Here is a 57,671-nt window from a genome sequence, read left to right on the forward strand (position 1 = left end):
TAATCCGATGTGATATCCAATGCTTCTTCCTTTGGTTTAAACAACATCATAACGGATGATGCAAGCATTGCTAATAAATATGCATATACGAATCTTGCAGATATATTTTCATCTGCTACCTCATGCACCACAGCATAGAGCTGATATAAGAATTTGGCTACCCAATATCCTACAATATTCATCAATATCGTCATCTTCCAGCCTACTAAGTAGGCCATGATAAATATATTGGTCGCAAATACTGCAAATGATATCAAGCTATGNTTNGTTATCATTACAAAAAATGTGTTGAANACTCCTAACATTAAGAATATCGAGACATACCANAGGACCAATGTTATCTTGCTATCTAAAAAGTCATCTCTGTAGGGCAGCATNGTNGAAAGTAGTGACGCTACTGATATTGCTATCATCNTTATATATATTGATATCTGCAGGGATGAGTTGAAGTTAATATGGTGACCATANATTATAGCTAATGTCGACAATATTGAGAAAAATCCNAATACAGTGAATCTTATCTCGTATCTCTCCAGATTTGCCTGAAAATATTCACCAGANATAACATCAAATAAAAAACTCCTCAACTCTTTGAAGTTATTNTTTCTTTCCTTTCTTAAAAATACTAAATATGAATCTGCTTTTGCTCTGANTATGAAGCCCCCTTCTTTACATATCAGATAGTGAAATCCTAAAATTAACGATGTGGTAATTATAGCTACTATAACTGATGGTTCAGTTTTAGGTAAATATACTCTAAACAATATTATAAAAGCAAATCCTGCCCCCATCGATGTTAATATAACTGACTTATCTGTCCTGAATCCGAATATTGTTAGTAATAATACTGGNATTACCATAGCTNTATANAANCCTNNANNTNNTANAATAATTTTCTAATAAATTACTCTCNNNNAAAGCAATCNTANTCCTAATAAACCTANAAAAAATGAAAAAGATTTAGCTGCATATAACTGATGCACAGGATTTTTACTAGGCCATAAATCATTAGCAAAAGTTACTGNTGCAGTATTTATATGAGAATCAGCTGTAGACATTGACATTGCNAATACCCCTATTATTAATATNCCTGCTATTCCNGAAAAAATTGANTATTTATTTACTATTTCAGGTATTAGTTCTTTANNATTTAATTCAGGATTAATAATAAACAANGANGTNGGTATAATAGCTATTAGACACAAACCAATAANCAANNNAATAGCTGAAATCAAAANNGCACTGCGTATTTTAATTAAGTTGCTTGCCATTAAAATTCTNTGAGCNATAGTNGGNGATAANANANCCCTTATGAAAAAAAATAACATCANATTTATCATATTCCAAAATGAGGTATTNTCAATAGTAAATATTTCACTTAAATTAAATTTTGGATATTGTAGCAATTTTGAAAAATAATTTGTACTACCTCCAGCNAANTGAAACATAATTAATCCAATAATNATNATAGATATTGANAANGTAAGAAATTGTATNATATCNGTATATACCACTGATTTTATTCCTCCTACAGCAGAATATAATGTTACTAATGAAGCNGCAAATANNAAAGAAAATNNTGGNTTNTTACCTGTNAAATATTCAAATATTTTACCAAAAACTTTAAATTGTACNGCAATNACNCCNACAGANCNTATGATNCTTGNAATAGATATAANATATCTTNTTGTTTGTCCATAAATNTTACNAANAGNTTCAGCTATTGATATATTGCCTAAAAAATCCTGCATCCTTGGNACTATGAAAAATGCNAATATGATTAGAGNGNNATAAGNGNNNNAAACNGTNATNAANATNATNNNNGNNATNCTTTATANANATNNCTGANATTCNAATGAAAACCCACTCCCACTCATNTATGTAGCNACAATAGTTGCNACTAGCGCTCCTGTAGAAAAATTTCTATTNCCAAGAGCGAAGAATTTAAATGTCTTAACTGTGAAGATATTCTTNAGNCCTGTCCAGCAGATTATACCAATAAATACTATTATTATTGATTTATCTGCAAACTCTAATGGGATTTTAACTGATTCTACNATATTATTTCNNCTTTTATTAGTAANCTTAANNNGTAGANTTATCTATTATTTTAATATCCACTACAATAGGATTTTAACGGTATTTAAATAATATATTAATAAATGTGGCTTTGTAACAATATATTTAGCAATTTATTTTTTACTACAGCATATTTGTATTATTGGTTTAATTAATATTATAATACTCTACATCTGCATTAAAAAATAATACTGTATAGTATCTTAATATTCTCGATTAGTAACTCTATTAACTTCATTGAAATCATTTGATTTAGTTGCAGATATTTCTACTATAAAATCCTTAATTACTTAATGAGCGAAGATACATAAAATTTTTGGTAGTGCAATTATAAAATTTAGTGTTTATTGATTGTAGTTAATAGCAATATCTTAAGGTTAAAGTTCATATTAGTGTTATAAATACAACTTATAATAAAAAGATCTCTTCACTCAAGGATAATTTCTATAATATTGAATCAACTTAAAATAGAATGCTGGGCATATATTAGTTACATCCTATAGTTTAATTAATATATGTTATTTCTTTTAATTAAAAAAAATAGTGAGGTGAATATGGGACCATTATTAGCAATTCCTGTAGTTGCAGCAATGGGTGGAGCTGCAGCTGGTGGAGCTACTGCTGCTGTGGTTGCCGGTACGGTAGCAGCTAGTACAATTGCAGTAGTAGATGCAGAAAAGCGTTCTAGTATGAGAGAAAGAGAAGCTGCAAGGGAGAGAGAAGAAGAAATCAGGCGTGATAACAGCTATAGAGCTAGGATGGAAAGAGAGAATGCAGAAAGAATAAGAGAGATGGAAAGGCAAGCAAAAGAGGTTGAGGCTGCCCATGCTAGAGAAGAAGCAGCAAAGAAAGCAAAAGAAGCGGAAGCAGCCCGCGCGAGAAAAGAAGCAGAAAATAAAAGACAGGAAGAAGAAGCCAAGGCAAAAGAGAAAGAAGATGCGGAAAAGATGGGGGAATTTTTGAGGAAACAGGCAGAAGATTTTGAAGAATCTCGACTTGATCATAAAAGCAAATTAAAGCATGCAGCATATGAAGAGTCAGATCCTGGGGATATGACGATAATAGATAATGCAACAATACTGGGTGATATAGGAGGAGATAGCACTAGCTCTGATATTATTGATGATTAGTTTGTGATGTAGGATAACTCTGTAATATGCAAGATACTGAAAAGAATTTACAGAAGAGATTATCTAATTTGAAGATAATCTATGAGAAGATACAATCAGAGATTAGTATGATTGCTAAGGATAATAGCATATCAGAATCGAAACTTGAGTGTTTTAGTCAAGAGTTGGGTGAAGTTCATTATCGTGGTAGCAGGAGTTTTATTATTTTTGGCTCGAAGAAAAAATGCGTATTAAGATATAATAAATTTCATTTAAAGAAGGATCTGGAAGCTGAGATTGATGCTGCGGTTAATAAATATAATGAAGCTGTGGATGCTGCGAAGGATGAGATAGATAAGTTAAAGTCTGAGAATCAAAAATTAGATCGAGATATAAATAAAATCAACTCTGAGATTAGTGAGATTGAATCTAGAGTATCTGATATGAATGAGCAGTTGGATATATTAATATCAGATATAAATGAGACTCAGATGAGTTTGGAATTAATGAAGGAAGAGAGTAAAAATGAGATAAAAGAATTTATAGATAATTGTAGCTTAAATGAGAGGGCTAAAATATTTTATTTTTATAAAAAGAATGAAGATAGCTATAAAGATGATACGTCTGAATATATTAGATCGTATATTCATGAAGTTGGTTTTAGTAAAAATGGATTTTTATATAAAGCTATACAAAAGAATGATGAAGTTCTATTTGATTTAGCGATATCAGATTACGGTGTAGAGCCGAGTTATTGTAAGCTACAAAATAAATATTTAAGAGGAAAGATTGAAACTTTGGTTGAATATTTGAGTGTTCACAGTGGTGGTAATTATCGAGAAAAATTTTTGGATAAAATAATAACATCTGATAGATGTGATATGAATTATATTATAAATAGTATAAAGAAGAATGATAATCAAGTTGCAGTAGATATGCTAAGGTTGCATGGAGAACGTGTAGGCAAGCAAGAAATAATAGAGTTTTTGAATGAATATGAAACTAATCAATCATGTATTTCAGGTGATTTTCAAACTACAGTAGGTAGCGATATTAGTTGTATTAGCTAATAAAAAAATAAGAGGTAAAATATAATGCCTATAACTGAGGTATCGAGTGCTACTAGCGAGGTTAGTAAAAAGAGTTACAATAAAGAAAAAAACTCCTTTAGTCATATAGAAAAAAATCAGGATTTCATAAGAAATGAGAATAGCAAATACCAAAATAACAGTGATTTGCGATCTAACAATAGTGTTAATAACGGGGAGTATGTAGTAATTAGTGACGATTTAAGTGAATCTAGTTATATCAATGTTAGCAGCGACAGGAGTGATAGCAAGGTTACTGATAAAGCTAATATCAGAAATAATAATCCCCCTATTTTTAGAGAGGAATTTATTAGCTCTAAACAAGAGCAAGTATTAGTATCAGATTATGATGACTCAGATATTTCTGAAAAAAAAATTGGAGTCAGGTTAGATCGTGATCTATCCAGTGCATCTAATGTAGAATTTATAAGTCAAAATAATAATTTTGCACCTAATAAATTTACCAATGGTTCTAGTACTAGTAGTAGAAAAGATCAGGTTTACTCATTTAGAACAACAAAATTCATACAAAGAAGTCAAAATTCTGCATCTAATGAGTCATCAAATTGTAGAACAGACTTTGCTACAAAAGAAAAGGAGAAAATAGAGATACAGATTGATCCTTTGAGTGATACTAAAATATCTGAGGATCAGATATTAAAAAATATCGATTATCAAAGATTGAAATATTTGAATCAGTATAAAGATGAACTAAAAAAGCGTTATTATAGCGATCATTTTATGGAATCTGTGCTTGATGGCAAGATGGAAGATAAAAGTTATAAATATTTTTCTAATTTAAGTTCTCAATCCAGTTTTCTTGAGGTTGAAATCAGATCTGTAATATCAGAATCAAAGATTATAATAACCCCTGTAGAAAATAAAGATAAAGTGAGAGCCAGCCTTATCATAAAGAAATTGTCAAATACTACAGCGATAGCGATATATAATAACCCTCTAGGGATAGAAATAAGTAAAGAGTTACAACAATATATGTTAGTTGTAATGAATAAGAAGTTATCTAGAGATAAAGAAAATAAAATTAATTTAGAGTTGTTAGATCTGCATTATAAACAAACAGATATTAATGAGGATAGCAAAATTTATGTAATAGAGACCTTAAAAATTTTATCTGATTTAGCTATAGAGGAACTGAATAGGGAAACAATTATAAAAAAGCTAGAAGCGTTACAATCTCAAGATATAGAAACATTAAGAAGCAATCAGCTATTAATTTATAAAATATATGAAAAAGCGGGAGAAGAAAAATATCTAAACGAGTTACAGGATAAAAAAGCCAGCTATAGCAGTATAGATATTTTATTATCAAAGATAGGTAGCTTTGGTGAATCTAAGATACTGAATCACCTGAGCATGGCTTTATTAGAGGATTCCCTAATAGATAAAAAATATGAAGCGATATGGGATGATATCATAGATTTCATGTCTAATAATGAAGTAATAATTAAAAAATCGAAAATCACAATTTTAGTATTCGAGAATTTATTATCGAGATTAGAAAATTATCATTTAAATGAAGAATCTAATGCGCTGCTGCAGGATGACATACTTAATGTAATTACTAAATATCTGAAATTAAATCTAAGCAGGGAATTATCTATTGATCATATTGAATGTTTAATAGTCAATATAGCAAAAACTTGTGTTGATTCAGAAGCTAATTCTTACCTAATAGATGGAATATTATCAACGATATTAAGTATTGTTAGTAATATTTCTATTTTACAAGACAAGGTATCATTTAAGGGTTTTGAAAAAGAATTTCTATCTATAGTTTTAGATGAATCTGTATATGAGGAATCAAGAGTTTTGATATTAGAAATCGTAAATAAGTTATCATTTGATAGCAGTGCAGGATTTTCAAAATTGCTTGATAGATTATACAATATTCTAAATAAGATTGATAAATCTGCTATATCTAATTCAGAGTTATTACCTAAGGAATTATCTCTAATTTTAGATCTAGTAGAAAAAACGCTATTAGAAACTAAAGAAGGAATTGCTAAAGATAATATTGAATCATTATACGAAATCATGATTCGATTGGTAGGTGAAGATAATTTTAATAATGCTGTGGTATGGAATATTATAAATTATTGTTTTAGCTTAGGTGTAGGTTTAGATTCTGAAAGGATCATAACAGTCTTTAATCAATTATCAAAAACTAAATTGTTAGAGAATCATAATATTTTAAAGGCATTGAATGCATGTATAACAAACACTAATAAGGTACATTTATTTTCTGAAGGTATAATCAAAAAATTATGTAGTATAGGTACATATAATAAATCAATAAACATTAGAGAATATGCATTATTAGTAATAAAAAATTTTTTGTCTAATGCCTTTGCTGACAAAGAAATAAGTTCGACTATTAGTAATGAAATATATTACATGATATGCAGTAGATCATCAGGAAATATAATATATCATGAAAATGATTTAAAATTGCTAGGCATAAATACTGAAATAGTTAATATTCTAATTTCAAACATATCTCCAGATTTTGATGAAGATTTGTTAAATTCACTACTGAAATTAAATTATCACTCAGAGGAGTGCTTTAATTTATTAAATAATATTATTAGCAGTTTTAGTTTATCAGAGATTGCTATAAAAAGGGTTATAGAATATACATCTGCTAGTAAAAATTTCTACCATGTAATATCGCATCTTAGTAATAATTGTGGATCATTAAGTAATGAATCCCAAAACAGTATAAAGAAACTACTGTTTATAGAAGAAGTTATTATATTAAATAAAGAAAAAGACAAAAAAGATGTAATACGAGATATTAAAGATGCACTAATAAAAGATAGTGAATTAGTTATATCTTCAAATCTGCTTAAATTTTTGAATGATATTCTTTCAGATGAGGGAGCTTTATTAAAGAAAGAAATATTAGAAATCATTAATATTGTTTTTAAAAGTAAAAGATATTTAGATTTTAGTATAGCAGAAAATATATCAAATTTAATTTTTAGTAAAAAATTAGATTTAGAGGAATATAAGCAAGCAATAATGCTACTGAATTCTTTAGTAGAATCAAATAATTATGGTTCTCAGCTAATAATGAATCTACTAAAAATGGAATCATCTGTTAATACACAAACAAGCTTGGCACTGTTATGTTGTAAAGGCTACGGTAAAGTAGCTATTAGTACCAAAGAGCAAGATTTAAAAAAAAATGTCCAAGATTTATTGACTAAGCTATTGCCTGTATTAAATAATTTAGAATTTCGTATCCATGAAGATATTGTAAAAGATCTAAAATATGAATGCGATATTCTATTAAAATGTAAAGATTGGGTTGTTGGACTATCTAATTTTTTAGCAAGAGAAAATAATAAGGTCCAAGATAGGTGGCATAGAATAGATTTAATAAGATTTACTGAATCTATAAGATTGATAAATCAATATGCCATAGAAGCATCTTTAAGTGAGGTGGATGGTGTGAATGTAGTTGATGTATTTAATAATTATGATTCTGAGATATGGCTAGATAAGATAAATCAAATTTTTAATAATAATAAATTACGTGGGTCCTCAAGTTTAGATATAGAAGCATTACTAAAGAATTTTAAAGAAATTAATATTAAAGATAATCCTAACATAGAATCATTGAGCAAAGAATACGAAGAGAAGCTGTTATTAATAGAAAAAAAATTCAATGGTTATTCATTTATATTATCTAATACTGATAAAAAAATATTAAATTGGTCTATATCTGAAATTCAGTCATGGTCTGTGATTGTCAAAAATAAGAGTGATTTAGTATATGATCACATGGATGAAGTATTATCAGTATTAAAAACTGCAAATATTTTAATAAACTCTCAAGAGATACGTACCACTCAATTATTGTCCATAATATCTGTAATATATGCAAAAGATTCTGGAAGATTACTTGAAATACATACAGGTGAAGGTAAATCATTAATTACTGCTATGTTAGCAATAATTATGGCATTGCAAGGTAAGAATGTAGATGTAGTTACAAGTTCTAGTGTTTTAGCAAAAAGGGATAGTGAATCTTCTAAAAAATTATTTGATTTATTCGATTTGAGATGTGTTTATAACGCAAATAATGTTGTCAGTGAAGAGGAGTATAAATTATGTTATCAAAACCAGATAATATATAGTGATGTATCATTATTTCAGTATGATATTTTAAGGGAGGAATATAAGGGTACAGTTACTAGAGATGGTAGAAAATTTGATGTAGTTTTAGTTGATGAAGTAGATAGTATGCTAATTGAAGAAGCAGGAAAGATAGCGAAATTATCGACACCTATCCCATCTACTGAATATCTGACCCCTCTTTTTGCAGCTATTTCATCTCACTACAAGTTATTGTTGTGCCAAATGGAAGAAAATAACTTAGTTTTTGATAAGGCAGTAGAAAGTGCAGTAAAGGATCACATGGTAAATTATATAAAGAGTTTACTATCGTATAAAGGTGAACAGGAAGCTCTAACGATAGTGATCCCTAGTCATCTTAGGATGTTTGTAGAGTCTCAGATAGAAGATTGGGTTTCTAGCTTATTTAAGGCATATTTTATGGATGAAGGTAGGGATTATTTAATCATAGAAGATCCGGTAACCAAAGCTAGGATGATAGTACCAGTAGATTATGAAAATACTGGAATAGTACAAAATAATATGCATTGGGAGAATGGTCTGCATCAATTTTTACAAGTGAAGCATAGAGTTTCTGTTACACCGATATCAATATCGACATCATTTATATCGAATGTAAGTTATTTTAAAAAATACGGTAAATCCATATATGGTATGACAGGAACTTTAGGTAGTGATAGTTCTAAAGAATTATTAAAGAAGACCTATAATATAGATACACTAAATATTCCAAGATTTAAAGAAAAGCAATTTATAGAACTACCTCCAGTACTAAGCCAAAATAGGAAGGAGTGGTTATTTAATATAGCAAGTGCTGCTATATTTGAATATAAGAAAGGAAGAGCGACATTAATAATATTGCAAACTATTAATGATACTAGCAATTTGCATAAACTACTTGAGGATACATATAAAGGTAAGATATCTTTATATGCCAGAAGTGATAATGAATATGAAGAAACCAGCCTTGAAGCAGATTCTGGTGATTTAGTTATAGCAACAAATCTAGCAGGTAGAGGAACAGATATAAAGATATCGAATAGAGTAGAATCTGCAGGTGGTTTGCATGTAATTATTGGATATTTACCTGTTAATTTACGAGTAGAACAGCAAGCTTTCGGTCGTACATCTAGACAAGGGCAGCCTGGGACTGGCCAGCTTATACTGAATCTGTTAAGAGAACGTAGCAATCTAGACCCATTGATAAAATGCGGGGAAATATCCAAAGATAGTGAATTATCAATAGACATCTTAAGATATAACAGGGATCAAAAAGAAGCTTCAAGATTAAGAGGAATCAAAAATAAAACTTTATTAGAAATAGAATTTAAGGATAAATTATTTAACAATTTTAATAATACAATATATAAGCAAGTAAAGAAACGCAGTGATAATTATTATATATTACAGCAAGTTGAAGAATCATGGGGTTTATGGTTAAAATCTAGTTTTGTAGATATTACTAATAGTTATGACAGCGAATTTGAAGTAGAAAATAGTCTAGAAGATTTAAGTGATATATCCGGGAGTGAAAAGGAGCAAGAGTTAGAAAGAGAAATCGTAATATATGACGAGAAAGATTACAGACCTTACAGAAAAAAATTTCAAACCGAGATAGGAATCGCAATAGAAAAATCTTTTGCAACATTCAAGTCGGAAATTTTAGTCAAAAATATAAATGATATATTAGTTAATCCTTCACTTTTAGTGGGAATAAGTTTTTCCCCTATTACTACTAAGAAAAATGAATTACTAGAAAAGGCAATAGATCTTGACAGTAACTTCAGCTTTGCTGCGCATTACAATTTAGCATATTTACAGTTAAATCAGAATGACACCAACAGAAAAAATGATAGTGAATTGGTTTCTGATGCTTTTATGAATTTAGTAGAATCGAAAAAACAGATAGAAGCTGTTGTAATACCTCAATTTGAATATACAAAAACTGTGTTGAGTGACACATCATTAGATAGAAATGATATATCCACTCAAATGGATAGCAAGATATTTATACTGCAAGAATATATTAAAAAGATTGATAATAATTTAGAAAAGATTCAAGAAATATCAAAAAAAGATGAAAAGCGAACTGCTAGTGCCAAATCTATTATTAATGTAGCAAGTGTTAGTAGGTTATCAGAAGTAGTAAATGATAATAATAAAACAAATGATAATAATAAAACAAATGATATAGAAGAATTAGAGAGATTTGGTGTTAGGAGAATATTTGAAGTAGGAAGCAGAAGGCCTAAAAGAAATTTTTGGAGTGCTATAGGCATGGCTATTCTCAGCATAGCACAAATTGCAATCGGAACATTGCTAGCACTGGGTACATGGGGGACTAGTACCTTAGCAGGGATAGCATTTATAACATCTGGATTGCAAGATGCATGGCAAGCGATCAGAGCTTTTGCAGGTAAGATAGATATTAAATGGGGGGGGTGGCTAATATCTAAGGGGATTACCTTGGCTATAAATGGCATATTAATGGGAGTGGATAAAATAAAAGAGTTTTTTGGAAATTTTAAAACTTGGTTATCAGAAGGTTGGGATAAAGCAAAAAACTTATTTGGTGGTATAAAGTCTGTAGCTGGGACATTAGCAAGTGAAGGAGTAAAAGCTGTAACAAGTGAAGGAGCAAAAGCCGCAGCAAGTGAAGGAATAAAGGTTTCACTGAGTGAAGGAGCAAAAGCGGTAGTAAATGAAGGGGTAAAAGCTGCAGCAGGTCAGTTAATAGAAAAAACGGCAGGCGAACTAGCAAAAGAGGCACTTAAAGGGGTAATAAAAACTGTAGTACAAGATCAGGTGGTGTCTTTTGTTCAAGGTAAGGTAAAGGATATTATTTCTCATGGTTTTGATGATGTAGTTGAGGATAAAGTAGAAGAAGCAATTCATAATGTAGAGTTGATACTTGATAAAGAGTCGGTCAATCAGAAATTAAAATTGATAATAGCAATAGATAATATCTATAGAAGTAATAATTTTGAAAAAGCTATCGGTAAATCATTACAAAGAAAGCTGAAAGATAATAGAATATTCAGTACATTAATGCAGCTAGGGCAGGCTGCAGCTTCTGCTGTGTCTAATAAATATTTAGGTTTAGAAGCAAAGAATCAAAATGTAAGAAACATAAATGATGGAATTAAACAATCTGAAAGTGCAATAGGAGGAACATATGAATCAATTGATAAAGCAAAAGGAATTAACAAAACACAAGTAAATGAATTATCAAGTGAAGCAAGTAACTTAGCAGAAAGTGCTGGTAAATTGAAAAATGCACAGTTAGATGCCCATAAGGCAACTATAAAGTCTATAGGTGCACAGGCTGCTATATCAGGAGGCTTTGCAGTAGTTTCAGGAGCTGTAAAATTGGGCAAAGCAAATAAATTAAGAACCCAACTAGCAAATTTGGTAGAGAGCACGATAGAAAATTTTAGGACACCGAGCATAACAGAAATATTATATGTAAGATATTTGCGCAACAGAGCGCTATCTAAAGAAGATTGTGAAGAAATAGTAATAATTTTGAAAACCCAAGGAGTGATTATAGAAGAATATAAAATATGTGGAGATAAATTAATATTAGATAATCATGTAACAAAAGCTATATCTGGTTATGAAGAATTATCTAGTAATGTAAATTCAGAAAAAAATAGCAAAAAGATTAACCCAAGCAGTGCGATATCAAGAATAGATTTTGGGAAATATAACAAGAAAAAAGCGCATATCATATCAGCGATAGAAGAGATACATCGTAATTTTTCTGATATCTCTATATCAGGGAAGCTATCATCGGTAAAGGCGAATATTATGAATATAATATCATCTGGGGTATACCAAGTAGCGCATTCTGCTGTGCATAGTTTTTGTGATGTTGGAGTTGGAACAGGTAAAGCTTTAATAGATTCTATAATAACAGACATTAAGCACAAGGAAGAAGAAAAAGCAACAGAACAAAGCGTAGAATACCTTAAAGCAAAAGCATCCAACGCCAAGAAAGTAGCAAATGAAGGCAAGGCTAAAATAGACGCGGTAGAAAAAGCCAAAGAAGAGCTAGAAAAACAAGCAAAAGCCAAGAAAGTAGCAAATGAAGGCAAAGCTAAAGCAGCCAACGCTAAAGAAGATAAAGCAAAACAGGAACAACTAGACAACACTATTAATAAATGGTTTAAAGGTGAAAAATTAAGTGAAGAAGAGATTAAATCACTGAAAGAATCTAAAGTAATATGTAGTAGTGATGCGAATAATGAGCAGGACAATACAACAGCAAATACAACTAATGATAACAATACAACATCTGCTCCAAAAGGACCTTCTGCTGATACAGATAATGCTATAGAAAAACCTGGAAATAATATAACAGAAGATACTTCAGAAAAAGAAAAGCTTCCAACGGCTGAAGAGAAAAAACAATTATGGATGATTACTTTAAAAAGGGCTGAAGGGTATCCACTTAATAATGAAGATCTTGCCTTATTAGCTAAATATCCTGTTACATGGGAAGGAATAAAACGTGATTTTCGTAATGCTGCAAATAATATTAAAGATGCGTCAAATGAGATATTGCAACTTGCTTGTGCGTATGTTAAGGGTGTTGGAGGTAGGTTAGAAACAGTTTTTGAAAGAATTGCAAGAAAACTGGAGCTAGATAAGGAAATAACACCAGAACAGCAAGAGAAAGATCATATAATTTTTAAATTATACGAAGACTATCCTCTAACTCCAGAAGAGCGAAAATTTTTAGATGACAATACTCCTGAATCTATTTTTAGTTTAAATAATCTCGGGAATTTTTTTAGTAATTTTTGGGAAGGACTTGAGCGGCAGCAAGAAAAACTCAATAAGAGTGCTGATGAAATGTTTAAGTCAGAAGCAGGTCTAGAATCTAGAATTGCAGGAGATATAGAGAGGGAAAAATATAGAGATCAAGCAATTGAAGACGGAAAAAAATTATGGAATGACCCTAGTAGAAGCACATTGAATCAAGTGATTGGTAGTGCTTCTATATTTGGTGGTACTACGGTGCATCTGGTAGGAAGCTTGTTAGGTGAAATTATATCAAGTATACCTGTAGTTAGAGAAGTTCTTGGAGGATTGATACTTGTATCTGACGGGATAGTAGAAATATTTTTACCGGATACCTTAAGAGAGTTCGGAGATGAGATAAGAAGTGAGTTTGCTAAAGATAGCATATTAGGTAAATATAATATCAATATGTATGATACTGCTACATCTTTATTATCTCAAGGGATAGCAAATAAATTGCTATTCAGCGGCATAAAAAAAATTATCAGTGATACTAGTAATCGTAGTTCTACAGGCGGTAATCCTAGCTCTACAAGGGGTAATCCTAGCTCTACACGAGACAATCCCAAAATAAATACGGATAATATAAAGAATACAAACAATACCAAGATAAATACGGATAATAGAACTAGTACAACTAATAAGAATCTTAATGATTCTAGAACCAACACAACTAGTACGACTAATAAGAATCCAAACAATACCAAGATAAATACGGATAATATAAAGAATACAAACAATACCAAGATAAATACGGATAATAGAACTAGTACAACTAATAAGAATAATAATACAGATGTTGACCTGAGTAATATCAAACAACATGAAATCAAGAAGAGTGATGTAGTTTATAAAGAAAATCAAAAGTTGGGTGGTGGTAGTGATAGCAATGTAAAAAATGCGGATATTAGATCAAATGAGAGAATAAATGCTAATAAAACTATAGATCCTGATAACGTTCTCTTAGATACAGCCACAAAAGAGAAATTAACTCCGCAAGAAATAGATTCACTCAAAAAAGCTATAAATGATACAAATACAGAGAAAATTGTTAAAAGACCTGAGGCAAAAACTGAATCAAATATAGATATTAACAAAAATTCAAAAATTACTGAGCAGAAGACTAATACTACCGAATCCAAACCAGAACCCAAGTCAGAGTCTGCTAACAAGACTAATAAAAATAGCAATGCTGAGAAATCCGCTGAGAAATCCGCTGAGAAATCCGCTGGGAAGACTGCTGAAAAGCCTACTAAAAAGACAAAGCCTGGTGAAACCGAGCTAAAGACTAACGAAAAGCCTCGTGCTAAAAAGGCCAGTGAAAAGGCCAAGGATCCTAACCCCAAGTCAGATGCTGTTGATGGGTCTAATACAAAGCCTAACGAAAAACCTAGTGCTGATAAGGGCAATGAAAAGCCTAAGACTGAGAAGGTCCGCACTGAGGAGTCTACTACAAATCCTAACGAAAAGCCTAGTGCTAAAAAGGCCAATGAAAAGCCTAAGACTGAGAAGGTCCACACTGAGGAGACTAATAAAAAGACCAGTGAAAAGGCCAAGGATCCTAACCCCAAGTCAGATACTAAACCCAAGTCAGAGTCTGCCAACAAGTCTACTAAAGAGACAAAGCCTGGTGAAACTGAGCTAAAGCCTAACGAAAAGCCCAATGCTAGTAATACCAATGCTAGTGGAAACAAAAAGTTAGATTCTAATAGGGTTCGTAGAACGCCATTTGAATATATCACAGAAGAAATAAGAATACTTGCAGAATCAGCTGACAAGGTGGCTTTTAGAAAGACATTCAAAAAGATAAGAAATAATAAAATCTTTAAAGATTTTGTGCCAAAATATCACAAGATACTAGATAACTTCCGTAACAATGTCATCTCATATATGCCAGAAACTTTTGGACCTTCTGAGAGTATGTTGATAAAAAAATTCTGTTCTAAACTTACTGAAGTTCTGGATCTTAGAGAGGAGTTGAGGCCATTGTCTAATGCCATTAATTTTGGTAATAGATTGAATAAAACGCAGTTAGAACATGCCGCATCTATAATCGAAAAAAAACTTACTGATTTAGGAAACAAAATAGGATCGAGCAGTGAATTTTCGAATTTAAATGAAGTGAGTATGAGTACCAATAGACCATTTGTGATAAAAAATAAAGAAATCATAAAACGTGAGCATGTAGATAGACATGTAAGGGGAACCGCGGCAGAAGCAGAAGAATTGGCAAGACATAGGGCTCTAACTGAAAATCTACAAGATGGAGATATAAGAACTGTTATAGTAGGAGAAGAAAATATGTATTCTCTGATAAGAAGGGCATCAGATTTAGGCTATGATAAATTGATAGACTTACATTCAATGAAGGAGGGTTTTGGTTTAAATATAAGAATTAGATTGTACGAAGCTGAACTAAATAGTATAGTTGCATTTAAAAAGGTAGGTGGAGAGTTGGTTAGAACAAGGCAATTTAATTGTTTTATGGTTAGATTTTGTAAATGTAGTGATACCAAAAGATTCATGGTAGAAACTGCTTATCCTGAATACAGAAATATATTTAATAAAATTAATGAGGTAATTCATTATGGCGATCAAAATGTCCGGTGATGAGATAGAAATTTGTGATGATAAATATAGTAAAATATCTGATTTGATAACCTATACATCTGATGGAAATACTGTAAAGTATGCATTAGATAGTGTCGTACTCAATGAATATTCTATAGGAGATAGAGATAAATTAGATGCTATTATTACTCAAGCGAGAGAAGTCAATCAATTACAACCATTTCCTGGTAGATGGATTTTAGATAATTTAGGCCACTATACAGAAGATACCCCAGCAGAGCAAGATGAAAATAGAGGATATAAAAGATTCAAAGAATTATATGATGAGCTTGAAAGGGTATATGCTGAGCATAACCTGCCTGAATCAGCAGGTATGGGTATAAAAGAATTGAAAGTAAAATATAAAAAATTAGGCGATTTTTTTGCTAGCCTTTATGTTCACTGGGATGGTGAAGCAGAGTCTACTATTAGTAAGCGCTATTGCTCTGATAGTTGCTTTATGTGGAAATTACGTAAAATCTTAGACCAAGCTAAGGAGGTGTTAAAGATGGAGCCATTCCCCTATTTATTTATATGTGAAAATGTAGATAGAGAGCATATATGGGGTGAAGAGGGCTATGTAAGTGGTAAGATGAAAGAAAAGTCATACGAATGGCTAGAAAGTATAATCCCCGTGATAGAAAAAGTGCTAGAAGAATCCCCTATCCAAGTCACTGGAGAAGAATGGGAGATATACGAAAGCACTGATATATACGGATAATACAACTAGTACAACTAATAAGAATCCAAACAATCCCAAAATAAATACGGATAATATAAAGAATACTAAGGTCCATGCAGATAATACAACTAGTACAACTAATAAGAATAATAATACAGATGTTGACCTGAGTAATATCAAACAACATGAAATCAAGAAGAGTGATGTAGTTTATAAAGAAAATCAAAAGTTGGGTGGTGGTAGTGATAGCAATGTAAAAAATGCGGATATTAGATCAAATGAGAGAATAAATGCTAATAAAACTATAGATCCTGATAACGTTCTCTTAGATACAGCCACAAAAGAGAAATTAACTCCGCAAGAAATAGATTCACTCAAAAAAGCTATAAATGATACAAATACAGAGAAAATTGTTAAAAGACCTGAGGCAAAAACTGAATCAAATATAGATATTAACAAAAATTCAAAAATTACTGAGCAGAAGACTAATACTACCGAATCCAAACCAGAACCCAAGTCAGAGTCTGCTAACAAGACTAATAAAAATAGCAATGCTGAGAAATCCGCTGAGAAATCCGCTGAGAAATCCGCTGGGAAGACTGCTGAAAAGCCTACTAAAAAGACAAAGCCTGGTGAAACCGAGCTAAAGACTAACGAAAAGCCTCGTGCTAAAAAGGCCAGTGAAAAGGCCAAGGATCCTAACCCCAAGTCAGATGCTGTTGATGGGTCTAATACAAAGCCTAACGAAAAACCTAGTGCTGATAAGGGCAATGAAAAGCCTAAGACTGAGAAGGTCCGCACTGAGGAGTCTACTACAAATCCTAACGAAAAGCCTAGTGCTAAAAAGGCCAATGAAAAGCCTAAGACTGAGAAGGTCCACACTGAGGAGACTAATAAAAAGACCAGTGAAAAGGCCAAGGATCCTAACCCCAAGTCAGATACTAAACCCAAGTCAGAGTCTGCCAACAAGTCTACTAAAGAGACAAAGCCTGGTGAAACTGAGCTAAAGCCTAACGAAAAGCCCAATGCTAGTAATACCAATGCTAGTGGAAACAAAAAGTTAGATTCTAATAGGGTTCGTAGAACGCCATTTGAATATATCACAGAAGAAATAAGAATACTTGCAGAATCAGCTGACAAGGGGGCTTTTAGAAAGACATTCAACAAGATAAGAAATAATAAATTTTTTAAAGATTTGGTGCCAAAATATCACAAGATACTAGATAACTTCCGTAACAATGTCGTATCATATATGCCAGAAACTTTTGGACCTTCTGAGAGTATGTTGATAAAAAAATTCTGTTCTAAACTTACTGAAGTCCTGGATCTTAGAAAGGAGTTGAGGCCACTTGTAAATAAACGTAAAAATCCAAGATATATAGAAAAATCATCAAATGAATTGCGTATATATGAAATTGATACAAAACTTACTGATTTAGGAAACAAAATAGAATCGAGCAGTGAATTTTCGAATTTAAATGAAGTGAGTATGAGTACCAATAGACCATTTGTGATAAAAAATAAAGAAATCATAAAACGTGAGCATGTAGATAGACATGTAAGTGGAACCGTGGCGGAGGCAGAAGAATTGGCAAGACATAGGGCTATAACCGAAAATATAAAGGAAGGTGCTATAAGAACGGTTATGGTAGGAGAAGAAAATATGTATTCTCTGATAAGAAGGGCATCAGATTTAGGCTATGATAAATTGATAGAGTTACATTCAATGAAAAATGGCTTTGGTTTAAATATAAGAATTAGATTGTACGAAGCTGAACTAGCTGATATAGTTGCCTTTCAAAAGATAGGTGGAGAGTTGGTTAGAACAAGGCAATTTAATTGTTTTATGGTTAGATTTTGTAAATGCAGTGATACCAAAAGATTCATGGTAGAAACTGCTTATCCTGATTTTAGAAAATCTTTTGTTAATGATGTTAGTATGGTAATTGAATATGAATAATGTAAATGCAAAAATGTCTGGTAGTGATATGGAATATTATTATAAAAAATATAATAAGATATCATATATTTTAAGTCTTACTGCTGATGGAGATAGCTTGGAATATGCATTTAGTCATGTAATACTTAATGAAAACTGCATGGGAGATAGAGATGAGCTGGATGCAATTATTACTCAAGCGAGAGAAGTCAATCAATTACAACCATTTCCTGGAGAATGGATTTTAGAAAGTAGCGGTTGTGTTACAGAATGTACTACTTCAGAATATGATGCAAAAGAAGGCTACGAAACATTCAAAGAATTATATGATGAGCTTGAAAGGGTATATGCTGAGCATAACCTGCCTGAATCAGCAGGTATGGGTATAAAAGAATTGAAAGTAAAATATAAAAAATTGTTTCAATTTTTTATGTTTTTTTGTGCTCATTGGAATGGTGAAACAGAATCTATTATTAAGGAAAGATATTATATTGATAGTCGTTTTTTATGGGAATTATATAAAATCTTAGACCAAGCTAAGGAAGTGTTAAAGATGGAGCCATTCCCATATTTATTTATATGTGAAAATGTAGATAGAGAGCATATATGGGGTGAAGAGGAATATGTAAGTGGTAAGATGAAAGAAAAGTCATACGAATGGCTAGAAAATATAATCCCCGTGATAGAAAAAGTACTAGAAGAATCCCCTATCCAAGTCAGCGGAGAAAAATGGGAATTCTACGAAAATAATGAAGTATATTAGCTACTCACCCCCTCAAAAGATCATCCAGTATTTAAACAATTTTTACCTAAATAATATATGTAGAAAATCATTCTATAAAAAAATTTATATTATAATTTTGATATTAGTATTATTATCAATTAGCTACATGACTGTAGAAAAGAGGTTAAATTAATAATTATAAATAAATCCTTATATAGAATATGAAATCTCGTATGAGAAGTATAACTTAGATTTAGGTGGCTACTACGGCGTTATTTGCTTGACAGTATTATAAATTAATGGTAGAAGTTTTACTTTGAATTTACGTATATATATAATGACATATTATTCACCACTGCCCAGATATAACTATCCCATAGGGGTAGTTATATGTGCAGTTCTATTATTAGGAAATTTGCTATATTCAATAGTATTCATAGCTAAATCTAGATCAGTTATAAAAATTTTTAACTTAGGTAAAACAGAATATAATAATAAAAATTATGATAAATCCATTAAATTGTTTCAATCAGTATTAGAGACAGCCCCAAATGCAGAGCAAGCTAAAATTGCAATGATAAAGTCATATTTTGCGATTGGTAAAAAGCATTCTTGTGAAATTGCTATAGAGTATTTAAAAAATATAGAGCTTCGAGAATATCAGTGGAATGAAATAAATGATATAGTTCCAGTGCAATGTAAAAAATATCTTGTTAACCTTGTCAATAAAGAGAAGAACAAATAATGTTTATAGTAATACCAGGAAGAGTAATATCTTTGTTCACATTCCCTGGAATAATAGTACACGAAATTGCACATAAATTTTTTTGTGATATACTAAATATACCTGTATATCAAGTGTGTTATTTCCAGAACTCTGATCCAGTTGGATACGTAATACATGAACAACCTAAAAATATCAGAGACGCTTTTTTAATAAGCTTTGCTCCGTTAATAGTTAATTCGATCCTTTGTGTTTTGACTACATTTCCTGTGGTATGTTTTTTATCTCTAAAGAGCCTTGGTTGGTTATACTATTCATATGACTTAATTCCTGCAATCCAGATTATAGCAGCATGGGTAGGAATATCCATAGGAATGCATTCATTGCCTAGTAAGCAAGATATAAAAATATTCTTAACTTTCATAAAACAATTGCCCAGAGCTACCTTTGCATCTGTATTTCTAAAATTATTTGCTATGTTATTTCAAGGAATCCAAATGTTAAGATTTTTTTGGATAGATTTATTTTATGCTATAATAATCAGTGTAATAGCGCCTGCTGTGTTTATGTGTTTTATTAGTAATGCATAGAAATAAATTCTATTAAGTAATCTTAAGTAATCTTTCACATTCTTTACTATATTCTACATGTAGTGCTGATGTACTACATATAGATTTATTAATATACTAATTGTAGATAAATATTTACAATAAGCAAGTGATAGAAATTTTAAGATATCTTTGTTTATAGCAGTTGGATGCTTTATAATATAGTTTTACATATAATGTAAAACTAGTAATATGATCAATAGTGATTAAGAAGTTATATTAACTACACTATATTATCAAGGAATGATATAGTGTATAACAATTCTATTAATAGTAAAGGTTTAATAGAAATAAAGGCAATCTGCTATTGAACTATTTTTTAGTAAGAACTAAGTTAACATATAACTGCTCACAATAGTATGTGTGATTAAATAACTAAGGTTTATGCCATATGGTATAATACAGACTTCTAGTCTGGGTCATCTAGTTCTATATTTTGGCTATTAATTATATTTATAACTTCCTCTGTAATATCCATTCTTTTATCAAAAAATAACACGTTACCGCTTGGTAATACAATATTGAATCTATGAGTATTAGATATTTCATAAATTACATCTAGTACAATTTTATATATTTTATTAAATGCTTTATTATAAAATTCATTTAAGGATAGTTTCCTGTCTTGAATTTTTTTTTGTTCAATATGATTTTTTTTGTTGAATTCTGATAATTTTTCATTAAATGCTGAAGCACTCAAAGTATCACGCTGTTTATAGAGTTTATCCTCAATTTGTAATATTCTAGCTTTAGATTGGTAAATATCATTTTGTATTATTTCATGCAATTTAGCAGTTTTTTTATGCAGCAATTTTATTATATTTGAATTTTCTATAATTGCTTCTATATCTACAACTGCAATGCTATGTACCTCAAACTTCGAAGCAACAGCACTAACTATTATACAACTTAATATTATATTTATAAAAAAATATAACCTAATTATTACCATATAGTTAATTAATAAAAGTCAATTTTATTCTCTAAAAATAATACTCATCTAATTAATAATTATTTATTTAAACGAATAAAATCTACTATATCCTCTTTGGTACTACCATAGTAAAAATACTTAATGTATTTTGCATTTTTATCTAATACGTAAACAAAAGAACTATGATCTACCATATAGTTTTTACTACTATTTGTACTATTTATATCCTGAACTTTAGCGTAATAGACTTTGAACATATTGGATACTTCTTTAATTTTATCTTCTGTACCAGTGAGCCCTATAAAATCTGTATTATAATGTCCTAAGTATTCTTTGAGGGCAGATGTAGTATCTCTTGCAGGGTCGACTGTAACAAATACAGTATTTATGTCTATATTATATTTTTTTAAAGTGTTAACTACGGATACTAATTTATTTAACGAAGTAGGACATATATCAGGACAATATGTGAAACCGAAATAAACCAAGCTTACTTTTCCTTTCAGATGATCTGTAGAAAACTGATTTCCATTAAAATCTGTTAATGTAAAAATTCCTCCTATTAATTCTTCATCTTCTTGTATAGAAGAACCTTCGCCTACCATAGGTTTTTTGGTAAGCTCTGTACACATCAATATAGTCAGTGCTATAACCGAGACTACTAGGCTGATTATTAGAATAGTTTTAGTAGCTTTACTCATAACTTTTTTAAAGAATCGTCAATTATAGACACTCACACTAACTAATATATTAAAATATCTTTAGTTATATCCCAGGGAAGTCTATATTAGTATAGTTATGCTGTCAAGTAGTTATTGAGCATGGATGTATGAGTTAATAATCAATGTATATAAAAAGCTACCATTGGTTAGTAAGTATATTTTGAATGTTAGATTCTTTATTTTTTAATTTTTTGAATGCTATTAAAATTTTATTTTGGTTATTTATTGAGGCAGTTACTAAAGGCAGTCTGACATCTATATTAGATAATTGGTATAAAGATGCAAGATATTTGATGCCTACAGGGTTAGGTTCAGTGAGTAGTGCATCATATAACTCCATTAAATTTTGTTGAATTTTAAGAGCAATATCATTAGATTGTGTTTTAATGCACTCATAAAGAGTTTTACATAATTTTGGTTTAACATTAGATAATACAGAAACACATCCAGATCCTCCATTAACAGTGTGAGCTAAAATTTGTACTTCATTAGCTGTTAACATGTAAAATTCTTTATTATGTTCTGATAATAGTTGCTTTATACGTAAGGGTCTAGTTGTATTATCACTAGCATCTTTAATTGCTAGTACCCGTTCTAACTTTGATAGCTGTACTATTGTAGCGTCATCTATATCAACACCAGTGCGTTGTGGATGATTATATATCATAATTGGCAAGTTAGTATTATCATGTATATTTTGAAAATGTTCTAAGATTCCTTTTGGAGAGGGTCTAGTGTAATATGGGACGGTGCACATTAGAGCATCTATAGGCAAGTCAGATAGTTTTTTAGTTATGATTACTGATTGATGTGTAGAAGCGGAGCTTACAGTAGGAATAATTCGTATTTTGTTTCTGCAGATATTAATTGTTTGATTTATTAATTCTAAATATTCATCAATATTTAAGCTGTTCCCTTCACCTGTAGAACCACCTACAACTATAGAAGTAATTTCAGCTTCTATTTGCAAATTGATTATTTTTTTTAAGGATGTGTAGTCTATAACTTCGCCAGCAAATGGTGTGATCAAAGCTGTAATTAAACCTTTAAACATTTAGTTTTAAGCAATCAAAATTATTATTAATATTATTTTTTATTAAAATTATATGTTATAGGACAATATTACGATATAACAACACACTTTATTAATTCAATAAATATAAATCATGATAAGTAGATTTAATATCTATGTATAACTCTACCCTTGCTAAGGTCATACAGAGTCATCTCTAGCTTTACTTTATCTCCTACAAGAATTCGTATACGATTTTTTCTAATTTTACCAGAAGTATGAGCAATGATTTGGTGATCATTTTCAAGTTTTACCTTAAACGTGGCATTAGGTAACAGTTCAAGTATTGTTCCATCACACTGTATTATATCTTCTTTTGTCATTAATTTTCTTTTAAAATAAACCTTTATTTAATAAAAATAGCAATAATATGCTGTAATTACAACATATGGATATCTAGAAATCAAAATCAAGTCATTTTTTATATTTTAATATTTTTAGGTTTAAAGATTTTTATATAGCTATCAATCAATAATTTATTTAGTATTAATGCAGTAAACATTGATGCTACTATCCCTATAGTTAATGTTACTGCAAATCCTTTGATAGGCCCTATACCGTAGATATATAAAAGAGATGTAGCGATCACTGTAGTTATATTTGAATCTAAAATAGTTGATACAGCAGATTCGAAACCTAATTTAATAGTATATGATACTGAATAATTATTTTTTAATTCTTCTTTAATCTTTTCATAAATTAATACATTTGCGTCTACTGCCATACCTATAGTAAGTATTATCCCTGCTATTCCTGGGAGAGTTAATGTAATATGTAATATTGATAATAAAGCAAATATATATAGTATTGTAAAACTCAATGAAATACTTGCTAATACTCCAAATATTCTGTATACCCAGCAGATAAAAATCACTACTAAAATAAATCCTATTATTGCTGCTTTCACTCCAGATTTTATAGAATCAGAACCAAGACTTGGGCCTATAATTTTTTCTTGTATTGTATCGAATGAAGCAGGTAACGCTCCAGCTCTAATTAATAATGCTAGTTCATTGGCTGTATCTATTGTAAAATTGCCAGTTATTATTCCGTTACCATCTAAAATAGGTTGTTTTATACTAGGTGCACTTAATAATTTATTATCTAATAATATTGCTAATCTTTCTCCTACATGATTTGAAGTAACATCAGCAAATTTTTTTGCTCCCTTGCTGTTAAATGAAAAGCTTACCACTGGTGTATTATATTGATCAAATGTTAGTTGTGCATTATTTAAATCTTTACCACTTACGATAATTTGTTTTTTGATTACTAGTTTTTCTGAATTATTTAAGCCAGTGACAATTTTTAAGTTATCTAGCAACAGTGAATTTTCAATTGATGTTATAGTAGTTTTTTCATCTACTATGTGAAAGGTTAATCTTGCTGTTTTTCCTAATAACTTTTTTAATTGTTCAGAATCATTTATACCTGGTACTTGAATTATAATATTATCGTTACCATGTTTTTGTATATTAGTTTCTTTTGTTCCTGCATAATCAATTCTCATCCTTATAATTTCAATCGATTGTTCTATTAATTGTTCCTTCAATACTTTAATATACCCAGTATTATAATATAATGTTATATCGTTACCATTTATATTAATTGAGATATGATTACTATGAGTATTTATAATGTTTTTTATTATTGAGTAATCTGAAATATTTTTTAACCTAAATGTAATGTTTGCGTCTGAACTTTTTAAATCTAAATACTTAATTTTATTTTTTCTAAGAGAGTATTTTATATCTTCCATCAAAGACTGATAAGACTCCTGTAAATAGCTATTAAAGTTAATTTTCAAAATTATTTCCATACCTCCACTTAAATCCAGCCCCAATACCATTTTATTCGAAGAAGGTAACCAGTTTGAGTTTTTACTACTTAGAAAATTTGGTAAAACGCATATAATTGATAAGATACTTAATAACAGGCTAGATGCTAATTGTATTTTAGATATTTTATACATTTAATTTATTTCAGTTAAATTCTTAGCACCATGAAGTCTATTGCTATCGCTATCTCTCAATAAAATCACGAACACCGGCATGCTCATTACTTTGCTATATCAGATATCATATACTAATTTATATATATTTATATGCATGTAATTAATTTTTTTTATTTTTTTTTTCTGTTACAGGAGTTGAGGAATTATTTTTATTTACTACTGATAATATATTAGATTTTAAGATCTTAATTTCTACATCCTTGGATATTTCTATAAATACAAAGTCGTCTATATCATTAATTTTGCTAATAGAACCAAATAAACCTGAACTTGTCAACACTTCTTCACCTTTTTTGAGATTTTTAATCATTGCTTCCTGTTGTTTTTTTCTTTTATTTTGTGGAACAATCAGGAAAAAATAAAATACTAACACTATAAGTATCATAGGTACAAATTGTCCTATATTACTTAATATCCCCCCTGTGGTTGTTGAACTTCCTACTGAAGAAGCCGTTTCTGTAATAGCAGCAGTAGTTTCATTGACTGTTTCTAGAGGTATTGTATCTTCAGCGTATATTGTGTTAATTATTTTATCCATATTCTTTGACTATTAATTTAATATTTATTTAATTTTTAATTGTGATAAAAATCATATGTTTACCACTCTGGTTTATTTTAGTTGTTTAGTAATATTTGTTAATAATATTTATAAATCAAGAAGCAAAATTCTAAACATTTTATAATGAAAAGTCAATAATAACAATATCAATATCTGATTACTGACCTATTTTATTCAGTTACTTTGACTTTAATGATTTATCGAATAATCTTTTATATTCTAGATTATTTACTATTAATTCTTCATGGGAACCTTGAGCAACTAATCTTCCTGACTTTATAAGCATTATTTGATCTACTATATGTATTATACTTAATAATCTATGATTAATTATTATAGTAGTTTTACCTTTTCTTAACTTCATTATTGAATCCAATATAGTTCTTTCAGCTTCAATATCTAAGGCATTTGTAGATTCATCCATTATCAATATTGGAGCGTTACGTAATAATGATCTGGCAATCGCTATTCTTTGTTTTTGGCCACCTGATAGTTTAAATCCTTTATTACCTACCAAATTATTATTATGGTCAGTTTTAGTATTGTCAAGAAATTCATAAACATGAGCGTATTTTGCTACTCGTATAATCTCATTATAGTTTTTATTGGATTGTCCATAAGTTATATTATTGATTATAGAATCATCTAGCAATATACTTTCTTGTGTAAGTAGATCTATCTGACTACGTATACTTTTTAGTGATACTGATTGTATATTATATCCTCCAAGTAGTATTTCTCCATCATTTACATCATAGAATCTTAGTAGAAGATTTGATATTGATGTTTTACCACTCCCGGATTTGCCAGATATTGCGTATACTTTACCAGGATAAAATGTTAAATCTAGATTATTTATAATATTTTTTTTGCCTACCATAAATGATACATTCAAGAATTTAATAACAGCATTATCTAATTTTATGTCTATGGCACCAATTTTATCTTGTATTAAGGTTTTACTATCTAGAATTTTAAAAATTCTATTTGAAGCAGCAATTGCTTCTTGTAAGCTCATGTTTAGTGATAATAAAGATTTAAAAGGTCTATATACTGATACTAATGCCGCTATGAATGATACTAAAGATCCTGCAGTTGTTTTGTTATCACTAATCATGATTCCTCCATATAACAATATTAGTGCTATTGTTATACCAAGAAGCATTTCCATAATAGGTGACGTTATTGATTCGAATTTTGCTGCTTTTTTATAAAAAAATAAAATCTCTTCTGAGATTTTTTGAGCTCTCCCTATTTCTAAAGATTCTGCTACAAATGATTTAATTAATTTAATTGAATAAAATGTTTCATCTAATTTTTTTGTATAATTGCTCAAAATTTCTTGTGTATTATCGGATATCTTCCTTAATTTCATTGCTAATTTATTTACTGGATAAATTGCGGCGGGAAATAATATTAGTACCATTATTGATAATTTAAATTCTAGATTAAACATCATAATAACCAATAATAGTATTGTTAAAAAATGTTTACACCATAATATAAACATGTTGGATATAATACCACGTGTTAACATTATATCATTTGTGAATCCTGAGATTAGTTTGCCTGGTGAAGTATTGTGTATAAATTGTAGATCTGTGTATAATAAGTGACTATACATATCCATCTGAATTTTTGTAAGTATTTCTTGGCTAGTATATCTCATCAGATATGTTTGAAAATACTCAGCTACAGCCTTAATTAGGTATAGTAGTAGCATTAGTGCTGGTATTAATGCTATATTTGGTAGATCACTATGTTTTGGCTGTAGTAGTTGATCTACAGCAGGTTGTACCAGCCTTACTACCATAGCTGCAGATACTGCTACAACTAACATTAGTAATATTGATATTAGTATATTTTTTTTATAAATTTTTCCATAATCATTAATTAACCTCTTTATTACTTGGATCCCTGTGTTGTATTGTTCCTTTAATTTCATATCCTACAGTTTTCTGTTTAATTGCTAATTTTAGGTCGATGCAAATGTTAAAGTATTTTATCTTCTACTGATAATATATCATATCAGCAACGTCTCTAGAACAATCATATAAACTTGAGTGAATGCTGACGATAGATAAATGATAATCAATTCTTGGTAGTTAGAGAATATATTAGTTTCTCTAATATATTCTCCAAATTTATAGAAGATTGAGTGAAAACAAATTTATTGTTATTAGTCAAATTTATATTTGAACTTCCGATGTTAATATTGATATATTTATTTCCTAATACTCCGTTGGTTAATATAGAAGCCTGTGAGTCATTAGGTATTAAAACATCATTTTTTATGCATAAAGCCAATTCTACAGTGCCTAACATAGAATTAAGTATAATATTTTTTACATATCCAATTTTCACTCCAGAAATTTTTACATCACTATAAATTTTAATACCGTTAATATTTTGAAAATTTGCAGATAACTCATACCCATCTTGGTTATCATTTATCATATTACTATTTTTATAAAAAAATATGAAAGCTGCAACAGCTAATAACAATACGATCATCCCAACAATGACTTCAAATAGACTATATTTCATAAACACATTTTGTCATTTTTAACCATTCTAAATTAACTACTAAAGTTAGAGAACATTATTTTTAATTACGTATTTTAACATCAATAAAAATTCTTATGTATATTTTATTAATAACATCATGAGAATCAATTTATAATGCGACTATTTTATTTATGTTAATCGAGTGGTTGGTAATCTTTGTATTAATAATTCAACAGCTCCATATGTAATTTTAAAAAATAAAAAAATCAAAAACACTCTACAACTGAATACTATATAACAGATGTATAAATTAAGTCAAGCATATGTGGTAGAAGCATATGCTATTACCAAGATATTTAATCTTAATATATCTAAAAATTATATTAAGGATTAACAAAATATTGTAATTATTTATAGTGCTGAAATTATTCAGCACTATTGGTTACGTTTAGATTAGTATCATTTAAATGTGATATATTATAAATTTATGTTATTCTAGTGTTAGTGATATTTAAAGTTTAACTTAAAAAATTCTCTAGCTTGCAAGGTAAGGAGTTAGTAAGATCTTTGATAGATAATATTCCAGCTGTACCTGGGGTTTATCTGATGATGAACCTTAGTAAGAGGATCATTTATATAGGCAAGGCAAAAAATTTAAAGAATAGAATTAGTAATTATAGTGCAGAATTGTCTATAAAAAATAATCTAATGATAAAAGAGGTAGCATTTATAGAATATAGAGTAACTGATACAGAGGTAAATGCGTTATTACTTGAGAGTCAATTGATTAAACAATTTCAGCCTAAGTATAATATTTTGCTTAAGGACGATAAGTCATTTCCGTATATTAAGATTGCATTAAATCATGCATTTCCTAGATTGACTAAATATAGAGGGAGAGATTTTAGTGATGGATTTTTTTTTGGCCCCTTTGTATCTAATAAATTTCTAGATATTACTTTAGATGAAATACAAAAATTATTTAAACTAAGGCCTTGCAGTGATACATATTTTGCTTCTAGAAAAAAACCTTGCATACAATACGAAATTAACAGGTGTTATGCACCTTGTGTAGGTAAAATTTCAGAATCAGATTATTCGTTATTAGTAAAACAATTACGAAATTTTTTATTTGGTAAAAATAAAAAATTACAAAAAATATTGTTTAAACAAATGACGTTACTAAGTAATCAACTAAAGTTTGAAGAAGCAGCTATTGTTAAAAATAAGATTCAAGCTTTAAATTCTACACAATTTGAATCTCGATTTCAGGGAGTTAATTTACTTAATACAGATATAATAGCAATTATAGAAATAGGTGATAATGTATCTATACAGGTAGTAATTTATAGAAATAACCAAGATTGTGGAAATAAATCATATATCTTATCTAACATAATAGATAACAATATTAGTGATATTTTAGAGTCATTTATTATACAATTTTACCAAAATAATATCCCTGCAGATGAAATTTTAGTTAATGAAGATATTACTAATAAAATTTTAATAATTGATACTATAAAACAAATTCATGGAAAATTTGTTAAAATATTTTCTATATCACAATCTAAGAAGAAGAAATATTTGATAGAAAATGCTGTATTAAATGCAGAATACAAACTTAAGGAACATAGGCATTATAATAAAAAATATTCAAATCATTTAATAAAAATACAGAAAATATTTGGATTAAGTAAAATTCCTAAAAGGATTGAGATATATGATAATAGTCATATTCAAGGCCATTGCCCAGTAGGGGTTATGGTAGTAGCAGATTCAAATGGTTTGAATAAATCAGAATATAAAGTCTTTCATATTAAATATTCTTCTCAACAAGAAGTGCGGGGTGATGATTATAGTATGTTATATCAGGTGTTGAGCAGAAGATTTAGTAAAATAAACGATAAATCATTGATTTTACCAGATTTTATGATAATAGATGGAGGTAGAGGTCATAAATCTATAGTTAACAAAATTTTAGTAGAGTTGAATCTTAATATAGATTTTATATGTATGGCTAAGCAACAAAATAGAACATCTGGTAATGAAGTATTTTATAATCAACATGGTAAATTATTTACATTAGATAAAACTCTAGCAATAAAAAAATATTTGCAGATGTTAAGAGATGAAGCGCATAATTTTGCTATTAATTCCCATAGAAAATTGCGCAATAGGGTAATTTTACATTCATCTCTTGATAATATTCATGGTATAGGCATTAATCGTAAAAAGTCTTTGTTAGCACATTTCGGATCATTTAAATCTATACTAGGGGCTTCAATTGAAGAACTAAAAACTGTAACAGGTATTAGTAATAATTTAGCCAAAAAGATATTTTTTTATATTCATAACAAAGATTAGCTATTATTAAATTTACTATTTTTTTAATTCATAGATAAATTTCTATAGTTTATTTTATTACTTGTGATATAGCTGAGTTTTAAACTGTTACCGGTGATGAACTTTTTATAAATCATCACAAAATTCTAGTATATTTTCCATATTTGCAATATTTCTTGTTTTAATATTATAACCAGATTTTGTAATAAGATTTGATAATACAGCCCCATGTCCAATTTCTACTATTTCCTGTATTCCAAGTTTTATTAATCTATCTATAGTATCTTTCCATTTTACTGTACTACACATTTGTTTTACAAGATTTGTTTTGATAGCAGCTATATTTTTAGTTTCTATTGCTGTAGTATTAGATATTATAGGGACTGATGGAATAGAAAAATCAATCCCTTGTAAGGTGTCATGCATTATTCTTTCTGCAGGTTTCATTAAATCAGAATGGAATGCGCCACTCACATTTAACAAAATTGCTTTATAGTTACTTTGTTTTAATTCTGATATTATATCTTGTACCAAAAATTTATGACCGCTTATTACTATTTGATTTGCAGAGTTATAATTTGCAATTTGGCATATACCACCTTTTTTGCTACTAATATCTTTTATAATATTTTGCAATTGATTATAATCTATACCTATGCATGCTGCCATTGCCCCTGCATTATTTGCTGCAGCATCATTCATCGCATTTCCCCGTATTCTTAGTAATTTTGTTGTATCTTTTAGTGATATAGATTGTGCTGCATATAAAGCAGTATATTCCCCTAATGAATGCCCTGCAACAATATCGCATATTTCCCATATTGGTTTATTCAACTTATTAAATATTACTTCTAATATTGCTAATGAAACCGCCATTATAGCAGGTTGAGCATTTTTAGTTAAGGTTAATTCTGTTATTGGTCCATCAAATATTATATCAGTTAATTTTATATCTAGTATTTCATCAATTTTATAAAATAACTCTCTGCCTACTTCAGATTTTAGAAATATATCTTTTCCCATACCTATGTTTTGTGATCCTTGTCCTGGAAAAATAAAGGCTCTAGTCATTATTTTATCTTTTACCATTTATACCTTAAACTTTTTACTAAAATTAAAATTTATCCGGCAAGGGTAGCATAAAATAAAAAAAATATCTATTATAAGATATATAATTACATTGTTAGTCACCAGACAAATAAAATTAGTTTATTTTCTATTCATTTAATGTATTTTGATTGATTCTTTAGTAGTCAGCATATAAAATATAATATGTGTTTTTGTCGTAGTGCTCACATAATTATCGATAAATATTGATTGTTTAGGCGTTGGTTTTATGTGGTGCCAAACAATTGATTTGTATTTCATCATTGTGTATATAATCAATATAATTTCAGTAGTATATTTTTTTGTTTACTCTGTATTTGGATATATTTTAAATATTAGTATCATATATGCAGATGTTAATAAAAGTGTTGCACATAATTCTTATAGCTCTAACAAGATATTAGAAAAATTCTCTGTTAAATTATCTAAATCAGAAAAGCAGATAATATGTGATATTTTGTCTTATCTTTCTCAAAAAAAATGGAAAGAATCTAGTGATTTATTAAAAAAAATTGATAATCCTATAATCAAAAAAATTTTTATTTCTCAGAAGTTTTTGTTAGAAGATAGTAGTAATGTGAAATTTGAGGATATAATTTATTTTATAAAAAATAACAGATATTGGGTCCATAAAAGAGAACTAAGGAGTAAAGCTGAAGAGTCTATAGACCATAACACAGATAAAAAAGCAGTATTTAGCTGGTTTCAGAAAAATCCTCCATTAACTGCGAATGGCCATAAATTTTATGCTTTTATAGCCAATGATTTAATAAGTGACATTGCATTTTTAATCCCTATTATAAAAAAAGCATGGATCTATGGTAATTTTTCTTCACAGGAAAATATAGTATTTTATAATAAATTTAAAAGATATTTATCTCAAGCAGACCATTTAAAGAAATTAGACAATTATTTGTGGAATAAAGATATAAAAAATGCATATGGTATACTGCCCCTTGTGCATCATGGCTATAAAAACTCTTTGGATATCTATGTAAAAATATCTCAAAAACAAGAGATTGTTAGTAAATTATTATCGAAAGTAAATACTAGATTTATGTTACCAAGTATTGTACATCAATATTTGCACTCTAAGAAGTACGATTTATTAAGCACAAATGAAATTACTCAATTACTAAATATTGTTAATAAAAATAAAATAAATTCTAGTTTGTTTTGGAGAATTCAAGAATATTTTGCAAGAGAATATTTAGCAAAGCACAATTTTTCTGCTGCTTATAAAATAGCAAATATAAATCAGCTATATTCAAATAACAAATTATGTGCAGCAAATAGTGAATTTTTATCAGGATGGATAGCACTACGTTTTTTAAATAAGCCTAAGTTAGCTATATACCACTTTAGTAGGTTAATTCAAATAACAGAAACTCCTATTTCTAGGTCTAGAGGTTTTTATTGGCTGGCTAGAGCATATGCTAAAATAGGTAATATTAATGAAGCAAAAAGATTGTATTATCTGGCATCAAGATATTATTATACTTTTTATGGACAAGTTGCTTTGAGTGAATTAAATAAAAATTACTTTCAACTAAATTATGTAAGTCTTATATTAAAAAAAGATATAAATAGCAAACATATGAGTGATATATGTCAAGCTATATCTATTATATCTCAGTGTGATAAATCTTTTGAACTCACCGTGTCATATATTCAACAAGCATTTTACCATATAGCAAAATCAGCACATGATATTAAAGCTATTGCTCATACATTGCGTGCTTCTAATAATACTTATTATAAAACAGTATTAGGTAGATTGGCATTACGTAAGAATATCCTGATTAAGGATTATACATATCCAGTAAAATACAAACTTGATTATTTACCAGTTGAGCGTGCTCTAGTATACGGCATAATAAGACAAGAATCTAATTTTAATGAAAAAGCATTGGGATTCACTAATGATTTTGGTATAATGCAAATTATACCAAGCACCGCACAAGAGGTAGCAAATTCTTTAGAGTTAGGATTTTCTATAGAAAGGTTACAGAATGATGTAATGTATAATATTAATATAGGAAGTACGTATATTAAGAAACAGGTAGTGCAATATGGTGGTTCTTATGTTTTAGCTATAGCATCCTATAACGCAGGAGCTGGTAACGTCAATAAATGGATAAAGCTTAATGGAGATCCTAGGTTTGTACAAGATCCGCATGAAGTACTAGATTGGATAGAGTTAATACCTTTTTCTTCTACTAGAAATTATGTACAAAGGGTAATTGAAAATATACAAGTATACAGAATAATTCTTAATCAAAGAAATAAGGGTTCTTTTGTACAAAACTTACTATTATCTTCTTAGAGAAAAATTGGATTCGATCACTTAGTTATAATTAAAATATACTTAGGTATGAAAATTAATAATAATATCAAAAATATATTGTCAAATTATCCACGGGATAATTTATCAGTAATTCGTAACTTATATACTGTATTAAATCATGGAGCATTATCTGGTACAGGTAAGATATTAATTTTACCTGTAGATCAGGGTTTTGAGCATGGGGCAGATATAAGTTTTGCTATGAATCCTGATAGTTATGATCCAAATTATCATATAAAACTTGCAATCAATGCTAGATTAAATGCTTATGCTGCTCCATTAGGTATGTTAGAAGCAGTAAATGATGAATATTCTTTACAAATACCAAGAATACTAAAATTAAATAATAGTAATGCTTTATTGCCTAAAATTCTTAAGAATAATCAGGCTAAAACTTCTTCAGTTAAAGATGCTGTACGGCTTGGATGTGTAGGGATTGGTTTTACTATTTATCCAGGTTCGAATAGTAGTCTTGATATGCTTCAGGAAGCAAAAGAAGTAATATTAGAAGCTAAATCTTTGGGTATGTTTACTATGCTTTGGTCTTATCCAAGAGGAGGGGATCTATCAAAATTAGATGAAACTGCTATAGATGTTTGTGCATATTCTGCACATATGGCATGTATTATAGGGGCACATATTATTAAGGTTAAACTTCCTACATCTTCAGTATTTAAAAACGATATTAAAACTGTATATCAAAATGAAAATATTAAATTAAATAAGTTAGAAGATAGGGTATCTCATATAATAAAAAATAGTTTTTGTGGCAGAAGGATTGTGTTATTTTCAGGAGGCGCGACAAAATCTACAGATCAGATATTATCTGAAGCATATTCTATAAAACTAGGGGGTGGTAATGGTTCAGTAATAGGACGTAACAGCTTTCAGCGTAGCATACAAGAAGGGCAGAACTTACTGCAAGAAATAATTAAAGTCTATAAATCTGATTAATTCATTTTTGCAGAACTACTTAATATAGCAATTTTAGTGATAAGGAATGTTACTGAGTATTTCTTTGTATAAATTATGAAATTTTATTATCAAGGATTTTTAAGAGCATTTCGGTTTTCTTCCCCTAATCTTAGGAATACAGCAAATATGCCTGCAAAATCTGCAACAAAATTTAAAGCTCCCACTAACGCGATTCTATCGGGGTTTCTTTCTATATCTCCATATAAACAATATACATACCTTAGTTTATTTGTATCCCAGTGAATTACTAATACAAATAATAACACTAAAATTGTTGTAGTTGCGTATTCTACAGGAGAGTTATCACAAAGAAAGTTTAATGTATTTATTAATATTATTGCCCCTACTGCAAATACAAAATATGGACGAAAAAAAGTATTGAAATCTTTTTTTGTAATCAATCCATAAATATTTGCAGCAGCAAACACTACTGCCATTACTCCATATACTCTAAATATCCCGTATGAAACAGACTGCAATTTCAACCCTCCTATCAGTAACCCTGACACTGCAGAATAGTACCAAAATGCTTTTTTATAAAATTCTAGAGAAAGTCTTCTTACTGTTACTGCAAAATATAAACAACTCATAATCGGTATAGCCATTGTCACAACTACTCCTATTTTTGACAATTCAATAAATTCGCCATGCTTTGTGAAGTCACTAAATATATTCACCAATGTAGGAGTCTCTGTTAGAACAAGCCCTACGAAAACGCTAAGAGCAAGTCCTTGAGCCATATAGCTGTAAACCCTTATCATATAACGCTCTATAGCAATATTGCAGACGTTTTTTTCTTCTTCGCTAATATTAGGATAATCAATCATAATAACAACTTCTAGTTAATGATTTAAACACAGAAAAGATAAAGAAACATAACAATTTTTATAAAAATTGTTAATATTTTTATGTTTATATGACATAAGCACACAATTCTACTATATACAATATTATATTGCATGAGTCAATATTGTTATATCAACTGAATTAGAAATTATCAAAGTTTGTTTGTTATACCATATTTTCTGGTATTACATATGTATTGAATTCAATTTCAGATATTAATCCAGATTCAATTGCTGCTTGTTTTAACGTCTTATTTTCATTATAAGCTTTTTTAGCTATTTGAGCTGCTTTATCATACCCAATATGGCTTACAAGTGAGGTTACTAACATCAGCGATCTGTCTTTTAGGTAATTAATATGGTTTTGATTTATTTTAATACCTTCAACACAATTTTTTGTAAAGCTGAGGCTAGCATCTGAAAGTAAATGAATAGAATGTATGATATTTTGTATAATCATAGGTTTAAAAACATTTAATTCTAATTGTCCATTAGATGCTCCTATGGTTATTGCTGTATTATTTCCCATTACTTGAGCACATACCATAGTCAAGGCTTCACATTGAGTAGGATTAGTTTTACCTGGCATAATTGATGACCCAGGTTCATTTATTGGTAATATTAGTTCATTGAACCCACATCTTGGCCCAGAACTTAGTAATCGGATATCATTAGCAATTTTCATTAAACTTACTGCTAGTCTATTTAATACTCCAGAAAATTCTACTAAGGCATCATTGCTAGCAAGAGCTTCAAATTTATTACTAGCAGTTTTAAATTTTCTACCGGTAATTTTACTAATTTCTTCAGCTATTTTGATATCAAATTGTTTTGGAGCATTAAGACCTGTCCCTACAGCTGTACCTCCTTGGGCTAATGAATATAAGTTTATTATAGAATTTTTAATACTTTTAATTGCTAATTCTATTTGAGTAGCATAGCCAGAAAATTCTTGTCCTACTGTTATAGGAGTAGCATCTTGCATATGTGTTCTACCTATTTTTACAACTTTGCTCCACTTTTTAGAAGCTTTTATTAGAGTATTATGTAGTCTATTTATTATTGGAAGTAATTTTTCTTCTACTAGATCTATTGTTGCAATATGCATTGCAGTAGGAAATACATCATTAGATGATTGGCTCATATTTACATGATCATTAGGATGTACAGGATATTTTCCTCCTCTTTTACCTGTAGCCGATTCATTTGCTATTGATGCTATAACTTCGTTTACATTCATGTTAGTCTGTGTGCCAGAACCAGTTTGCCACACTACTAAGGGGAAGTGTTCATAAAATCCATTTAATAGGATTTGATTACATGCTTTATGAATTAAATTCATGATATATATATCTAGTTTACCATAGCTATGATTTATTTTCGCAGCAGCAATTTTGATGATTATTATAGCTTTGATAATTTCATAGGGCATCTTTTGTTTAGCGATATCAAAATTCAATAACGATCTTTGAGTTTGCGCGCCCCAATGATATTTATTATCTACTTGTATTACTCCTACAGAATCTTCTTCATCACGATATTTAGAGTTCATAAATTGATATTTATTAGATTGAGGTTACTATATATTTTTATACTTATACTAATTCTGCTATCTATTATAACTGGCATGTTATGAGTAACAAGTTTATCTTTGATATTTATTATTTGTCTAACGATTTTTTTATATTATATACAAGGTTGTTATCTTCATTTTTAGCCTGAATTTCATATTGAACTTGCATATTATTTAGTATAGCGATCGTATAATATTCTCGACAGTTATATATGTCTACTGGATAATCTGTATTATGATTTAGTATATCTAAATGGTAATCATGAATTTTTATCAATTTTGTACTTGGTGATACGCAAATCATTATATCATATTCTTCATTAACATTTTTTATGTATAAATCAATTGTGCCGTTAGAACTGATGATATCATTAGCAATCGTGATAATACAAATTATTGCTTTTGCAATATCTACATTTATGGATATTAACCCATCATTTACATTAACATTAAACTTAATATTTTTTTTATATAAATAATCTTTAATAATTTTATTAATTAGTATTATACTGATCTCTTTCTCTGTTGGTATAGATCCATACACACTACGAAAAAACCTAATTTTATTTATTAAATTATTAGATTCTAGATTTATTAGCTCTTTTGCAGTATTTTTAACTTTTTCATTTTCATTATCAATTAATCCAGTACAATTGTCTATAGTTCCTACTGTACCTGATAAATCGTGACAAAATCTTGCAAATAAGCCTTGAAAAATATCAATTTGTTTTACCATATTATTTACTAACAATTATAATCATATTTATATGTGTATTGACTGCTCATAAGCATTTAATACAGATTCATGTAGCATTTCAGATAGAGTAGGGTGTGGAAATATAGTATTTATCAGTTCAATATGAGTAGATTCTAATTCTTTTGCTATAACATACCCATGGATTAATTCAGTTACTCCTACCCCTATCATATGAGCTCCGAGTAACTCCCCTGTATCTGAGTCAAAGATTGTTTTAATTAATCCTTGTTTATTGTCTAAAATTAGGGATTTACCATTTGCATACGCAGGAAATTTACCTATTTTTAGTTTATATCCTAAAGTTTTAGCTTCTGTTTCTGTTAGCCCTACACTAGCAATTTCTGGAGTAGAGTATATACAATTAGGAATATTATGATGTTTTATATGCGTTGGATTATTTCCTGCTATATGTTCTGCTGCAATTTTTCCTTCATGACTGGCTTTATGAGCTAACCATGGCATTGATACCACATCTCCTATTGCATATATAGATTTTTCATCTGTTTCCATATTCTTGTCAGTAATAATGTAGCAATTATGCAGTTTTACTTTAGTATTTTCTAATCCTATGTTATTTATGTTTGGAGTTACGCCTACTGCCATTAGCAGTACTTTAGCCTTGAGTGTTGTTTCTATTTTATTATTTTGAGAAAAATGCAAATATACCTCATCATTAAGTATTTCCTTCTTGTTTAACTTAATGCCTGTAATAAATGCAATATTTTTTGATATAAATTCTTTTTTTGCGATGGCTGCAATTTCTTGATCAATGCCATGTAAAATGTCATTTTTTGCTTCTAGTACTGTAACTTTTACTCCTAAGCTATTGTAAAATGAGGCGAATTCTATGCCTATAGCTCCTGAACCTACTATGAGCATTGATTCAGGTAATTTATCTGGTTTTAATGCATTTTGGTAATTCCATATATATTTTCCGTCTATTTCATAGCCACTTAATTCTTTTGGTTTAGCTCCAGTAGCTATTATAATATTTTTGGATTTTATATTGCCTATTGAATTATTATTTTTATCGAATATAGAAATTATTTTATGAGAGTTTTTAGTATCATGTATTTTAGCTCTTGCTTTAATTACATCTATCATATTTTTTTTCATCAAAGATCTGATCCCAGATTCTAGATTCTCTGAAATATTTTTGGCATAATCTACCATTGAGTGGATATCAAAATTCATTTGCCCCACTTTAATACCATATTTTTCTGCATTTTTTATTGATGTAATCAATTCACTGCATTTCAGTAGAGATTTAGTAGGTATACAGCCCTGATGTAAACACACTCCTCCTAGTTGATTTTGTTCTATTATCGCAGTTTTTTTACCCAATTGAGCAGATTTTATTGCTGCTACATATCCTCCAGGTCCTCCTCCTATTACTACTACTTCGTAATCTTTCATAAAATAAACTTTAGTAAAAATTTTTAGTTAGATGTCATATATTATTATATATTTATAAAATAAAGAATACTATATTTTACATCGTAAGTAATAGAATAGGTGATTCTATATATTTTTTGAATAAAGATAAAAATTTTGCTCCTACTATACCATCTATTACCCTATGGTCTGCTGACAGGGTTACGTTCATCATATTTGCAATTTCTATTTTATTATTGTTGACTATAGGAGTTAAAATTCCTGCGCTAACTGCTAGTATTGCACTCTGTGGAGGGTTAATAATAGCATTAAACTGTTTTATTTTATACATGCCTAAATTAGAAATACTAAAATTTCCTCCTTGAAATTCTTCTAACTTAAGCTTAGAAGATCTTGCTCTTGCAATTAGATCTTTTGCTTCTAGAGATATTTCAGCAATAGTTTTTGTATTGGCATTTTTTATTATAGGTGTAATCAATCCATTTTCTACTGCTACTGCAATAGAAATATCAACGTTACTATAATATGTTATAGTATCTTTATTCCAGCTAGAGTTTATTTCAGGTATTTTTTTTATTGCCATAGCTGTAATTTTGATAATCAGATCATTTAGTGAAATTTTATTTATATTAATAGATTCTCCTAATTCTGAATTTATTTGTGTACGTAATTCAATTAATTTATCTATTCTACAATCAATCGATAGATAAAAATGAGGTATTTCTGTTTTAGAGGCTAATAACTTTTCTGCTATTATTTTGCGCATATTATCAACTGGTTTCTCTATACAGAATTCATTTTGGACTAAGTCTATTTTTTTATTCTCTTGAGTATACTGAGTTTTATTATAAGAGAGTATATCCTGTTTTATTATTCTACCATTAGGTCCTGAACCTTTTACATTAGATAAATTGATATTTAATTGTTTAGCAATACTACGAGCTAATGGAGAAGCTAATAATTTAGAATTAACATTGTAAGATTTATTATTAACAGAATTTGTATTAGAACTAGTAATATTTTTACTGGTGCTATTACCAGTTTCAGTAGTATCAGTTTTGTTTATATTAAAGTTATTATCAGCACTGCGTTTCTGACTTTGGTCAGTTTTTTTTTCAATATTACTATTAATTTTCAATAGAAAACTTTCTAAATCTTTATCATTTTCATCTTCTTCTAAAACTACTGCAATGACAGAATTCACAGCTATATCGTTACTAGATTCAGCTATTAAAATTTTTGCTAACACCCCTTCATCTACTGATTCTACTTCCATTACTGCTTTATCAGTTTCAATTTCTGCTAAAATTTCACCTGGTTTAATATAATCTCCTTCCTTTTTACACCACTTAGTTAAATTACCCTTTGTCATCGTAGGAGAAAGTGCAGGCATTAGTATTTTTATCGGCATTGTTACAATTTTTTTATTTTAATAAAATACAACAGTATTTTTAGTTAATTTATAGTATTTGTACAAAAAATGATATTAGTGTTTATAACATATTTTTTTAGCATATAAAATTATTTCATCCAGAGAAGGTAGAGATAATTTTTCTAAATTTGCCGCATATGGAAGAGGCACAGGTTTAGCTGATATTACTTCTACCGCTGCATCAAGATGGTCAAATGCTTTTTGAGTGACTATTGTTGCAATAGTTGCGCCAACTCCAGCAAAAAACCAACCTTCTTCAATTATAAGTAACCTATTAGTTTTTTTTACAGAGTCTATGATAGTAACTTCATCTAGAGGTTTTATAGTACGTAAATCTATAACTTCTGCATTTATATTAAAATCTTTTAATAGTATTTTAGCTGCTTCTAATGCAAGACTCACTTGATATGAAAAACTTACAATAGAAATATCACTTCCTGAATTTAAAATATTAGCCTTTCCTATTTGAATAGGCTCTATAATTTCTGGGACTTCAAATATCTTGTTATATAGAATTTCATTTTCTAAAAATATTACCGGATTATCATCTCTAATAGCACTTATTAGCAATGCTTTGGCGTCGTGCGCAGTATAAGGAGCAATGACTTTCAACCCTGGTATATTACTATATAATGCTGCATAGTTATGACTATGTTGAGCAGCGACCCTTGCTGCAGCTCCATTTGGCCCCCTAAATACTATAGGACATTTTATAGTTCCGCCTGACATATAGTGAGTTTTTGCAGCTGAATTAATAATTTGGTCAATTGCTTGCATAGCAAAATTGAATGTCATATACTCAACTATAGGTCTTAACCCTGAAAAAGCTGCTCCTACTGCAAGACCAGTGAATCCATGTTCACTAATTGGTGAATCTATTACCCTTGTTTTGCCGAACTCATCTAATATTCCCTCTGTTACTTTGTATGCCCCTTGGTATTGTCCTACCTCTTCTCCTATAATAAAGACTGAGTCATCAAGTAGCATTTCTTCTCTTATAGCATCGCGTATAGCTTCTCTTACTGAAAGTGATTTCATATATTAAACTGTTAATTTTAAGCATTTCAATCAAACTATAATTTCTGGAGCATATACATCAGTATATAGTTCTTCTTCACTAGGAAGGGATGTATCGTTCTCTATAAAGTTTTCAATATCCCTAATTTGTGACTTAATATCTTTTTCAATTTTTTTTAATTCATCTTTAGTAGCATAACCTTTACTAAGTAAAATATCATATAAATTATCTATAGGATCTAGTTTTTTATAGTGATTTAATTCTTCTTTACTTCTATATTGAGCAGGATCAGACATAGAGTGTCCTTTATATCTGTATGTTTTGAGCTCTAAAATTATAGGCTCTTTTTGCTTTCTTACAAACTCCACTGCTTGTGTAGCGGCTTCGTATACATTTTCTACATTCATGCCGTCTGCTTCTATTCCTTCAATACCAAATGATCTGCCTTTTTTATACAAATTTGTAACAGATGTTGATCTGCCAACCGAAGTCCCCATAGAATATTCATTATTTTCAATAATATATATTACTGGCAATTTCCATAAAGATGCCATATTAAATGATTCATATACCTGTCCTTGATTCATAGCTCCATCTCCAAGGAATGTCAGACAAATATTATTGGTATTTTTATATTTAGATGTGAATGCAATACCTGTACCTATTGGCACTTGAGCCCCTACTATACCATGCCCTCCGTAAAAATGACCTTTTGTATTGAACATATGCATAGAACCTCCCTTACCTTTAGAACAGCCTTCGAATTTACCTAACAATTCAGCCATAACATATTTAGGGTCTATTCCGGATAGAATTGCATGTGCATGATCCCTATAACTTGTAATCATTGCATCCTCAGTGGATTTTGCCATCATAGTACCTACCAGTACAGCTTCTTGCCCTATATACAAATGACAAAAACCTCCTATTAGACCCATACCATAGAACTGTGCACATTTTTCTTCGAAACGTCTAATTAATAGCATATTCATGTAACATGCTATATACTTATCTTTACTTAATTTAGACATAATGCAAAATGTAATTAATGAACCACCTACTGTTCAGGTATATTACATGAATTTATATTACTAATCCATACTAAATGATCAATATGTCCTTAAAGCAATAATTTGTCAATTTTTTTATATATTGGTTATCAAAATAAATGTAGTAGCATGGTTAATGCGTGCTTAATTTATTTTCGTAAAAAATTTTAATCGATAAATTAAGTTGGTTTATTATTTGGATAGAGTAGTTTATATTGACAATATTTTTTATTTTTTTATTGCAATATTTTCAGTATTAGTAAGTTATACGAAACTATTGAATTTATTTTGAAATAGGGGATTAGTATATTTGTGCTAGTTTAGCATCTTATATCTTTTATTTATCTGATATATATATTATATACATAATTATCTTTGGACATCTTGCTTGTTATATGCTCGAGATTCATAATAATATATATGCTATAAGTATTATATTAGGGCCAAATTCTATTGAATTATTTATTAGACAAAAATTGTGTTAAGTCTGTAGTATCACTATTGAGTTAGATTCATTATTGAGTAATTGGGACAATAATCCTTTTTTAGTATTATTTAGCCAACTAACTATTAGCCTACTAATTAGTAACAGATCTAACTTTTCTTAATCATATTTTTTATGATATTATACCCTAGTATCTTCTATTTTTTGGAATAGTAGAATATATACTTGTTATATTCTTGATGTATAACCCTTATCTAGTTAGTGATTTAGTAATTAGCTATATTTAATAAATTTTGATTAAATTTGTCACTGTTATATTGACTATTAGCTATATTTTATCTAGAATTAAACTGATAATCTCAGTAATAGCCTCTTATAAATCCAACCAAATATTGCTGAATAGTTAGACTCAAGTTTTATTGAAGTATCAGGCTTCAGTATAAATATTTATCTATGTATTTTATTTGAAATATCAGTTCTGCTGCTATATTTTATTCTAGTCTCTGAATTTACAGCTTACATATATATGTAGTTAAAACATATAGAAGATGATAAAATTATAATAATCTAATTTATAATTCTGAATGATATTACTCCAATATATGTAACATCCATTACTAATATAATACTGCTTTCAAATGTAATGTTAAAAGCAGTTATACCATTTAGACCACTATGGCCGTCTAATATTTACTTAGAACCTAAGGTTTAGGTGGGCTCAGTAATGTTTAAAATATTTTATAAACAGTGACCAATCCCTTATCATTATAATTGTAGTCCTAGCTTCATTATTGAACGCACCAAGTAGCCCATCGATATATTACTAACATTGATTATTACTCATTAACTATACCACTTAATTTATAACAAATTTTTAGCAATTTTGCATCTATATTTTTTATATTGTTATAATTTTGGTTGTTTACTATATCTATTTCATCATATTTTTCTTTCAAAATAGTATTTTCAGATTCTGAACTTAATAATAGCATTACCAGTAATATTTCTAGATTTGAAGATGGATTAGTTTGTTTTAGTTTTAATAGCTTATCATTTATAATATTGATAATGTTTTTTAGTTTATCTTGATCAGTATTTTTGCTACAAGATAATTTAAATTCTTTATTTCCTAGTGTTATTGTGATGATTTGCATAGAATGCTCTGATCTGTTTTAATTCTGTAATATATTCTTTGACTTTATTTTTAATATTTTTATTCTCTGTAGTTAATTGTTGATTTTGTAGTTGTAGTTCAAGGATTTTTTTATCCTGATTTTTAATTATATCTAGTATTGAATCTACTAACTTTTCTATCTTATCTACAGATTGGGTTGTAGAATACAATATGTCTTTCATTTTTTATTTTCCACTAAATTAGTAATAAAAAACTTATTTTTAATTAACTAGAGTTACATTATACCCGAATTTCATATCATACCTATTATTATATAAATTACTATATTTTATTTACTGTATTAATTCTTCCCAGATTTTGTCAATATTTTTAATAGTTTCTTTTTCCTGGGATATTTTTTTACCCCAATTTCTACTTGTTTCGTTGCCAATTTTATTTGTAGCATCTATGCATATTTTTCCTCCTAGACCAGATTTTGGGGAAGCAAAATCTAAATAATCTATAGGGGTATTATTGATTAAGTGAGTATCTCTTACTGGATCACTTCTAGTAGAAATTGCCCAAATTACATCATGCCAATCTCTAATATTGATATCATCATCAAGCACTATGATGTATTTGATATACATAAATTGTTCTAAAAATGATAATATGCCCATCATTACCTTTATGCCTTGCCCTGGGTATCTCTTTTTTATGGATATTAGAGCAAATCTATAAGAACAAGATTCTTTAGGTAAATAAAAATCTATTATTTCTGGAAATTGAGATTGTATTATAGGGAGAAATAAATCATTAAGTACTTCTGCTATGATTGAAGGTTCATCAGGAGGTTTACCAGTGTATGTAGATAGATATATTGGGTTCTTTTTTGTAGTAATTGCAGTAATTTCTAATACAGGAAAATATTCTACTTCATTATAGTATCCTGTATGATCTCCGAATGGGCCTTCTGGCAAGTTTTCTCCTTCTAAATCTATTACACCCTCTATTATAATTTCTGCATCTGCTGGTACATTTAAGTCAATAGTTTTACATTTCACCAATTCTAGTGATTTATTTTGTATTAAAGAGGCGAAATTATATTCTGATATATTGCTGGGGATCGGCATTACTGCTGATAAAATTAGTGCAGGTGATGCCCCTATTACAGCAGCGATAGGCATATATCTTGTATAATTTTTATTATTTTTCCATTCATGGTGATGTTTTGAACCTCCTCTCATTTTTAGCCATCTTACTATTAATTTATCTTTACTTATAGGTTGTAATCTGTATACGCCAAGGTTATATGTAGGATTAGTATCAGTATTATTAAGATTTTTAGTAACTATTAATGGCCAAGTAATTAATTGACTAATATCGTCAGGCCATGATTTTTGTATTGGTAACAAATTAATATTGATATTATTTGTAATAACTTTTTCTTGCGATGGTGCATTTTTGACTAATTTAGGTTTTACTAATAATGCACGTTTTAATAACGGTATCATTGATATAGTATCTCTAAATGATGAAGGAGGAGATGGATAACGTAGAAAAGCTAATAATTTCCCTAATTCTTTTATTTCGGATGTATCTTGAAGTCCTAGCCCCATAGACACTCTTTCTTTATGAGCAAATAAATTTGTAACTACAGGAATCTGAGATACTACATCATTATGTAGTACGTTTTTAAAATAAAGTGCTGGACCATTTATTTTAAGAAATCTGCTACTAATTTCTGTGATTTCTAGATTTGAAGATACTTGATGAGAAATATACTTTAAGTGATTTTTTTTTTCTAAATGTTTTAAAAATTTAGTTATACTTTCAAAATGCATAATTATCTATAGAGATTTAAGTTTTAAGAATCCTAATCTAAATAGTCCAAGTATAATAATAGATAAGGCAAATATATACTCAAATATTATCCAATTTGGATTTTTAGGTATTAATTTTTGTAAACTAAAGTATATAAATGTGATTATTATAATTTCAACTATTAAAGTAATATATATTTTATAGGTTATTCTATTTTTAGAAGCATTATTCAATATGATAGTTACAGCAATTATTGTAAATAGATGGCTATGTATTGGCCATAATATTCTTTGATGTCCGGCAGCCTCCATAAGGGTTTTATCATTTGTATTTGGAAGGCCAGATGGATTTAAAAGTTCATTAATATACATAATATTATAGTTTTTAATATTAATAGTGTCATCACACGATATAACCATTTCAAATGGAATTGTAATGAATAGCTGTTGAAAATGTAATATACTTAAATTTTTAGTAGTGATATCTTTTGATTGCCTAATTCCATCATGTAATTCAATTTTAAGATTTATAAATTTATTAGAAGTAATTTTTCCAGTTTTTGCAAAAAAGATAACCTCATTGGATTTATCACTATTATCGAATAATATTACTGATTCTAGAATGCCATCTTTATGACAGCGATTTATATACATAATATGATTTTTTGATATAGTATGGAAACTATAGTTAGATACCTTAGCAAAAATAGATTTATTACGTAAATTATCTAATTTAGATTGAAATATCTTATATGATGTAGGCAGTAGATATCCAGAAATAGATAAACCAAATATTGTTATTAATCCCGATATTATAATTGCAGGTTTCGCAATTGCGAAATTACTTAATCCAGAATAAAACAAAATGGATAATTCATTATTATAATTTAGATTGTGATAAACATAAATTATAGCAATCAATATCGATACTGGTAATATCATATATATTATATATGGTATTAACAATAATAATAATTCTAATATATGGACTATCTGAATACCTTTTTCTATTAAAAATAATAATTTCGTTGTGTATAATATTAATATTAGAGCCGTAATCAAGGTTAGAGATAATATAAAGGCAGAAAATATAGATCTGATAAAATATTTAACGTAAATATACATATAAGGAAATCATACCCAAAAATTACGCAATATAAAGTTATCTTCTTTCGTTCAAAAATTTTCTTTTGTTACTATGTATAATTTTATTATTTTTTGTTGTTTTACGTATAGACTTTCTAGAAATATTTTTAATAAATGATTTATTTTTAAAGTAAAAAAACGAAAATATTGTAAGGCAAATTATAGATAAAGCTGAAAGTAATAAAGCTGAATTTATATAGTTATAGTAGAATAAAATGATATTTATATTGGTTACTAAAAATGTAAAAAATATACCAAATATTGGAGCTAAATTATAAAATTTATTAGATATCTGAGCTCGAATTAATTCCAGATTGTTCTTATGTAATTGATCTTGATAAGACATATCAAGTAATTTTTTACAAAAACCTGGTGTTAGTTCTTCATATTGTTCAATAATATCTATTGGTGGCAACTGATTTATATATTGTTTTTTTATTAAATCCTTGTTTGGTTTATTATAAGAAGATTGAGCATAACCTTTATTCAATCTATCATATTCAAAAAATTTTTTTTCTTCTTTCATTTTATTGGTATATAACTAGTGATATGTGAAGTCGGAGTAGAAACTTAACTAATTTATTATTCAGTTAACTAAGAAAAACCGTAATCATAGTTCAAATATGTTTCACCTTTCTCGACTATAAACAACTTAGTAAATTTTGTTCCAGTAAACAGTTATCGAAATTCAAAATATTGTTTTTAACAGTTTTGAGCTGGGAACAAAAGGTTCACCCCTGAAATTTACAGCATTATTAAATTTTTTGCAACAAGTTATAAATTTTTTATCACAACCTGGTGTTAACGATATAGTTTTTTTTATGCTATTAATCTGTGATGAGCTCAATGATATATCAAGTTTTATTTTGTTATTATTGTGATACAAGATTTTAGAATTTTTTATTATTACTGAGTTTTCATCGCTTATTACAGCTGTACCTCCAGTAAAAAAACCATCTTCCACTTTTGAACTCAGGTCATTACATAGAATTACATCACCTTCTATAGATTCTATATCAAAATTTTTGGTATGACAGATTTTATCAATTTTACATTTTGTGTCTCCAAAATCTGCTCTACATAAATGGCTAAACGATTTCAGCAATGCCTGGTTATATTTTAATGTTTGTGGTTCTATTTTACAATAAAAATCCAGATCGTTAGATTTAATATATGTACAGTGATAGATTAGTTTAAAAATTAATTTATTATTAGTAATACAGCTTACTGTCCATTCTGAATTGCTTATATTATTAGTATTTTCAATACCATTTTTTTCAAATATTCCATGAATCATAATGCAGTTTTTAGATGAATCAGTAAATTCTGCTTCTAATATAGATAACCCTGAATAAGGCATATATGTTTTATTATCAAAAAAGATATTATCGTTTATAGAGCATAAATATATAGATAAATTATTTACTAATTTTATATCGAAGCAATAAATTATTTCATTTATATATTTATTCATAGAAATATATGTAATACATGTTTTATTATATTGAGTAATAGCATTTTTATTATAACTTAATCATTTACTTCTATTATTTCTATATCTGATAATTGAATTGTATCGTCTCTGTTAATTTTATATTGGAAATTATCACAATTAAATCTTACAGGAACGTAAAATTCAAAATTAGCGGTTAATATATCATCTTTGTTACAAGGTTCAGATAATGTAATGATTCCCTGATCATAATTAACTTCTACAGGCACTAAAGATGATTTGTTATAAATTTTTACAGAATTTTGTATTGGTTTTGTAATTTTTCGTCTATATACCAAGAATTCATCATCATATTGTTTATAGAGTTGAAATTGTCTAGTCACCCCGTCTCCAGTTGCTAGATACTGGTTAGATATCTTATAATCTGCCAGATCTTTAAATAGGAAGGCAAATCTTTTACCTCCTCTAGCTATAAAAAAACTATTAAATTTGTAAAATTCTTCTTGAGAGAGCCTTGCGTTTCGTATTAGATATTTCAATGTAAAGTTACTTGTATCTGAATTGCGTACTTCTCTACCTGATGCTGATTGTACACAAGAAGTAGAAAAATTTGGTGAGGCTATAGCAAATATTGTAATAAAATCTGGTAATTTAGTATTATGGATATTCATCTTTTAAGATCGATTTTTAATTAATGCGAAATACTGCATGGATAGTTTATTAGATAGCATATCACTGCCTTTATGAAATGATATATCTGAATATTTGATACTGGATACTAAAAAATTTTCTAGCCAAAAATTATCAATTTTTAATAATTTTTCTATTATAGTAGCTAATTTAAATAATATTTTTTGATTTTTTTCCCTAGAAAATGCAGAAACTTCAAATTGAATGTCATAAATTGTTTGTGTTATTAAAGAAAGATTTTTTATATGTAGGATATCAATTAATAAACAAGGTTGTGTGCTATTCTCTATAATAGATAAGTAGCAGTTATTTTCTATGATATCTTTTATTTCAGGATTGCTTGCTAATATATTATAAATTTTTAATTGAAATTTATTTACAATTTCTATTGACATAGTTACTTATTAAATTTACATAAGTTCGATTGCAATTATACTCATTAATTTTGATCTACTACCGATGTTGATAACACGTTTTATACTAAAAATTCTGGATTCAAAACTGATTCTTAAATTACGATTGATATTTTTGTTGTATCTTAAACGAAATAAAAAAAGATCTTTTGTTAAAATATATCCAAACTTCAAGTTATTTAGTGCATAATAACTATTATTACAAAGTGCATCCATATGCGCAAAGCAATAGAAGTATTCTTGCCATTTTTCTTGACCAAAATCATCTTTATTTTTATCAATAAGAAATGTTATTTTTTGGGATAAAGTTGCTGCTATACTGGATTTATATAGATTTTTATTACGATATCTAATGTTATACTTCATTTAGCATTTTAAGTTATTGTGATTATCTATATATATATTTTTCTGTATTTCATATATATTTTTTGAATTTCTTTAGAAAGAGCCAAGTTATAATCCTGTCCATCATACATAAGTGATGTGTGCATCAATATTGCTTGCTGTATTGGAAGATCCAATGTTTCTTTTGTAAAGCCTGCTAAATACTTAATTTTTATGTTACAAAATTTATATTTATCATCAAAAATGATTTCAGAATTATCATTTATATACCCAAAATTGTCATAAATATTGATAGACTGACTATTATTTCTTTTTGATGTAATATTCAGTAACTCTAAAACAGGATAATATTTTAATTGTAAAAAATTAGCATCAATATATACATTGAGACGAATTTTTTTATTATTTATTGTTAATCCAGTAGCTTGTTCTGCCATTCTTATAGCAGAACATAAGAGCCTTTCTATTAAAGAGTCATCATTATCCTCAGATACTCTTAGGTAATTCTTAACTTCTTTTATATCCCAAATATCACTTTTTATGTACTCTAGAATTTCATATTGAGGTTTATAATAATTTCTCATGATATATGCTGCATTATTAAATGATAGCAATCTTAATGATTAAGAATTTAATTAAATATTACATACTTTAATTATTTTTGATTTTTAAAAAAACCATAGCATCAGGCGATATCACAGCTCCTCCTACTCTTTTTACAGCATAGAATTTAATAAATGGTTTTTCTGTATAAGGATCTCTCATTAATGTAATAGTATTTCTATCTATTATTTTGTATGCATGTTTGAAATTTCCTAATACAACTGGTACTGTACCTGCGTTTATAGAAGGCATATTTGAACAACACACTACTGGCACTCCAAATATTGTTTGTTTCATTTTGTCTTCAATAGATTGTTGCCAAATGAATCTTCCCATTTGATCTTGTAAAGATTGTAATGCAGAAAGAGTAGTACGGTTCATTAAGAATGTTGCATCATTCGTATAACTTGGGTCTAAAGCATTTAGTAAATTCAGCAATATGTTGGCATCGATTGTAATATTATCTAGGCCTACAGAAATTTTTTGTACTTTATCTTCTGGATCATACAGGATACCTGAAGGTTTTTTATTACCATCTCCATTTATAAATGCTTCATTTTCCATTTTTGAAAAACTCTCTGAGAGCTTTTCTGTAATCCACTTATCCATATCAATGTATGAATCATCTATTAATGTTTGTGTAGCTTTTGGTTGAGCATATAGTTCATGTACAGGGATAGATTGTTTAATAAGTTGAGGAGTTTCTGTTGTATCTCTAGCATCAATTTCTCCTACCCATCCTGAATTAAATATCCCTTGATCTTTTATTACTTCAAATGCGTTGCTGGATATTGATTCAATACTAGCTAATTTCCTTATTATAGATTGTTCACTGATTGAAGAGATAATTTGCCTGTATAAGGTAGACTCTAATACTACTGATCCTTCGTTATTATTGCTACTATTTAGTGATTTTTTAATAATTTTTTCATCAATATTTCCTTTTCTTATAAAATCATCTACTCCCATTCTATATTTTGTATCTTGTTGAGTATCTTCTGCTAATATTGTGTCATCTTTATTAAAAAATTCTTGCATGTTATAAATTTTTTTCTCTAGTTCCTGAACTTTATTGAATGATTTTTCTTTTGTTTCAATAAAATTTTCTAAAATATTATTGATATTATCTATTTTATCTTGATCATTTTTTAGAGTATGAGTTTCTTGTAACATTTTTTTATTATTTTATGTTTAATTGTAGCTAGTGTATTAGAGAAAATTTATAGTTATACTTATTAAGTTATTTGAGTTTATTAAATAATGAGTACATTTTAATTAATGATTTTTTATAAGAATTTTCTGTATAATCAATTCTATTTACTGAGTTGTCGTTTTGTAGATTTTTTATACAGTTTATACTCGCATACTGATTCGCAGGGAAAGTTACGATACTTACTTCTAATAGATCTGCTTTTGTAATAATGATATTGCCTTTATTATCACGATGTCGTGATTTCACGTTAAAACCTATACTTAGGCCATTCACAGCTTTTTGTTTTACTAAACTAATAGCTTCTATTCCGGTTTGTGTTTGATTTGTAATGTTTGCTTCTATTTTTAGGCCAAAATCATCTTCTACTAATTCATATATAGTACCTATAGGCTTTAGATGGTCATGTTGCCATAGCAATTTAACCTTATGTGCAATAGAGTCTTGAAAAGCCCCTCTAAATATTATGTCGTTATGTTGATCTATTACATTAAATACACTTGCATATCCAAAAATTCTTGTTCCATTTTTTCTGGAAGATTTTATTGTATATCTTGAACTAATTTTACCTTTTTTCAAAATTGCCTCTGATCATTATTTAATTGAATGAATACGATAGCTATGATTTATACATAAAATATTCACTACACTAAGCGTTATTGTATAATCTTATTTTTCTTATTTTGAAGATCGCCTATTTCATCATTCGGCAATCATGAATATTGCTGATATTTTAATTATTTAATTGATACTATTTTTTGAATTTGATTAGAAATTATTTATTATCTATCTTGTTCTATTCTTGATATTTTTTGCAGTGATTTTTGTTCTTGTATTTTTTATATAATTTTTTCTAGTTTGTATTATTTTAAATGCTTTTATTTTTTTTGGTATTGGATCATATTTGCTGATACTCTGTAGTATTAAGTTATTATTATTTGATGTAAATCTTCTAGAAGTATTAGAATGCAGGTCTATTACGAACATATTTTTAATAGTATTGCAACTTTTAGAGTTAAACTGTAAAATATCTGTATAGTATTTATTAACGATATTATGTGAATTAGTTTTAATTGTTTGATTTATTTTATTATTTTTATTTTGTTCTTTATTGGTTATTGGAATATTTTGTGATAAAACACTTTGTTTGTTATATTGATCAATTTTATTGTGTTGAATCTTCTGGTAATATTTGGTTATAACTCTATATCCAATATAACCAGCAACAGCTGCTATTGATATCACAGGTATTACATGTAACAATGATGTACTAGATAATACAGGTAATAACTGTTGTAACTCAACAATACTAGCCTTAAATGTGTTGTAAAGTAAATATGATGAGATTAATACTTGCCCTACAGTGATGAGTATTTTGAAAGATTTTTTAGCTATTTCAAGTAGTATTTTACTATATTTTATAATTAAATTTATTGATTTTTGTACTAATTTATTTAGATTGCTACTATTAGAAATACTACAATTTTCATCATATTTTTTGATATTATCAAGTGATTCCTTATTTAAGGATTTTATATGATTTAGGTCATTATTAATATGTTGAGTTAATATCTGCTTAATGTAATTAGCATTAACATGTTGAGAAGCTTGTTTTATAACTATTATTGGTACATTATTGCTATTTCCATATTTTTCAATAAATTGTTGAATTTTTTTATTAGCTATCAGCTCTCTAACTTTAATCATATCGTGCATGATAGATTTTGTATCTCCTAATTTTTTTAGTAAATATTTTTTAGAATTTTTATGTGTAGTACTGTTATGAGTGATAATTTTCAATCTTTCATCGAGTTGGGTGAAAGGCTGATTTAAGTTGGACTCATTATTTAAAGTGGATCTTTGATCAGATAATTCTAGATTATTTACTGTATTTATTGTGCTAGATATTTGTGCTAGCAAGCTATTAACTGAAGTTAATGAATGTTTTATTTGTGAGATATTAGATGGCGTAGGCATTAATATTAATACAACTGACTTTATTAACTTTTATTCTCTATTGTCTAGCATATTATGATAACATGTTGTTAGTTAGAAATGCCTTAAGTTTGTTATAACATAGTGGATATTTATTATTGTGTATACCAAATTGCAACTGCGTTATTCAATAATTTTCATAACTATTAAATTAATAACATCTTTAGTATTTTTATCCAATGTAGTGTATATTATACTAAATAAAGCTAGTATTATGTAATGATTCTAATGCGAGAACTTTGTTATTACTATTAACAACAAGATGAACAGTATTGTTGCTACTGCCATAGCAGATCATTTCTAAAGGAATATCTTGTACAGCCTGTATAATTTTTGCAATAATCAATGTATTGTTTCCACTGATAAAATCTCCTAAGATGCAAATAATACTTTGTTGATATTTAATATTAACTTCTCCATAGATCTGAAGATCATTTTTGAGATCTTCAACATATTGCTTACTTTCTAATGCTATTGACGCTGTAATTTTAGAAGTATTAATCATATCAGTAGGAATTTTATATTTTTTAAATATTATTAATACATTAATTAAAAATTCGTAAGCCATTTGCATTTTGTGGGATTTTATTTTGATTATGATAATATCATCTTTTGCTGCTATAGCTTTTGTTATACTAGAATTTCTTTTAGAGCTAATTAAAGTTCCAGATTTATTAGGTTCTAAAGTACTTAATAACCTAATAGGTATATTAGATTTTTTTGCTGGTAGTATGCTATTTGGATGTAATATTTTTGCTCCAAAATAAGCCAATTCTGCTGCTTCATCGAATAAAATTTCTGGGATATATCTAGTATTTTTAATAAATCTAGGGTCATTATTGTGTAATCCATCTATATCTGTCCATATTTGAATTTCCTCACTTGATATAGCAGAACCTATTAAAGTTGCAGTATAATCACTACTGCCTCTATCTAAATTATCTATTTGGTTATCAGGATTTTTACAAATATAACCTTGCGTAATAAATAGACTATAATCCTTATTATCTAAAATTAATTTGTTTACGGACCGAAATATATGTGGCAGATCTGGTTCACTATTTTTGTCGATAAGCATGAAGCTGAGTGCAGGTAGTAAACAAGATTTAATTTTTATTTCTTGTAGATATAAATGTAATAAATGGGTAGATATAATTTCACCTTGTGCAAGAATAATTTTTTCATATTCTGTACAAAAAATATTTTTATTATTAAACGAATATATAATATCTAAACATTCATTTAATAATTTCATAGCTTTAGTTAAATAATATTTACTGATAAATAAGGAGTTTATATATTTTATATGTATTAATTTTAATTTTTCTATTAAGTTTTTAGGGTCTTGTTTATTAATATATAGATTATTAATTTCACATAATATATCGGTAGTGTTAGTTATAGCAGATAGTACAGTTATAATTTTGCCTCCAGTATTAGTAAGTATTTTTACTATTTTTTTCAATCGATCTGGTTCTTTTATGGAACTACCACCAAATTTTAAAATCTTCATATGTTTTAGTAAAAAATTATAAATTATTTGAGTAATTATAAATAAAATATATAGTAGTTTTATTGAGTTATCTATTACATAATTCTTTCTATGTATGTACAATACGCGATACTCATAATTACTGATTATATCAGAATTATTTGTTAATATTAAACTAATAAATATTAAGTATCTAATATTTGATATGATTTTACTTTAAATAACAAAATTCACTATTGCAATAGATTATTATTTCTTTAAATTGTTTTATCATATCATGTGTAATATTTAGTTGATTATTAAAGGTATTACATTTTAACTTATTAGAAGTAATAATTTGTACATCTGCATCTTCTGGGCTGAAACATTTTGTAATATTTAATGCAATTTTTTTATTAAATTTTGTAATAAATATTTGGTTATCGGATAATTTTTTTTTATCAAATAAATATTCCGATTGTCCATACCAATGATACCAATTTTCAATAACTTTATGATCTATATTATCAGTATATATAGTTAGTTCCTTTTTTGCATTGACTATACCAATAGCGTTTAAAAAATGACTATAAATACAAACTGGTTTTACTTGTTTTAATAATACTAACCCTAATATAGGTATGAAAGCTATTGCAAGAATTTTGATATTTGTTTTCCAAATTATTAGCCAAAAAAATATTATAGCAAATAGTAACAATGCGTGTTTTTGTATATTACCTGTATATATCACTGATTTTGGTAATTCTGCTATATAATGAGCAATTTGATAGAAGTAATATATTATGTAATCTAGTAGTATAAGTGGGATATATTCGTATCCGATTAGCATCATTAATAGTGCTAAAATACTTATAGGTATGATTAAAAATGAAGTTATTGGTACTATTATAAGATTCGATATTATACCGTATGAGGGGATTTTATAAAAATGGTAACCAACAAATATAGAGGTTCCTAAACTTGCTAAGAGTGTTGTATATATTATTACATATAAATAATTTCTCAGTGAATAGAAAATTCCTATTTTATAGTGAGTATTTTGTGTGATTAGTTTTTTATTCAGTATTTGATTACCAGATATTAATGAAAGGACAGCAATAAATGAAAGTTGAAAACTAGGATGAAAAATATATTCAGGGTAAAATATTAGCATACAAGATGCAGTAAACATGACATTTCTTATAGAAATTGCCTGTTTAGAAAAAAACTTGGATATGATTAATATAAGATTCATTATAAACGCTCTAGTAGCAGCTATCTTAAAATTTATAATTATTAGATATACAAAACTAAAAATCAATGCAACTACCAACGCTATAGCTTTAATATTATATGAATATGATATTGTATTTGAAAGATTTAGTAATAATCTTGTTATAAAGAAGACAGTCAAAGTAACAGCAGATATATGCAATCCAGAAACACATAATATATGTGCTACTCCAGAATTTCTGATATCTTGCATAATATTTTCTCTAATGTTGGTAGTATTACCAATAATAATTGCGCTTAAAACTGATGCAGTATCGTGATGCATTACATTCAAAATTTTTTTCTCAATATTTGATTGTATATAATGAATATAGTAATTAAGATTATATCGAGGTTTATTCCTAGATATGACTGAAATTTTAGATAAAGCCTTTGCAGTACCTTCTATTGAATTAAGATTATTAAAAAATTCCTGATCATAAGATGGATTAAGGTGAGTTTTCAATTTATTTGTAGTAAATATTTTAGCCTTTAAGCTAATTCTGTC

The 57,671-nt window shown here is 28.3% G+C and carries 42 protein-coding genes and 1 pseudogene (1 of these 43 running past the window's edge); 11 read left to right on the top strand and 32 right to left on the bottom strand.

Going from position 1 to position 57,671, the window contains the following annotated elements:
* Positions 1 to 896: 896 nt before the first annotated feature.
* Positions 897 to 1,829, bottom strand: a pseudogene (locus IHI24_RS04780) (sodium:solute symporter family transporter).
* A gap of 765 nt (positions 1,830 to 2,594) precedes the next feature.
* Here IHI24_RS04780 and IHI24_RS00015 point away from each other — a divergent pair.
* The 8 genes from IHI24_RS00015 (at position 2,595) to IHI24_RS00050 (ending at position 20,512) form a co-directional block, all read left to right on the top strand.
* A complete protein-coding gene (locus IHI24_RS00015) occupies positions 2,595 to 3,209 on the top strand; it encodes a hypothetical protein (RefSeq protein WP_194966019.1) in 615 nt (204 codons plus the stop codon).
* Between the two features lie 26 nt (positions 3,210 to 3,235).
* Entirely contained in the window at positions 3,236 to 4,258 is a 1,023-nt protein-coding gene (locus IHI24_RS00020) for a hypothetical protein (protein ID WP_194966020.1), read from the top strand.
* 24 nt (positions 4,259 to 4,282) lie between these two features.
* On the top strand, positions 4,283 to 15,853 hold the full coding sequence (locus tag IHI24_RS00025) for a hypothetical protein (RefSeq protein WP_194966021.1): 11,571 nt from the start codon (positions 4,283 to 4,285) through the stop codon (positions 15,851 to 15,853).
* Entirely contained in the window at positions 15,831 to 16,574 is a 744-nt protein-coding gene (locus IHI24_RS00030) for a hypothetical protein (protein WP_194966022.1), read from the top strand. Before IHI24_RS00025 ends, IHI24_RS00030 begins: the two co-directional genes overlap by 23 nt.
* 190 nt (positions 16,575 to 16,764) lie before the next feature.
* Positions 16,765 to 18,495 carry a hypothetical protein gene (locus IHI24_RS00035; RefSeq protein ID WP_194966023.1) on the top strand — a complete coding sequence of 577 codons (1,731 nt, stop codon included), beginning with the start codon at positions 16,765 to 16,767 and terminating at the stop codon, positions 18,493 to 18,495.
* On the top strand, positions 18,488 to 19,237 hold the full coding sequence (locus IHI24_RS00040) for a hypothetical protein (RefSeq protein WP_194966024.1): 750 nt from the start codon (positions 18,488 to 18,490) through the stop codon (positions 19,235 to 19,237). Before IHI24_RS00035 ends, IHI24_RS00040 begins: the two co-directional genes overlap by 8 nt.
* Positions 19,238 to 19,535: 298 nt before the next feature.
* The gene (locus IHI24_RS00045; protein ID WP_194966025.1) at positions 19,536 to 19,943 is read left to right on the top strand and encodes an outer membrane protein assembly factor BamD; all 408 of its coding nucleotides are present in this window, start codon (positions 19,536 to 19,538) and stop codon (positions 19,941 to 19,943) included.
* Entirely contained in the window at positions 19,943 to 20,512 is a 570-nt protein-coding gene (locus IHI24_RS00050) for a metalloprotease family protein (protein WP_194966026.1), read from the top strand. Before IHI24_RS00045 ends, IHI24_RS00050 begins: the two co-directional genes overlap by 1 nt.
* Before the next feature lie 427 nt (positions 20,513 to 20,939).
* On the opposite strand, the gene IHI24_RS00055 is transcribed toward IHI24_RS00050, so the two are convergent.
* From IHI24_RS00055 to mlaD, 8 genes are all read right to left on the bottom strand, one after another.
* On the bottom strand, positions 20,940 to 21,482 hold the full coding sequence (locus IHI24_RS00055) for an OmpH/Skp family outer membrane protein (protein WP_194966027.1): 543 nt from the start codon (positions 21,480 to 21,482) through the stop codon (positions 20,940 to 20,942).
* Positions 21,483 to 21,541: 59 nt separating this feature from the next.
* Positions 21,542 to 22,165 carry an SCO family protein gene (locus tag IHI24_RS00060; protein WP_194966028.1) on the bottom strand — a complete coding sequence of 208 codons (624 nt, stop codon included), beginning with the start codon at positions 22,163 to 22,165 and terminating at the stop codon, positions 21,542 to 21,544.
* Between the two features lie 157 nt (positions 22,166 to 22,322).
* The gene (gene dapA / locus IHI24_RS00065; protein ID WP_194966029.1) at positions 22,323 to 23,240 is read right to left on the bottom strand and encodes a 4-hydroxy-tetrahydrodipicolinate synthase; all 918 of its coding nucleotides are present in this window, start codon (positions 23,238 to 23,240) and stop codon (positions 22,323 to 22,325) included.
* Between the two features lie 125 nt (positions 23,241 to 23,365).
* Complete coding sequence (gene infA / locus IHI24_RS00070; RefSeq protein WP_194966030.1) at positions 23,366 to 23,581, bottom strand: translation initiation factor IF-1; 216 nt, start codon at positions 23,579 to 23,581, stop codon at positions 23,366 to 23,368.
* A gap of 98 nt (positions 23,582 to 23,679) precedes the next feature.
* On the bottom strand, positions 23,680 to 25,230 hold the full coding sequence (secD, locus tag IHI24_RS00075; RefSeq protein ID WP_194966031.1) for a protein translocase subunit SecD: 1,551 nt from the start codon (positions 25,228 to 25,230) through the stop codon (positions 23,680 to 23,682).
* A gap of 142 nt (positions 25,231 to 25,372) precedes the next feature.
* Positions 25,373 to 25,810, bottom strand: coding sequence for a preprotein translocase subunit YajC (yajC, locus tag IHI24_RS00080; protein WP_194966032.1), 438 nt, complete (start codon positions 25,808 to 25,810; stop codon positions 25,373 to 25,375).
* Positions 25,811 to 26,009: 199 nt separating this feature from the next.
* A complete protein-coding gene (locus IHI24_RS00085) occupies positions 26,010 to 27,776 on the bottom strand; it encodes an ABC transporter ATP-binding protein (RefSeq protein WP_194966033.1) in 1,767 nt (588 codons plus the stop codon).
* A 146-nt stretch (positions 27,777 to 27,922) separates the two neighbouring features.
* Entirely contained in the window at positions 27,923 to 28,378 is a 456-nt protein-coding gene (mlaD, locus tag IHI24_RS00090; RefSeq protein WP_194966034.1) for an outer membrane lipid asymmetry maintenance protein MlaD, read from the bottom strand.
* A gap of 501 nt (positions 28,379 to 28,879) precedes the next feature.
* On the opposite strand from mlaD, the gene uvrC reads away from it, so the two are divergent.
* On the top strand, positions 28,880 to 30,706 hold the full coding sequence (gene uvrC / locus IHI24_RS00095; protein ID WP_194966035.1) for an excinuclease ABC subunit UvrC: 1,827 nt from the start codon (positions 28,880 to 28,882) through the stop codon (positions 30,704 to 30,706).
* Positions 30,707 to 30,811: 105 nt separating this feature from the next.
* On the opposite strand, the gene fabD is transcribed toward uvrC, so the two are convergent.
* Positions 30,812 to 31,774 carry an ACP S-malonyltransferase gene (gene fabD, locus IHI24_RS00100; RefSeq protein WP_228777130.1) on the bottom strand — a complete coding sequence of 321 codons (963 nt, stop codon included), beginning with the start codon at positions 31,772 to 31,774 and terminating at the stop codon, positions 30,812 to 30,814.
* A 247-nt stretch (positions 31,775 to 32,021) separates the two neighbouring features.
* Here fabD and IHI24_RS00105 point away from each other — a divergent pair, with 247 nt between their 5' ends.
* Positions 32,022 to 34,118, top strand: coding sequence for a lytic transglycosylase domain-containing protein (locus IHI24_RS00105; RefSeq protein WP_194966036.1), 2,097 nt, complete (start codon positions 32,022 to 32,024; stop codon positions 34,116 to 34,118).
* Positions 34,119 to 34,166: 48 nt separating this feature from the next.
* Positions 34,167 to 35,093, top strand: coding sequence for a class I fructose-bisphosphate aldolase (locus tag IHI24_RS00110; RefSeq protein WP_194966037.1), 927 nt, complete (start codon positions 34,167 to 34,169; stop codon positions 35,091 to 35,093).
* Between the two features lie 89 nt (positions 35,094 to 35,182).
* Here the strand turns inward: IHI24_RS00110 and IHI24_RS00115 are convergent, their stop codons facing one another.
* From IHI24_RS00115 to IHI24_RS00220, 22 genes are all read right to left on the bottom strand, one after another.
* Positions 35,183 to 35,941, bottom strand: a complete 759-nt coding sequence (locus IHI24_RS00115; protein ID WP_194966038.1) for a Bax inhibitor-1/YccA family protein — start codon at positions 35,939 to 35,941, stop codon at positions 35,183 to 35,185.
* A 184-nt stretch (positions 35,942 to 36,125) separates the two neighbouring features.
* On the bottom strand, positions 36,126 to 37,511 hold the full coding sequence (gene fumC / locus IHI24_RS00120; RefSeq protein ID WP_194966039.1) for a class II fumarate hydratase: 1,386 nt from the start codon (positions 37,509 to 37,511) through the stop codon (positions 36,126 to 36,128).
* 109 nt (positions 37,512 to 37,620) lie between these two features.
* A complete protein-coding gene (locus IHI24_RS00125; RefSeq protein WP_194966040.1) occupies positions 37,621 to 38,268 on the bottom strand; it encodes a hypothetical protein in 648 nt (215 codons plus the stop codon).
* 27 nt (positions 38,269 to 38,295) lie between these two features.
* The gene (lpdA, locus tag IHI24_RS00130) at positions 38,296 to 39,705 is read right to left on the bottom strand and encodes a dihydrolipoyl dehydrogenase (RefSeq protein WP_194966041.1); all 1,410 of its coding nucleotides are present in this window, start codon (positions 39,703 to 39,705) and stop codon (positions 38,296 to 38,298) included.
* A gap of 76 nt (positions 39,706 to 39,781) precedes the next feature.
* On the bottom strand, positions 39,782 to 41,095 hold the full coding sequence (locus IHI24_RS00135) for a pyruvate dehydrogenase complex dihydrolipoamide acetyltransferase (RefSeq protein ID WP_194966042.1): 1,314 nt from the start codon (positions 41,093 to 41,095) through the stop codon (positions 39,782 to 39,784).
* A gap of 75 nt (positions 41,096 to 41,170) precedes the next feature.
* Positions 41,171 to 42,154, bottom strand: coding sequence for a pyruvate dehydrogenase complex E1 component subunit beta (locus IHI24_RS00140; RefSeq protein WP_194966043.1), 984 nt, complete (start codon positions 42,152 to 42,154; stop codon positions 41,171 to 41,173).
* A 30-nt stretch (positions 42,155 to 42,184) separates the two neighbouring features.
* Positions 42,185 to 43,165 (bottom strand): pyruvate dehydrogenase (acetyl-transferring) E1 component subunit alpha, encoded by a 981-nt coding sequence (gene pdhA, locus IHI24_RS00145; RefSeq protein WP_194966044.1) that lies wholly within the window; start codon positions 43,163 to 43,165, stop codon positions 42,185 to 42,187.
* 1,299 nt (positions 43,166 to 44,464) lie between these two features.
* Positions 44,465 to 44,782: a cell division protein ZapA gene (gene zapA / locus IHI24_RS00150; protein WP_194966045.1), complete on the bottom strand. Its 318-nt coding sequence runs from the start codon at positions 44,780 to 44,782 to the stop codon at positions 44,465 to 44,467.
* Complete coding sequence (locus IHI24_RS00155) at positions 44,751 to 44,984, bottom strand: hypothetical protein (RefSeq protein ID WP_194966046.1); 234 nt, start codon at positions 44,982 to 44,984, stop codon at positions 44,751 to 44,753. The genes zapA and IHI24_RS00155 overlap by 32 nt, the downstream gene beginning before the upstream one ends.
* A gap of 111 nt (positions 44,985 to 45,095) precedes the next feature.
* The gene (locus tag IHI24_RS00160) at positions 45,096 to 46,586 is read right to left on the bottom strand and encodes a UbiD family decarboxylase (RefSeq protein WP_194966047.1); all 1,491 of its coding nucleotides are present in this window, start codon (positions 46,584 to 46,586) and stop codon (positions 45,096 to 45,098) included.
* Positions 46,587 to 46,592: 6 nt separating this feature from the next.
* Positions 46,593 to 47,690: an LptF/LptG family permease gene (locus IHI24_RS00165; RefSeq protein ID WP_194966048.1), complete on the bottom strand. Its 1,098-nt coding sequence runs from the start codon at positions 47,688 to 47,690 to the stop codon at positions 46,593 to 46,595.
* A 37-nt stretch (positions 47,691 to 47,727) separates the two neighbouring features.
* A complete protein-coding gene (locus IHI24_RS00170; protein ID WP_194966049.1) occupies positions 47,728 to 48,237 on the bottom strand; it encodes a hypothetical protein in 510 nt (169 codons plus the stop codon).
* Positions 48,238 to 48,399: 162 nt separating this feature from the next.
* The gene (locus tag IHI24_RS00175; protein WP_194966050.1) at positions 48,400 to 49,185 is read right to left on the bottom strand and encodes a phage BR0599 family protein; all 786 of its coding nucleotides are present in this window, start codon (positions 49,183 to 49,185) and stop codon (positions 48,400 to 48,402) included.
* Between the two features lie 56 nt (positions 49,186 to 49,241).
* The gene (locus tag IHI24_RS00180; protein ID WP_194966051.1) at positions 49,242 to 49,835 is read right to left on the bottom strand and encodes a phage distal tail protein, Rcc01695 family; all 594 of its coding nucleotides are present in this window, start codon (positions 49,833 to 49,835) and stop codon (positions 49,242 to 49,244) included.
* Positions 49,836 to 49,838: 3 nt separating this feature from the next.
* On the bottom strand, positions 49,839 to 50,249 hold the full coding sequence (locus IHI24_RS00185; RefSeq protein ID WP_194966052.1) for a hypothetical protein: 411 nt from the start codon (positions 50,247 to 50,249) through the stop codon (positions 49,839 to 49,841).
* 15 nt (positions 50,250 to 50,264) lie between these two features.
* On the bottom strand, positions 50,265 to 50,633 hold the full coding sequence (locus IHI24_RS00190; protein ID WP_194966053.1) for a phage head closure protein: 369 nt from the start codon (positions 50,631 to 50,633) through the stop codon (positions 50,265 to 50,267).
* A 26-nt stretch (positions 50,634 to 50,659) separates the two neighbouring features.
* On the bottom strand, positions 50,660 to 51,196 hold the full coding sequence (locus IHI24_RS00195) for a head-tail connector protein (RefSeq protein WP_194966054.1): 537 nt from the start codon (positions 51,194 to 51,196) through the stop codon (positions 50,660 to 50,662).
* A gap of 67 nt (positions 51,197 to 51,263) precedes the next feature.
* A complete protein-coding gene (locus IHI24_RS00200; RefSeq protein ID WP_194966055.1) occupies positions 51,264 to 52,388 on the bottom strand; it encodes a phage major capsid protein in 1,125 nt (374 codons plus the stop codon).
* A gap of 67 nt (positions 52,389 to 52,455) precedes the next feature.
* The gene (locus tag IHI24_RS00205) at positions 52,456 to 53,004 is read right to left on the bottom strand and encodes an HK97 family phage prohead protease (RefSeq protein ID WP_194966056.1); all 549 of its coding nucleotides are present in this window, start codon (positions 53,002 to 53,004) and stop codon (positions 52,456 to 52,458) included.
* A gap of 207 nt (positions 53,005 to 53,211) precedes the next feature.
* A complete protein-coding gene (locus IHI24_RS00210) occupies positions 53,212 to 54,402 on the bottom strand; it encodes a hypothetical protein (RefSeq protein WP_194966057.1) in 1,191 nt (396 codons plus the stop codon).
* Between the two features lie 214 nt (positions 54,403 to 54,616).
* Positions 54,617 to 55,933, bottom strand: coding sequence for an aspartate kinase (locus IHI24_RS00215; protein ID WP_194966058.1), 1,317 nt, complete (start codon positions 55,931 to 55,933; stop codon positions 54,617 to 54,619).
* Positions 55,934 to 56,123: 190 nt separating this feature from the next.
* Positions 56,124 to 57,671 carry the 3' portion of a ComEC/Rec2 family competence protein gene (locus tag IHI24_RS00220; RefSeq protein WP_194966059.1) on the bottom strand. It continues 480 nt past the right edge of the window, so only the last 1,548 of its 2,028 coding nucleotides appear in the window; its start codon lies beyond the right edge, outside the window; the stop codon is at positions 56,124 to 56,126.

The sequence above is a fragment of the Rickettsia endosymbiont of Cardiosporidium cionae genome, assembly GCF_015476335.1.
In the GTDB taxonomy this organism is placed as follows: Bacteria; Pseudomonadota; Alphaproteobacteria; order Rickettsiales; family Rickettsiaceae; genus JADHZC01.

Coding starts and splice junctions, on each gene's coding strand:
- IHI24_RS00015 (WP_194966019.1), top strand. CDS start 2,595: ATGTTATTTCTTTTAATTAAAAAAAATAGTGAGGTGAATATGGGACCA.
- IHI24_RS00020 (WP_194966020.1), top strand. CDS start 3,236: ATGCAAGATACTGAAAAGAATTTACAGAAGAGATTATCTAATTTGAAG.
- IHI24_RS00025 (WP_194966021.1), top strand. CDS start 4,283: ATGCCTATAACTGAGGTATCGAGTGCTACTAGCGAGGTTAGTAAAAAG.
- IHI24_RS00030 (WP_194966022.1), top strand. CDS start 15,831: ATGGCGATCAAAATGTCCGGTGATGAGATAGAAATTTGTGATGATAAA.
- IHI24_RS00040 (WP_194966024.1), top strand. CDS start 18,488: ATGAATAATGTAAATGCAAAAATGTCTGGTAGTGATATGGAATATTAT.
- IHI24_RS00045 (WP_194966025.1), top strand. CDS start 19,536: ATGACATATTATTCACCACTGCCCAGATATAACTATCCCATAGGGGTA.
- IHI24_RS00050 (WP_194966026.1), top strand. CDS start 19,943: ATGTTTATAGTAATACCAGGAAGAGTAATATCTTTGTTCACATTCCCT.
- IHI24_RS00055 (WP_194966027.1), bottom strand. CDS start 21,482: ATGGTAATAATTAGGTTATATTTTTTTATAAATATAATATTAAGTTGT.
- IHI24_RS00060 (WP_194966028.1), bottom strand. CDS start 22,165: ATGAGTAAAGCTACTAAAACTATTCTAATAATCAGCCTAGTAGTCTCG.
- dapA (WP_194966029.1), bottom strand. CDS start 23,240: ATGTTTAAAGGTTTAATTACAGCTTTGATCACACCATTTGCTGGCGAA.
- infA (WP_194966030.1), bottom strand. CDS start 23,581: ATGACAAAAGAAGATATAATACAGTGTGATGGAACAATACTTGAACTG.
- secD (WP_194966031.1), bottom strand. CDS start 25,230: ATGTATAAAATATCTAAAATACAATTAGCATCTAGCCTGTTATTAAGT.
- yajC (WP_194966032.1), bottom strand. CDS start 25,810: ATGGATAAAATAATTAACACAATATACGCTGAAGATACAATACCTCTA.
- IHI24_RS00085 (WP_194966033.1), bottom strand. CDS start 27,776: ATGAAATTAAAGGAACAATACAACACAGGGATCCAAGTAATAAAGAGG.
- mlaD (WP_194966034.1), bottom strand. CDS start 28,378: ATGAAATATAGTCTATTTGAAGTCATTGTTGGGATGATCGTATTGTTA.
- fabD (WP_228777130.1), bottom strand. CDS start 31,774: ATGGTAAAAGATAAAATAATGACTAGAGCCTTTATTTTTCCAGGACAA.
- IHI24_RS00105 (WP_194966036.1), top strand. CDS start 32,022: ATGTGGTGCCAAACAATTGATTTGTATTTCATCATTGTGTATATAATC.
- IHI24_RS00110 (WP_194966037.1), top strand. CDS start 34,167: ATGAAAATTAATAATAATATCAAAAATATATTGTCAAATTATCCACGG.
- IHI24_RS00115 (WP_194966038.1), bottom strand. CDS start 35,941: ATGATTGATTATCCTAATATTAGCGAAGAAGAAAAAAACGTCTGCAAT.
- fumC (WP_194966039.1), bottom strand. CDS start 37,511: ATGAACTCTAAATATCGTGATGAAGAAGATTCTGTAGGAGTAATACAA.
- IHI24_RS00125 (WP_194966040.1), bottom strand. CDS start 38,268: ATGGTAAAACAAATTGATATTTTTCAAGGCTTATTTGCAAGATTTTGT.
- lpdA (WP_194966041.1), bottom strand. CDS start 39,705: ATGAAAGATTACGAAGTAGTAGTAATAGGAGGAGGACCTGGAGGATAT.
- IHI24_RS00135 (WP_194966042.1), bottom strand. CDS start 41,095: ATGCCGATAAAAATACTAATGCCTGCACTTTCTCCTACGATGACAAAG.
- IHI24_RS00140 (WP_194966043.1), bottom strand. CDS start 42,154: ATGAAATCACTTTCAGTAAGAGAAGCTATACGCGATGCTATAAGAGAA.
- pdhA (WP_194966044.1), bottom strand. CDS start 43,165: ATGTCTAAATTAAGTAAAGATAAGTATATAGCATGTTACATGAATATG.
- zapA (WP_194966045.1), bottom strand. CDS start 44,782: ATGCAAATCATCACAATAACACTAGGAAATAAAGAATTTAAATTATCT.
- IHI24_RS00155 (WP_194966046.1), bottom strand. CDS start 44,984: ATGAAAGACATATTGTATTCTACAACCCAATCTGTAGATAAGATAGAA.
- IHI24_RS00160 (WP_194966047.1), bottom strand. CDS start 46,586: ATGCATTTTGAAAGTATAACTAAATTTTTAAAACATTTAGAAAAAAAA.
- IHI24_RS00165 (WP_194966048.1), bottom strand. CDS start 47,690: ATGTATATTTACGTTAAATATTTTATCAGATCTATATTTTCTGCCTTT.
- IHI24_RS00170 (WP_194966049.1), bottom strand. CDS start 48,237: ATGAAAGAAGAAAAAAAATTTTTTGAATATGATAGATTGAATAAAGGT.
- IHI24_RS00175 (WP_194966050.1), bottom strand. CDS start 49,185: ATGAATAAATATATAAATGAAATAATTTATTGCTTCGATATAAAATTA.
- IHI24_RS00180 (WP_194966051.1), bottom strand. CDS start 49,835: ATGAATATCCATAATACTAAATTACCAGATTTTATTACAATATTTGCT.
- IHI24_RS00185 (WP_194966052.1), bottom strand. CDS start 50,249: ATGTCAATAGAAATTGTAAATAAATTTCAATTAAAAATTTATAATATA.
- IHI24_RS00190 (WP_194966053.1), bottom strand. CDS start 50,633: ATGAAGTATAACATTAGATATCGTAATAAAAATCTATATAAATCCAGT.
- IHI24_RS00195 (WP_194966054.1), bottom strand. CDS start 51,196: ATGAGAAATTATTATAAACCTCAATATGAAATTCTAGAGTACATAAAA.
- IHI24_RS00200 (WP_194966055.1), bottom strand. CDS start 52,388: ATGTTACAAGAAACTCATACTCTAAAAAATGATCAAGATAAAATAGAT.
- IHI24_RS00210 (WP_194966057.1), bottom strand. CDS start 54,402: ATGCCTACGCCATCTAATATCTCACAAATAAAACATTCATTAACTTCA.
- IHI24_RS00215 (WP_194966058.1), bottom strand. CDS start 55,933: ATGAAGATTTTAAAATTTGGTGGTAGTTCCATAAAAGAACCAGATCGA.